A 57,671-nucleotide genomic window follows, 5' to 3' on the forward strand; every position below is an offset into this window, starting at 1 on the left:
ACAGTACAAAATTCTGGTTTATGCGTATATGTAGCTGAATAAAATAAAGATTTTCTCTTTTTAAATATCTTCTCTTGAACGTTATTATCCCAAATAATGTTTTTATCTTTGATTTGTAGTGTAGCTTCTAGTATATTGTTCATATGGTCATCATCCTTTTGTTTTAGGTTTAGGCGCTTTTAATATAATGGATGTTGGCCTTTTTGTATACACTAAAATAGGGTTGGTGGAAAATATCCATCAACCCTAAAAATTATAGAACCAAAAAGAAAATCACCTTGGACGGATAAATCGTTCAAGGTGATTTTTTGTAAAGAATGAAATGTATCATTTTTGATACGTATCAAAAATGATACATCTGTACTTTTTGGAAAATATTTTGAAATTGAGTTTGTAGAATGCTCGCTCGTTCTGGATGAAGCGAGTGACCTTCTAAATAAAGCGAATATGGTACTTCGATTTGAACGGCTTCAATTCTTTCTTGTTTTCCAAGGGTCGCAATAATATTGCCGCCAGAAAATGGAGTATCTACTTGAGTGGTTAATCCTTCTTCATGAAAGAGAAGTTGGAGTTGTTTCAAGGTGTCTTGATTTAAAGTTTGTTTCTTGCGCGTTCCTAAAATAATGTCGCTTGTGTTAAAAAGCTTGTCATCATAACTATGTAAATCGACCAACAACACTCTTTCATGCTGTTCTAACTTTTCGTTCAATAGATTTTCTAAATGAAGGTAGTAGGGCGTGTAATACTGCTCCAACCAATCGGCTTGTTTTTGCTTCGAAGGATAGTTATTAAATAGCAGATTTCCCTTTTCATCTATTCTTGGAATAATGGGCTGTGTTGTTTTTCCTGCGCGTGGTTTAAAACGATTCACGTCCACAATATAGCGAGAAACGGTAGCTACTAGAGTCGTCTCGGGAAGTGGGGCCACAAGTTCCTCTAGTGCCCAGTCGGTATGCTCGCGCTTAGCTGCTAGGTTACAAAGCGGAGCAATGTCTTGTGGGATATCCGTTCCACTATGAGGAATCGAAATCACAAGAGGAGAATTCGACTGTTTATAAATGACTTTCACCAGGGCACCTTCTTTCGTTTTTCAATATTCCTAGTATAGCAAACGAACTAGAGATTGTGTATAATGGATACTATCGAAAAGGAGTGACGATTATGGCTGAAATTAAATTAGTACCAAGAAGTGAAGTAGATCCTTCTATTACATGGGATATGACTTTACTTTATCCAAGCGACGAAGCATTTTATGCAGAGTTGGAGAAATTAAAGAAAGAAATGAAAGCTTTCAAAGAAAAATACGAAAACCAATTAGGCGATTTAGAAGTATTAGATGAAGCGATTCGCAAGTATGAAGCGATTGAATTAGCAGTATACCGCGCTTCTCATTATGCAGAATTACCAATGACGGTTGACCGCTTGAATCCAAAAGTGGTGGAAAATGCGACAGCGTTTGAAGCAGTCAGCGTATCATATGCTGAAAACATGAGCTTTGTGATGACAGAATTGATTTCATTAGACGAAGCCTTCTTAAATCAATTCATAGCAGAGAAGAGACCAGACTTAGCATACTTTGTAGAAAAAGTGATTCGTCAAAAGAAACATACGCTCTCAAAAGATGCAGAACAAGTGTTATCAAACTTAAGCAGCTTACCAAGTTTCTATCAATTATATGAAGTAACAAAACACGAAGATATGCAATTCGAGTCATTTGAAGCAAATGGCAAGACTCTTGAAAACAGCTTCGTTTTATACGAAAACTTACACGAAATGGATCCTGATAAAGAAGTGCGTCGTGCTGCGGCTAAGAGCTTCTATAAAACATTAAACGCATATAAAAATACAGTTGCCAATGAATACATTTCTCAATTGAAGAAAGAAAAAATGATGGCAACAATGCGTGGTTATGATAGCGTGATTGACTACTTATTAGATGAACAAGATGGAGACCGTGAATTATACGACCGTCAAATTCGTATGCTAATGACAGACTTAGCGCCTCATATGCAACGCTACATTAAATTATTAGCGAAAGAACATGGCATCTCTGATATGCAATTCATGGATGCAAAAATCAACTTGGACCCAGAATTCGAAGTGGATATGACGATTGAAGAATCTCGTGAGTACTTGAAGAAAGCTCTAGGCATTCTTGGCGAAGACTATAAAGCGATGATTGATGAAAGTTATGACAAACGCTGGACAGACTTCCCACAAAACATCGGTAAGAGCACTGGTGGATTCTGTGCAACAGTTCCTAATGTTGCGGGATTTATCCTATTATCATGGACAGGTAAAATGAACGAAGTGTTCGTGTTAGCGCACGAATTAGGGCATGCATACCACTTCATGTCAACAGGTAAACATCAATCGATTTTAAACAATGAATGTTCATTATACTTCGTTGAAGCTCCTTCAACATGTAATGAAGTCATCGTTTCAAACTACTTACTCAAAACAAGTACAGACGCTCGTTTCAAACGTTGGATTATCAGCAATATGATTAGCCGCACGTATTTCCACAACATGGTTACGCACTACATGGAAGCCGTGTACCAAGATCGTATTTACAAGATGATTGATAATAACGAAATGTTAAACGCAGATGTATTATCAACCGTGAAAAAAGAAGTGATGCAAGAATTCTTCGGAGACAGCCTTGTGGTCAATGAAGGGGCGGAGTTGACATGGATGCGTCAACCTCACTATTACATGGGATTATATCCATATACGTATTCAGCTGGTCTTACAATCGGTACTGCGATTGCGAACCAAATCGAAGAAAATCCTGAACACGCTAAAGTGTGGTTAGATACTTTATCTAAAGGCGGAAGCATGTCTGCCAAAGACTTAGCAATTCACGCAGGTTGCGATGTTTCAACAGATGAACCATTGAAACAAGCAATTGCTTACGTTGGACATTTAGTAGACCAATTAGAAAGCTTAACAGCAGAATTAAAAGCATAATGATAGTAAACAAAAACGCTCTACAACCGTAGCGCGTTTTTTCTATTTAATAGGAACAAAGATAAAAACGATAGGACTAACTCAACATAGAGCTAGTTCTTTTTCAAAATGTTCAAATAACTTCATGTGCTTTTCTTTGTTCGATATTTTTACCAAAGAATTTCGCATTGAGCGCCTACCGTATCTTGGAATGATTCGACAGGAGCTTGATTGGTTACGATATAATCAATCGCGTTGTAATTCGATAGTTTAAAGTAATGACTCGTATTGAATTTCGAGTGGTCCGCAAGTAGTACGGCAACATCGGAATTCGCAATCATCTGTTGCTTAAAGAGAGCCTGGCTATGATTGGCCTCGTAAGCAGCAAAACGGTCGAGACCACGGCAGCTCATAAAACAAATATCTGCATGGAAATTATTGATAAAACTCGTTGCAAAATCTCCCAAAGCCGAGTTTGTTCCATAACCGATATGTCCCCCGCAAAAGAACAAGGTGATATTTTCATAATTGTTCAACCTACGTGCTATTTCAATCCCATTTGTAATGACACGTAAATTTTGAAGAGTTCCTAAGTGAGGTGCGAGCGCGGCACAAGTAGATGAACTATCGATAAAAATCGATTGGTTATCTGTTAAGAAAGTGGAGGCCGTTTCTGCAATTTGTTGTTTTCCCTGAGTTTCTTCATGGCTTCTGCTATCGTAAGCGTATTCAATATTGTTTGTAGTAACAAGTCGAACTTCGCCATGAGATCGTATGATCTTTCCTTCTTTTTCTAGTTTAATCAGGTCACGCCTCAGTGTAGAGGTGGAGCAGTACATCAATGCTTCCAATTGGAAGGTGGAGATGATTTTCCTTTTCGCGAGAATGTCCATAATACGAGACATTCGCTCGAAGCATACCATAATAAAACCCCCTAGTTGAACGATTTTGAACATTTATGAACAAATTATAGCACAAATCCTGAAGGATGTTCAATAGCGCTTCCACATATTGTATCCGCTTTCTTTAATTGCTAAGATAGAAATCAGAAAGGGATGATACTATGACTTTTGATGAACAAGTAGTACGCGAACAAATTTGTGATGTGTGTCATAAAATGTGGCAACTAGGATGGGTTGCTGCTAATGACGGAAACGTCTCAGTTCGTATTGATGAGGATACCATCATCGCAACACCAACAGGTATCAGTAAGAGTTTTATTACTCCAGAAAAACTCGTTAAATTAAATATGAAAGGAGAAGTGATTGAAGCCAACGAAGGGTACCGTCCTTCAAGCGAAATTAAAATGCATATTCGCTGCTATGAAGAACGCGATGATGTGAGATCTGTTGTTCACGCACATCCACCAATTGCAACTGGATTCACATTAGCACATATTCCATTAGATACTTATTCACTAATTGAAAGTGCGATTGTTATCGGTTCAATTCCAATTACACCATTCGGAGTTCCTTCAACAATGGAAGTTCCAGATGCGATTACACCATACTTACAAGAACATGACGTGATGTTACTTGAAAACCATGGTGCTTTAACAGTGGGTAGTGATGTGATTACAGCATACTACAGAATGGAAACATTAGAACTCGTGGCTAAATCAACATTCCACGGAAGAATGTTATTACTAACAAAAGGCATTGAAGAAAAAGAAATCTCAAGAGAAAAATTAGAGCAAATGTTCAAAATGCGCGAAAACTACAAAGTAACAGGTCGTCACCCTGGATATAAGAAATACAATCCAGACGGAACTGTTCGTGAAGTTTAGTAAGAATAGGAGGAACAAAAATGATTCAACATCCACGTATTGGGATTCGCCCAACTATTGACGGTCGTCGCCAAGGAGTTCGCGAATCGTTAGAAGTTCAAACAATGAATATGGCGAAGAGTGTCGCTGCTTTAATCGAGTCAACATTGAAATATCCTGATGGACAACCGGTTGAATGTGTGATCTCACCTTCAACAATTGGTCGTGTACCAGAAGCAGCAGCATCTCACGAACTATTCAAAAAATCAAACGTGTGTGCAACAATTACAGTAACACCTTGCTGGTGCTACGGTAGTGAAACAATGGATATGTCACCTGATATTCCACATGCTATTTGGGGATTCAACGGAACTGAAAGACCAGGGGCTGTATATTTAGCAGCAGTTCTTGCTTCTCATGCTCAAAAAGGAATTCCAGCATTCGGAATTTACGGTAAAGACGTAAAAGAAGCAACAGATACAGAAATTCCTGAAGACGTTAAAGAAAAAATCTTACGTTACGCAAGAGCAGCTCTTGCTACAGGTTTAATGAGAGATACAGCTTACTTATCAATGGGTAGTGTATCAATGGGTATCGGTGGTTCTATCGTAGATCCTAACTTCTTCCAAGAATACTTAGGAATGCGTAATGAATCAGTAGATATGACTGAATTCACTCGCCGTATCGACCGTGGTATTTACGATCACGAAGAATTCGAACGTGCACTTAAATGGGTGAAAGAAAACGTTAAAGAAGGATTCGACCGTAACCGTGAAGACCTTGTTTTAAGCCGTGAAGAAAAAGATAAACAATGGGAATTCGTTATTAAGATGTTCTTAATTGGACGTGACTTAATGATTGGTAACCCAAGACTTGCTGAACTTGGCTTCGAAGAAGAAGCAGTTGGTCACTACGCTCTTGTTGGTGGATTCCAAGGTCAACGTCAATGGACAGACCACTTCCCTAACGGAGACTTCATGGAAACATTCCTAAACACTCAATTTGACTGGAACGGAATTCGCAGACCATACATCTTCGCAACTGAAAATGATGCGTTAAACGGTGTATCAATGCTATTCAACTACTTATTAACAAACACTCCACAAATCTTTGCGGATGTTCGTACTTACTGGAGTCCAGAAGCTGTTGAACGTGTAACAGGACATAAACTTGAAGGCCATGCTGAAAATGGATTCTTACACTTAATCAACTCAGGTTCTTGTACATTAGACGGAACTGGTCAAGCTACAAGAAACGGTGAACCAGTGATGAAACCATTCTGGGAATTAGATCAAAGTGAAGTAGATGCAATGCTTGCAAATACTGACTTCCCAGCAGCTAACCGTGAATACTTCCGTGGCGGCGGTTACTCAACTCGCTTCTTATCTAAAGGAAATATGCCTGTGACAATGGTTCGCTTGAACTTATTGAAAGGCGTTGGACCAGTATTACAAATTGCTGAAGGATACACACTTGAATTACCTGAAGATGTACACCATACATTGGATAACCGTACAGATCCAGGTTGGCCAACAACTTGGTTTGCACCTCGCTTAACAGGTAAAGGCGCATTCAAGTCAGTATACGATGTAATGAATAACTGGGGTGCAAACCACGGTGCAATCTCTTATGGACATATCGGAGCTGACCTTATCACTCTTGCTTCAATGTTACGCATTCCAGTGAATATGCATAACGTTGATGAAGAAGATATCTTCAGACCTAAGAACTGGTCACTATTCGGAACAGAAGATTTAGAATCAGCTGACTACCGTGCTTGCCAATTATTAGGACCTATCCATAAGTAATAGAAAGGAGAGACTAAAATGACAAAAACGATTATTTTAGCCTGTGTCGGTGGATTAACAACTAGTATGCTTGTTGAACGCATTCAAGAAGTGATTTACCGTGATAAATTAGATTACTCATTCTACTCAGTAGGGATTACTGGGATTGATACTCTAAAAAATATTGATGTCTTATTATTAGGACCTCAACTAGCTTATTTAGAAGAGAAAGCTAAATCTTCACTTCATGTTCCAGTTGCTGTAATTTCAGACGATGACTTTGAAAACATGCGCGGAGAAGAAGTTCTAAAACAAGCGATTGAATTATTAGGTTAAGCCAATGAGCGAAACAAAAAAAGCAGATACGCAACGATTGATGCAACTCATTGTCAAAAGTAGCAAAGTAACAACTTTAGCAATGCAATCCGTTAAGAGTGCTCTTGCAGGTGATATTTCATCTGCAAGAGGCCTCCTTGATGAAGCACGAGTTAAAGGAGTTGAAGCGCATAATGTTCAAACAGAAATGATTCAGCAAGAAATTAGAGGAGAGGGCGCAAGTCCATCACTTCTTTCCGTTCATGCGCAAGATCATTTTATGAATAGCCACTTGCTGCTAGAAGTTGTAAATATCATTGTAAATCAACAAGAACAAATAGAAACGCTAAAAGAGCGTATTACAAAACTGGAACAGGTAGGTGAAATGCATGAGTAATCCAGTTATTCTTGAAATGAAGGGAATTGTGAAATCGTTTGGACCTGTAAAAGCCTTAAAAGGTGTAGACTTTGACCTAAGAACAGGTGAAGTACACGCGCTAATGGGTGAAAACGGGGCTGGTAAATCCACTTTGATGAAAGTATTGACAGGTATTTACGGCGCGAATGAAGGAACGATTCACTATAACGGAAAACAAGTAGAATATTCTAAGCCAAAAGAGGCTATGGACGATGGGATTGTAATCGTGCACCAAGAGTTGAATATGATGAACCACTTAACAGTGGCTCAAAACATCTTCATCGGTCGTGAAGAAATTAATCAAGGTCTCTTCATCAACGATAATGCCGGAAATAAAAAGGCAAAAGAATTATTCAAATTGTTGAAACTGGATATTAATCCACAAGAAAAAGTGGGAAACTTAACAGTTGGTAAACAACAAATGGTTGAAATTGCCAAAGCATTGTCAATGGATGCTAAGATTATTGTTTTCGACGAACCAACAGCAGCGTTAACAGAATCAGAAATTAATGAATTATTCGCAATTATTGATGACTTACGTGCTAAAGGTGTAGGAATTATCTATATTTCTCACCGTATGGACGAAATTGCCCGTATTACGGACCGTGTAACGGTTATGAGGGACGGGGAATATGTTGGAACTGTAAATACAAAAGAAACTACAAAGGACGAGATCATCGCAATGATGGTTGGTCGTACTATTTACGAAGATCCGAAAGCGGTTTCTGCAGTACCAGAAGGAGCACCTGTTGTATTAGAAGTGGAACACTTAAACTCAGGAAGCCACGTAAAAGATGTTAGCTTTGTGCTTCATAAAGGTGAAATCTTAGGTTTCTCTGGATTAATGGGAGCGGGCCGAACAGAAGTAGCTCGTTTACTATTCGGAGCGGATAAGAAAGATAGCGGAACCATTAAAATTAATGGTAAAGAGGTTGATATTAAAAATCCTCAAGATGCTATTAAAGAAGGTATTGGTTATCTTTCAGAAGACCGTAAACGTTATGGATGTATCGTTGATATGACCATTGCCAATAACACAGTAATGACAAACCTTGATAAGTACATTAAGGGTGGTTTAATCGATGACGGTGAAATTATCAAAGTCAGTGATGAATTCGTTAAACAATTAAGAACGAAAACACCATCATCGAAACAACTAGTTCGGAACTTATCAGGTGGTAACCAACAAAAAGTTGTTATTGCGAAATGGCTAGAACAAAATAGCGATATTCTAATTTTTGACGAACCAACTCGAGGAATTGACGTTGGTGCGAAAAGTGAAATCTACTCATTAATGAATGAACTAGTAGCTCAAGGAAAATCAATCATTATGATTTCTTCAGAGCTTACAGAAATTTTACGTATGAGCGATCGTATTGTTGTCATGTGTGAAGGACGTAAAACAGGGGAACTTGATATCAGTCAAGCAACTCAAGAACGTATCCTCGCTTTAGCAACGGATCGATAATCGAAGAGAGGTATTGATATGGAAGAGAAAAAGTCCCTATGGACGAAACTGGTACAATCAGTTGGATTACAAAAATTAATTGCATTAATCGCGTTGATCGTGATTTTCACATTCTTTGCAGTCTCAAGTGAATCGTTCCGTTCGTTTGATACAGCGGTCAGCATTTTAGACGCATCTTATTACATTGGTTTCTTAGCAATTGGGGTAACATTCGTTATTATCACCGGCGGTATTGACTTATCAATCGGTACAGTAATGATGTGTTCTGCCATCGTTGGTGGAGTGCTCCATACAAAAATGGGTTGGCCATTATGGCTAGCATTGTTGGCAATATTAGTGATTGGGGGTGTATTTGGATTATTCAACGGAATTTTAATTGCGAAATTTGGATTACCACCATTCATCGCAACACTTGGTACAATGATGATTTCACGTGGTTTAAGCTCAATCGTATCAAACGTACAAAGTGTAACGTTCCCATTACGTGGAACTGGTGAAGGCTGGTACAAAGACTTATTCAGAACGCAAGATAATTTTCCAACCGGGTTGATCGTCTTGATTGTCGTAGCGATTATTGCAGCCATTGTTTTAAATAAAACAAAAATTGGTCGTTACATCTTTGCCATCGGTTCAAATAAAGAAGCTACTAGACTTTCAGGTGTAAACGTTATCAAATGGGAAGGTATGGCTTATGTCATCAGTGGACTTCTAGCAGGTTTAGCTGGTATCGCATATGCTGCAACTTATTCAACTATCCTTCCTGGTACAGGGAACGGTATGGAACTTGATGCCATCGCCGGAGTAGTTGTCGGTGGTACTTCACTTGCCGGTGGGGTTGGTTCAGTTGTTGGTACAATCATCGGGGTATTCATCATGTCTGTCTTGAAGATTGGTTTACCATACATCGACTTACAACCACACTATCAATTATTCATCACAGGTTTCGTTGTAATCGTTGCCGTTTACTCTGATATCTTAATCCGCATGAATAAGAAAAAATAGTTTGATATTGACACAATGAGTTGGGAAGACACCTTCAAAGAAAGGGTCAAAAAGGACATATAAAGGAGAATAAATCATGAAAAAATCGTTCAAATATGCTATTGCAACTCTAGCTTGTGCTTCTGCTTTATTAGCAGGATGTACTTCAAATAAATCAAATGCTGACGGTGGAAATAATAAAGCTCAAGCAAGCGGAGACTTCAAAGTAGAAGTAATCGCTAAAGGGTTCCAACATGACTTCTGGAAAGCTGTAAACAAAGGGGCTGAAAAAGCAGCTCAAGAATTAGGTGCTAAAATTACTTTCGTAGGACCTCAAAATGAAACAGCAATCGCAGAACAATTGGAACAATTAAACAATGCGATCAACAAAAATCCAAAAGCAATCGCTTTAGCTGCATTAGATACTGAAGCAGAATTAGATGCGATTAAACAAGCACAATCTAAAAACATTCCTATTATCGGATTTGACTCAGGGGTTCCAGGAGCACCAGAAGGAGCTATCAAAGCTACTGCATCAACAGACAACCATGCTGCTGGTGGTAACGCTGCTGAACACTTATTCAAATTACTTGAAAGCAAAGTCGGCGACAAGAAAGTTCGTATCGGGGTTGTTTCTCAAGAAGTTAACTCACTTTCAATCACTCAAAGAACAAAAGGTTTCATTGATAAAATGGTTGAATTGTTAAACAAAAAAGGCATTAAAACTGCTGTAACTGGACATGACAAATTCAAAAACGATGTAGCTGAAGCTGATGCTAAAGTTGTTATTGAAGTTCGTGTTCCAGCTCAAGTAGACGATGCTGCAGGTAAAACTGAAGCTTCTACAGTTCTTGAAAAAGAAGACACTATCGCAATCTATGGTTCTAACGAATTCGCTGCAAAAGCAATCATCAACGCTAACGGCGGTTTCAAAGAATCTAAACTTGGCGCAGACAAAATCTTAGCTGTTGGTTTCGACTCAGGTGCATTACAACAAGATGCTATCCGTAAAGGAATCTTCGTTGGTTCTGTAACTCAAGACCCAGTTCAAATTGGTTACCAAGCTGTTAAATTAGCAATCGCTGCAGCTAAAGGTGAAACAGTTAAAGACGTGGATACTGGTTCTAAATGGTATGACGCTAAGAACATCGATAGCGAAGAAATCAAAGCTTTACTATACGAATAAAAAATAGGGATTAGTAATGGAGGAGAAAACATGAGCTTGATTAAATTATTAGCCATTGATTTAGGCGCAAGTTCAGGACGTGTTATGCAGGCGATTTATGACGGGCACTCCCTCCAATTATCAGAGGTTCATCGGTTCAAAAACGAACCGGTGAATCTTAATGATGGTTTGTATTGGAATTTGTTGCACTTGTTTGGAGAAATTAAGCAAGGAATCAAGAAGGCTTCCAAAGATTCGATTCCGATTCGTTCCATCTCTGTTGATACATGGGGAGTAGACTATGCCTATCTAGATCAAAATGGAGATTTGCTCTATCAACCACATTGTTACAGAGATAACCGAATGGGTCGATACGAGGAGTCATTTTATAACGCTATCTCGAAGAAAGAATTATTCCAAAAAACAGGTGTGCAGCCTGCAACCATTAATACGGTCTTACAAATCTATTCAGATTTGCAAGAAAAACCACAATTAAGAAATATCGTTCAACGCGTGTTGTTTATCCCAGATTTAATCAACTACTTACTTTCAGGTGTACTCTCAAATGAATACACGATTGCAAGTACAAGTGGGTTACTGGATATCTTCACACAAGACTTCTCAGAAGAAGTGTTTGAACGTTTAGACATTCCGCGTAAATGGTTCACAACGCCAACGAAGAATGGTGAAGTTTTAAGACAATTATCACCACGCATCACTCAACAGTTGAAAGTGGATCCGTTTGACGTGATTGCAGGGGCTGGACATGATACAGCTGCTGCAGTACTTGCGATTCCATATGAACATGAAAAAGGCACTGTCTTTATTTCATGTGGTACTTGGTCGCTTGTCGGAACAGAATCTGACGAGCCTGTTGTAACGGATGAAGCATTTGCCTCAGGACTTACAAATGAAGGATGTTTTGATGGTAAATATCGTCTCTTACAAAACACAACAGGAATGTGGATTATTCAAGAATTACAACGCGACTGGCGCTTGCAAGGGGAAGAAGTTGGCTTTGGCGAAATGGTGACATTAGCCGAAGAAGTAACGGATAACCAAACATGGATTCATCCAAACGACCCAGTTTTCGCTTCTCCTGGAGAAATGGAAACAAAAATTAAAGAATGGTGTAAAGTGAGTGGTCAAAAAGTGCCGCAAACGAAAGGTCAAATCGTTCGTGTCGTTCTAGAAAGTTTAGCTTTAACTTATCTAGAAACAATTACTCAATTAGAACAATTGACAAAACACGAAATGACAACTGTTCAAATGGTCGGCGGAGGCATTCAAAACAAATTGCTTTGCCAGTTAACAGCAGACTTTACAGGACGTACAGTTATTACAGGCCCTGTCGAAGCGAGTGCACTTGGAAATATCTTGTCACAAATGCTAACGCTTGGAGTGATTTCAAGTCGCAAAGAAGCACAAGACATTATCAAGGCTTCAGAACCTGTAACGCGTTATGAAAGTCGTGCGATTGAGAATTTAGAAGAAATTCGCTTGAAATTCAATAAAGTGAAGAGAGGAATTCAGTAATGTTAAAACAAATTCCTAAAATTTTAAGCCCAGAACTTGTGAAATATTTAATGGAGATGGGACATGGAGATGAATTGGTACTTGCGGACGCAAACTTCCCAGCTCATCGTATCGGCCAACGAGTGATTCGTATGGACGGACATGGTGTTCCAGTAGCTTTAGAAGCAATTCTACAAGTATTGCCATTAGATACTTACAGTTCATATCAAGCAGGATTAATGCAAGTCGTTCCGGGGGATCCAACAGTTCCGGTGATTTGGGACGAATATAAACGTCTCTTAGAAGAAAGTCATCCAGGAGTAGCGATTAAAGAGTTCGAACGATTTGAGTTTTACGAACAAGCTAAAGACGCTTATCTAGTGATTCAAACAGGAGAAAGTGCCTTGTACGGAAACATCATCTTGAAAAAAGGTGTTTTATAAACTTACTTACTAGTTAGGAGAGAAAAATTATGTCAACATTTTATGTACCAGCTATTAACTTAATCGGAAGAGGAGTCGTAAGAGAAATTGGACCTTACGTAAAAGAATTAGGATATCATAAAGCTCTTTTAGTAACAGATAAATTTATCGAATCAAGTGATATTCTTCCCAAAGTAACAGAACCTTTAAAAGAAGCAGGTGTGGACTTTGTAGTTTACTCTGATGTAGAACCAAACCCAACTTGTAAAAACGTTAACGATGGGGTTGCTGCAGTTAAAGAAAACAACTGTGACTTCATCATCAGCTTAGGTGGAGGTTCACCTCAAGACTGTGCAAGCTGTATTTCAATTATTGCAACAAATGGTGGCAAACCACAAGACTACGAAGGATTACACAAATCTGCTAAAAAAGGTTTACCAGTAGTTGCTATCAACACAACTGCAGGTACTTCAGCTGAAATTACAATCAACTACGTAATTACAGATGAAGAAAGAAAAGTTAAAATGGTAATGGTTGATAAAAACAGCCTAGCTTTAATCTCTGTAAACGACCCTGAATTAATGGTATCTAAACCAGCAGCATTAACTGCAGCAACAGGTATGGATGCTTTAACTCACGCGGTTGAAGCTTTAGTAACTCCAGGTGCTTACGGCGTTACTAAGAAATTATCAATTGGTGCGATTGAACTTATTAAAGAATACTTACCACGTGCTGTTAAAGATGGTCATGACATCGAAGCTCGTGAAGGTATGGTGAACGCAATCTTCTTGGGCGGTATGTCATTCAACAACGCTGGACTTGGTTATGTTCACTCAATGGCTCACCAATTAGGTGCTGTTTACAAACTTCCACACGGTGTTTGCTGTGCTATGTTATTACCAATTATCGAACGCGAAAATGCGAAACGTGTTCCAGCTGCATTCCGTGATGTTGCAAAAGCTTTAGGTTTACAAACTGAAGGTAAATCTGACGAAGAATGTGCAGCATATGCAATTAAAGAAATCGAAACTCTTTCTGAAACAGTTGGTATTCCTAAGAAATTAACTGAATTAGGAATTGAAGAAAAAGACTTCGACTTCGAATATCTATCTAAGAATGCGTTAATCGATGCTTGTGCACCTGGTAACCCATTCATGCCAACATTAGAAGAAACAATTGCTTTCTACAAAGAATTGTTCTAATCGGTAAAATAAAAAAATTCGTATAGCTTTTAAACGTGGAGTATTGTCACCCCCCAGTGAAACGTCAATGCTCCACGTTTTATTTTCACGGAAATTTATGAAAACGCATTAATTTGTGCTTGATATTTGATGAGACCTGGTCTAGTATTAAGGTATTAAGTATTTAGGAGGAAATGGAATGATAGGGTTAATTCTTACTGGGCATGGACAATTTGCTGTTGGAGTGGGGCAAGCGCTAGAGATGATCGCCGGAAAACAAGCCGCATATCGCGTGGTACCATTTTTGGAAAGTGATCCAATGGATGCTCTTGAAAATAATTTAAGAAATGCAATGGCTGAATTGCAAGAAGAAACAGAAGGGATCGTTGTATTTGCGGACCTTTTAGGTGGAAGTCCATTCAAGGCTGCCATGTTAGCTTCTGTTGATTTTGAAAATGTGGAAGTAGTAGTGGGAACAAACTTACCAATGTTAATTGAAATTGCAATGTTACGTGAGTTTGCGTCGAGTGCTCAAGATGTTGTGACACAAAGTTTATTAGCAGGGAAAGAAGCGATTCAACAAGTAAGCTTACCAACGATTCAAAATAATGATATCGATGAATTTAATGACGAGGATGGAATTTAATGGATGCAAATATTATTTTAGTAAGTTCCCTAACGTTTATCGTATTTGTTGTTGTGATTTTAGGGATTTATTATTTCTTCTCAAGAAAAAATATGAAACGTCAACAACAGTATTTTGAGAAGTTACATGCAGAGTTGCAAGTTGGGAAACGTGTTGTCTGCGCGAATGGTTTATATGGGACTGTAAAGAAAGTTGATGAAGAGAAAGTAGACGTGGAGATTGCTAAAGGCGTTGTGATTACGGTATCTCGCTTTGCAATTTCAGAAGTCTTATAGTCGGTGACTGTATGCAATCGATTTTTGGAGAGTTTTATACAGGAGCTGACGGTAAGGATTATTTCTATCTGCCATTCTTAAAGACGGTTTATCATATTCCAACAGATGACCTAGTGACCTTTAATGCCTTTAGACATCGCTTTGTTATTGCATTTGCTTTGGGAGCTATTTTTTATAGTTTCTTTCCAGGTGATGTGTTGCTATGCGTATTTGTAGGAGCGTTATTCTACGCGCTTGCGACAGTTGCCTATCTGAAAAGTATTTTGCCAAAGTATGTGGTGCAAAAGGGAGTCCGCGAAGGAGACTTACATCGCGCACAAGAAAATGAACAGCAAGGATCCCTTGCTAAAACATTACTCGTTAGTTTAGCAGGAGTTCTGATTATCGCTGGAAGTTTCTTTGTTTCAGGAGAGATGGTCAATCGAATGATTATCATTGCGTTTGGTGTCATCGTGACCATCAGTGGAACTAGTTCTATTATCGGAAAATCAAAATAAAGTGAAATGGAAGCTTAGATTCTAAGCTTCTTTTTTATGGAAAAATTTAGAGAGTGGGACTTTGTTAATTGTGAAGAATTTCAAATAGATTTGTAGAGATTAGTGAGAGTTGTCTGACATCAAAGTGGTGAAAAAAGCATTTATATATAATGTTTTACAAATTAACAATACAAAAATGTAATAAAAACTCAAAAATGAAGAATTTATTAAAAAAGTTTTATTGAAACGCTTCCAAAAAATCGAAGAATTATGTATAATGAATTTAGCTTTTTATGAAAGGAGAGCTAGTAATGCCAAATATTTTATTAACACGAATTGACAATCGTATGATTCACGGTCAAGTTGCAACTCAATGGTCATCTTACTTAGGTGCCAACCTACTGCTTGTTGCAAACGATAAAGTAGCTGCGGATCCGATGCGTCAAGGGTTAATGGATATGGCTGCTCCAGCTGGTGCACAAACTCGTTATTTCACTATTGAAAAAACGATTAATGTCATCGGTAAAGCAGCAGACCGTCAGTTGATTTTCATCATCTGTGAAAATCCTCAAGACGTAGTGAAATTAGTAGAGGGAGGAGTGCCAATCAAGAAGGTTAACATTGGGAACATGCACATGGCGGAAGGAAAACGCCAAGTAGCAGGTGTTGTTGCGGTTGATGATGCAGATGTTGCTGCATTTAGAAGACTGCAGGAGTTAGGTGTCGAACTTGAAATTCAGAAAGTTCCAACTGAAGGAAAAGAAGACGTTTCGAAATTATTCCAATAATTTTTATTTATAAAAGGGGTCAATGAATATGCAAGCAAGTTTTATTCAAATCTTATTAGTATTCCTTGTAACTTTTGTTGCTGCGATTGACCAATTCAGCTTTTTAGAATCACTATACCAACCTATCGTAATGGGTCCAGTGATTGGAGCTATTTTGGGCGACGTACAAACAGGGTTAGTTGTTGGGGGTACTTACCAATTAATGACAATCGGTAACATGCCAGTCGGTGGGGCACAACCACCTAATGCCGTAATCGGCGGAATTATGGCGACAGTATTAGCTATCAGCCTTAAATTAGAACCAGCTGCTGCAGTAGGTGCTGCTGTTCCATTTGCGCTTTTAGGTCAATATGGCGTTACTTTAATCTTTGCTTTAATGTCACCAATGATGGCAGTGGCTGATAAGTATGCACACGATGCAAATCCAAAAGGAATTGCTCGCTTGAACTACTTAGCAATGGCTGCATTAGGAGCTATCTTTGGTCTTGTAGTTGTATTATTCTTCGTCGGTGGACAAGCTATCGGGGATACTTTAACAAAATCTATTCCAGAATGGTTCATGTCAGGTTTAGGTGCTGCCGGTGGTATGATGCGCTTCGTAGGGTTCGCAATCTTACTAAAAGTAATGGTTTCTAAAGAACTATGGGGCTTCTACTTCTTAGGTTTTGCTTTAGCAAACATTGTTTCTGCAAGTGAAAGCTTAGCTGGATCTGCATTAGTATTATTAGCGTTCATTGGTTTTGCAATTGCATACTGGGATTTCCAAATCCAAACAAAATTCAAAACAGCGGGTGCTAGCATTGTGAACGATGGAGGTGAAGAAGATGGCATATAATATTCCAGATTCTTATAAAAACCAAACGCCTGCTCCACGCTTAGATAAAGCAACTTTAAACAAAATGGCATGGCGTTCAATTTTCTTACAATCTTCTTTCAACTATGAACGTATGCAAGCAGGTGGCTGGTTATACGGTATTTTACCAGGGTTGGAAAAAATCCATACAGACAAAGATGACTTAGCTGCATCAATGTCTCATAACTTAGAGTTCTTCAATACTCACCCATTCTTAGTAACATTCGTAATGGGGATTGTATTATCACTTGAACAAAACAAAGCAGATATTCCAACAATCCGTGCGGTACGTGTTGCTGCAATGGGACCATTGGGTGGTATCGGTGACGCTTTATTCTGGTTCACATTAGTTCCAATCGTAGCCGGTATTTCTTCAGACTTTGCATTAAAAGGAAGCATCGCTGGGCCATTACTATTCTTAGCGGTGTTTAATATCTTCCAATTTGCAATTCGTTACTGGTTAATGCATTGGTCTTATAACTTAGGAACAGATGCAATCGGTATCTTTACTGCAAATGCCAAAGAATTCACTCGTGCTGCTTCAATCCTAGGGGTATTCGTTGTTGGGGCTTTAACTAGCCTTTACGGTGGTACTAAATTAGGAATTCAAATCGCAAACGGTGAAAAACCAATTGTTATCCAAGCAATCTTAGATGGTGTATTACCAAAATTAATTCCATTAGGAATTACTTTAGGACTTTACTACTTATTAGCGCGTAAAAAATGGACGCCATTACGTTGTATCGTTCTTCTATTAGTTGTCGGAATCGGTTTTGCATTCTTAGGAAACGTACTAGGAGTTAAATTCTGGGGTTAATCCTTGAACAATAAAAATAAGCTAGGCATTATGCCTAGCTTATTTTTTATGCTTTTTAAAAGTCTTTTTTAGTAATGGCTTTAATACGATCTGCAAGGAATACGGCAACGACTAATTTTCCTAAGTCAGGAAGAATGAATGGATATAAACCGAAGCCAAGAATTTGTTGAAGGCTGAGTTCTTGCATCTTAATGCTTAAGAGTACGAAAGTCATATATGGAATTCCGATGAGGTAGAAGATGACTTCACCCACAAGAGCTGCAATCACCCAACCGAAGATATTGTTGATACGGTTTCCGATAAATGAAATCACAGGAGCCGCGACCATAAATCCAATGACAAATCCAAATGATGGTGAAACGAATAGTGCTGTACCACCGCCTAATAGGAAGAGTAAGAGAAAGTGAATAAATTGAGCAGCAAAAGCTCCAACTGGTGGCAATAGTAATGATGCCAAAATCACTGTGGCTGTTTGAGCTGAGAATGGTACTGGACCAATCGGAATTTTTAAGTAGCTAGATACATAGCAGAGTGCTCCTAGAAGTGCTGCGAGCACAATTGTTTTAATCGATAATTTTTTCATGTGTTTAACTCCTAATCTTTTAGTTTTCTGCGCGAATGCTTACTTCGCCATAAGATAATGAATGAATGGCACCGTCATCTGTTTGGACGATAAGATGCCCGTTATTGTCCACGCTTTTTGCAGTGGCAGGATATGTTTTCATACCGCTAATGACATTGACTTTCTTGCCGACAATGATGGAATGGTCTTTGTATTCTTCCATGAAGTCTCGTTTACCGGCATTGATGTCCTCGTAGCATTGATTCCATTCTTTTAGGAAACGAGCTACGAATTCATTGCGGCTAAAACCGTCTGGAATTTCTTGCGGAGAAAAGAGGGAACCGATAATCGGTTTTAAATCCTCTGGAATAATAGCATCATCGATATGCAAGTTAATTCCCATTCCGACAATCAGTGCATCGACTTTTTGAGCTTCGATATTCGTTACGGCCTCTGTTAAAATACCAGCGATTTTTTTATCATGGTAGTAGAGGTCGTTCACCCATTTAATCCCAATTTTTTCATGGATAAAGGATTCCACCGCTCGTGTCGCAGCAACGGCCGTAGCACAAGTGATCAGCGAAATACTATCCAAGTCACCTTCGGGGAAAATACAGATACTCATATATAAGCCAGATTTTGGAGGGGATAGGAAGGTTCTTCCTAGACGACCACGACCCGCTGTTTGTTCTTCTGCAATAAAGAAGGTAGGGACTCTCGAGCCTGATGCGCCGTATGTTTTAGCCAAATCATTGGTTGAAGTAGTTGTCTCAAAAACTTGAATATCCCAGTCTTGAAGTTCCTCTCCTAAATGAGTGCGAATGCCTTCAAGGGTTAACAAATCCGTCTGTCTGGATAATTGATACCCAACTTTTGTGCTTGAGGTAATCTCATAACCATCTTTTTTTAATTGCTGGATGGCTTTCCACACAGCAGTGCGAGAAAGATTCAGTTGTTCTGCGATATCTTGTCCTGAAAGAGGTTTGTCCACGGTACTATATAATAGACGTAAAACGTCCTGTTTAGTGCTCATAATATCCTCCTTTCATCAGTATTCATGTTTTTAAGTGTAACAGATTCAAAACGATTGTCAACTGTAAATATTATCAAGGTTAACAATAGATACAAACGATTAAAAGATAGCGGATTCTAGTTTGAACATGGTATAATAATTGAGAACATTTAGTGAAAGGAATTTGAGTATGAAAAAATTAGTCATTAACGGCGGTAAACCACTTAAAGGCGAAGTAACCATTAGTGGAGCTAAAAACAGTACAGTAGCTTTAATTCCGGCTGCTATTATCGCGAATGAACCAGTCGTATTAGAGGGTGTCCCTGAGATTCAGGACGTAAATGCCTTAATTGAAATTTTGAATGATTTTAACGTAAAAACAGAATTCGTTGATGGAACGTTAACCATCGACCCAAGAGAAATGAAATCTATCCCAATGCCAAAAGGGAAAATTCAAAGTATGCGTGCTTCGTATTACTTTATGGGTGCAACACTTGCCAAATTTGGGGAAGGGGTTGTTGGACTTCCAGGTGGGTGCTTCTTAGGCCCTCGTCCAATTGACCAACATTTAAAAGGTTTCAAAGCGCTTGGTGCAGATGTGAGAGACCATGATGGTGCGATTTACTTATCTACTGGCGAAGAAGGCCTTGTTGGTACGAAAATTTATATGGACGTTGTGTCTGTAGGTGCGACGATTAATGTATTGTTAGCATCTGTTCGTGCAAAAGGGAAGACCATTATCGAAAATGCGGCGCGTGAGCCAGAAATTATTGACGTTGTAAACTTATTAAATAAAATGGGTGCCAATATTAAAGGTGCCGGAACAAGTATTATTCGTGTGGAAGGTGTGGAAAGCTTACATGGATGTACGCATACCATTATTCCAGACCGTATTGAAGCAGGAACCTATTTATCGATTGCAGCAGCAGTTGGTGAGGGTGTCCGTGTGAAAAACGTGATTTTCGAACACTTAGAAAGTCTTATTGCGAAGATGAACGAAATGGGAGTGAAGATGGAAGTTGGCGAAGACGATATTTATGTTTTCCCGACAAATGAGTTAAAAGCTGTGAACATCAAGACAATGCCTTATCCAGGCTTTGCAACAGACTTGCAACAAACGATTACGCCGCTCTTTAGTAAAGCAATAGGGACTGCGATGATTGTGGATACCATTTATCCAAAACGTGTCGGTCACGTACCAGAATTAAATCGTATGGGTGCTCGTGGAAAAGTGATTGAAGACATCATTACATTTGAAGGGCCAACACCATTAGTTGGTGCGGAAGTTGCGGCTAGCGATCTACGTGCAGGTGCTGGACTGGTGGTAGCTGGATTAATGGCTGAAGGAACAACGAAGATTTCAAATATCGGACATATCCTACGTGGTTATTCAAACATCGTTGATAAACTACAAGCATTAGGTGCCGATATTACGATGATTGAAGAGTAAGAAGGGACACTATGCCAGAACAAGTGGAAACTGTAACGCTTCAAAGCTTACAAGAAAAAACGTTAAAAGAGATGTACGGCTTTGCCAAACATTATAAAATTCCTTATTACGGTCAAATGAATAAAAAGGAATTGGCGCTTGCGATTCTTCGTGCTCAAGAAGAAGCCACTGGATTTTTCCAAGTGGAAGGTGTCTTGGATATTAATCGTGCAGAAGGATTTGGATTCCTAAGACCGATTAACTATTCAAGCAGTCAGGAAGATATTTATATTTCTTCTTCGCAAATTCGTCGTTTCGACCTTCGAAATGGAGACCTTGTGAGTGGGACGGCGCGTCCTCCACGTCAAGGTGAGAAGTTCAATGGGTTGATGCAAGTTGGATTTGTGAACGGCAAGGATCCTGAAGAAGCTAAAGAGCGTGACCATTTCCCAGGTCTTACACCTTTGTATCCTGAAAAGCAAATGGTGCTAGAAACTACACGTGGTCGTATCGCTTCTCGTATGTTGGATTTAATTTGTCCGATTGGTTTTGGGCAACGTGGGCTCATCGTAGCTCCGCCAAAAGCAGGGAAGACAAGCTTGCTGAAAGAAATCGCCAATGGAATTACGACGAATTATCCAGAAGCCGAATTGATTATTTTATTAATCGATGAGCGACCAGAAGAGGTAACGGACATCGAGAGAACTGTGGATGCGGAAGTGGTGTATTCAACATTTGACCAGCTTCCGGAAAACCATATTAAGATTAGTGAATTAGTACTAGAACGTGCGCTTCGTCTAGTGGAAGATGGGCGTGACGTGATTATCTTGATGGACAGTCTTACACGTCTTGCACGTGCGTATAACTTAACGATTCCACCTTCAGGAAGAACATTGAGTGGTGGGATTGACCCAGCTGCTTTATACCGTCCGAAGAAATTCTTTGGATCTGCCAGAAATATCGAAGAGGGCGGTAGCCTAACGATTCTTGCGACGGCGTTAGTGGAAACAGGTAGCCGTATGGATGATGTGATTTATGAAGAGTTCAAAGGAACGGGAAATTCAGAAATTCATCTTTCAAGAGAACTTGCTGAAAGACGAGTGTTCCCTGCAATTGATGTGAAACGTTCAGGTACTCGTAAAGAAGACATGTTACTTTCACAAGAAACGCTGGAAGCCATTTGGAAAGTGCGGCACGCCATTAAAGGAGACGGGCTTGAAACGAGTGAGCAACTCGTAAAGCAATTAAAAGAAACGAAGTCGAATGCCGATTTCATTCGTCGTCTCAGCTTATTAGATTAAACCCTAAATCCCTAAGAGTTTTCTTAGGGATTTTATTTTTTGAAAAAGGGTGGAAAGAGGATGAAAGGAGATTTCAAATAGGATGCTCCTTGTGGTAAAATGGAAAAAGGAGTGATTTTACGTGAAAAAGAAAAAAGTAATCAAAACAAATGCAGTTCGAATGGTCGAAAAAGCGAAAGTTCCATATGCCATTCATGAATATGATGTGGATACAGCACATCTTGATGCGATTCATGCAGCACAAGGGATGGGAATTCCTGTCGAGGAAGTCTACAAAACCATTGTATTAACAGGAGATAAGACTGGACATTTAGTCGCTTGTATTGCGGCTCACCGCGAATTAGACTTAAAAACGATTGCGAAAGTTTCAGGAAATAAGCGCGTAGAATTATTATCACTATATAAACTGGAACCATTAACAGGCTATGTGCGTGGAGGATGTTCACCGATTGGGATGAAGAAGAAATTCCCAACCTTTATTGAACACCATGCGATGGAGCAAAAAACGATTCGTATCTCTGCGGGGAAACGTGGACTTCAATTAGAAATTGCACCACAAGATTTACAACAGTTAACACAAGCAACAGTATTCGAAAATCATCCAGATGGGGTGGAAGCATGAGTGAAGTAACGATTCTTCACATCAATGATATGCACTCGAATTTCCACTCCATAAAAACACAAACGAGTTTTATGAAGGAGCGAAGAGCTACTCTTGAGGCACAGGGACAGAAGGTATTTGGCATTGATTTAGGAGACCTGATTGACCGTGTTCATCCACTGGTTGAAGCAGAAGATGGAAAGATTGCGTCCAGAGTGTTAAACGAGCAACAAATCGATTTTGCCACTCTCGGAAATAACGAAGGAACGGCATATACACCGCTCGAATTAGAGGCAGCTTATGAAGGTCGCAAGTTCGAAGTTATTATTTCGAATGTCAAATGGGCAACAACTGGAGAAGTGCCTCCGTTTGCAAAAGAAGTTCACTTCGAAACAGTGGACGATTGCAGTATTGCATTTATCGGGTTGACGGCATCGTATCCAGAAAGCTATGGTCCAAATGGCTATTTGATTGAAGAGCCGATGGATGCGTTGAAGCGCCTTGTACCGACGCTTGCAGCAGGCGGTCATCAGATTATCTTACTGTCACATTTAGGAATTGAAATGGATCATCTGATTGCCGAAACTTATCCTGAAATTCAAGTGATTCTTGGGGCACATACGCATCATTTCTTTGAAGAAGGAAAATGGGTCAACCAAACACTGTTAACAGGTGGATTTAAGTATGGTGCTTATATTGGTGAACTTCATTTGAGAATAGAAGGTAGTCGCTTGCTTCCTCTTTCTGACAAAATGATTGCAGTCGAGGATTTAAAAGAGGATTCGACTATTGATGAAGGAGAAGTACTTCGCCAAGAAGGAATTGCTCTCTTGAAAGCAGAAGTGGTACTTCCACAAATTCCTGCGTACTCCGTAAAAGAACTAGCTCTTCTCTCATTAGAAGCGATGACGAGACAAACTGGAGTTCCAGCGGCATTTACTTATACAGGACTTTTTGTAGTACCGTTTAAAGAGGGTCCACTCACAAAGTTCGACTTACATGAATGTATGCCACATCCAATTCATTTGAACAAGAGCCACTTTAAAGTTTCCGATTTCAAACGACTATTGCAAATTTTTGAAGCGCAGCAGCCTGAATTACTAGAAAAAGCTATTCGTGGATATGGTTTTCGTGGTAAACTGTTTGGAGAGATCCTTTATACAGGATTTCAGTTCGCTAGTGGCAAAGTCGTTGTAGACGGTAAAGGATTAGCAGACGACGAGTTTATTACATTTGTTTGCCCAGACCATATGCGATTCGTTCCATTTTTCCCGATCATTGAAGAAAAAGGGGACAACGAAATTATTTATCCAGATTTATTAAGAACGATTATTGAAAAAGAATTAGTATTCAAAGAAAGGAAGAATCATGACTGAACAGAAAGCAGAAACACTTTCACAGGAATTAAGTCAAGTCTTAGAAGAGATTGTGACAACGCCTGAAGAAGAAGTGAAGCGTGCGGTAATGGTTGGAGATACAACCGTGATGATTGATGATGTGCATTATGAAATCGTCGAAGATTACCGTGACGGATTTAATATTGAAGCGTTAAACGAGCGCTATAATGATATTTTTGAGCGCTATGATTACATCGTTGGCGACTGGGGCCATGAAAAATTACGTTTGAAAGGTTTCTTCAAACATTCGCATAAATTGGCGACTCCGGATCGCGATATCGATTATTTACAAGAATATTTATTAGAGTATTGCAATTTTGGATGCCAATATTTCGTATTGGAAAGAGATCCAGAGGCGCAACATAAGCCAGTTGTGGAAGAAGAAAAAACACAGCAACGTCCAAGACGTGAACGCAATAATCAACGCAAACGTCAAAACAATCAACGCAGAGAACATGTATTTAGTCCGGCGGATTTAGATAGTCCAGTCCGTTCAAATAACAAGCGTAAGTTTAAAGACAAGGCTCAAAATCGTCAGAAGAAACGCAATAATGAGACAAATCAAAAGGCGAAAAAAGACCAATCGTTTAACTTGAAAGAATTTATTCCGAAAGAAACGATGAAAGAAAAAGAATATGAAGGCAATAACTTCAAACCAAAACAAAAGAAATCTTCTCAACATTTCTCAATGAAAGAAGTGGAGAAACCAGCAAGCAGTAAGGTGAAGAAGAGTCCTGTGAAATCCACTCAAAAGAAAGGATTCCATATTCGAGAAAACCAACAAAGAGGTAACTAAATGTATAAAGCATATTTTATTGATTTAGATGGAACAATGTACCGTGGAAAAGACCGTATTCCAACGGCCGAAGCATTTATTAAGAGATTGCAAGAAGCCAAGATTCCATTCCTATTTGTAACAAACAACGCTACAAAAACACCTGCACAAGTAGCCGAAAACTTACGTGTGAACTATGGTACTGAAGTTTCTGCAGACGAAGTGTATACAAGCGGTGTTGCGGCAGTGGATTACTTGAAGTCTCATTTCAACGTGAACCGTGTCATGGTCATCGGGGAAGAAGCGATTAAAAATCAAGTTGAAGCAGCTGGATATACGCTTGTTTCTGAAGACCCAGAAGTCGTATTACAATCCCTCGACCGTAATGTGACTTATAAAGACTTAGAAACTGCAACGCTTGCGATTCGCAGCGGTGCGACATATATCGTAACGAATATCGATTCAAACTTACCAAGCGAAAAAGGCCCAATTCCAGGGTCAGGTGCCATCACTGGTTTCTTAAAAGTGGCGACACAAGTAGAGCCGATTATTATTGGTAAACCAAGCAGCGTGATTATGGAGTCTGCGTTGGATTATTTAAATGCCAAATTCCCAGACCGTCATTTTAGAAAAGAGGACATTGCAATGGTTGGAGATAACTACCAAACCGATATTCAAGCCGGAATTCAATACGGCATGGACACACTGATGGTATTAACAGGATTTTCAACACGTGAAGACTTAGAAAAAGTGGAAGAACAACCAACGCACTTGGTAGAGGATTTGAGTGAATGGACTATTTAACTAGAACTTACCGAGTACCAAAATGGGTCACTGCCATCGCGCTATTCTTATTCTTCTTAAGTCTAGGAATTACCTTTGTGATATTCTTTGAGCCGATGTATCATTGGTCGATTGGTTGGTTTGGAGTGGAAAAACTCACTGGTTACAGTGCAGATACGCTTAAGATGAACTATCATGAACTCATTGGATATTTAACGAATCCGCTAGTGGATGCATTGAAGATGACCGATTTTCCAAGTTCAGAACAGGGATTATTCCACTTCTTCGAGGTAAAACGTCTCTTCTTTGTGAATTTTGCAGTACTGCTCGCATCAGGGCTTATCAGTTTTTTTGGAGTGAGATATTTGCAACAAAGAAGACAAACATGGCAATTACGTAGACCCATTCGCTGGCTCGTTTTAATTCCAGTTGTCGTTTGTTTTGCGATTGCGGCATTCTTCGATACTCTCTTTGTGAAGTTCCATCAAGTGTTCTTTAACAATGATGCGTGGATGTTCGATCCGAAAAACGACCCGATTATTTTAGCATTGCCAGAGGAATTCTTTATGCTATGTTTTGCCGTAGTATTCACCTTTTTATTGGTGGGACTTTTAGGGACAAACGTTGCGATTAAGCGATTAAAAGAAATATAAAAAAGTAAGAAACGAGAAGCTTCTTTTCGAAAAGAAAGAGTTCTCGTTTTTTTGTACCAAAAAAATTCGCATATGAGCGGAATTTCACACAAAAAAATGGTATGATATAAGAGATGAACATTTAAAGGATTGAGGAGTGGAATAATGAAATTATCAATTGTCATCCCGTTTTATAACGAGGAAAATATGATTCAAAAAATGTATGACGCCTTAGTAGCAGAAGTCAATAAAATTACTAAAGCGGAATTTGAAATTATTTTTATTAATGATGGTAGTAAAGACCGTACTTTTGAAAAAATGCTTGCAATCGCAGATAGCGATTCTCGCGTAAAATATATTAGTTTCAGCAGAAACTTTGGGAAAGAAGCTGGAACAATTGCTGGACTTGAATACGCAACAGGGGAAGCTGTGATTTTAATGGATGGGGACTTACAACATCCACCTGCACTTCTTCCACAAATGATTGAAGCGTATGAAGAAGGATATGACGTTGTGAGTGCTCGTCGTACACGTACTGGTGAAAAACCACACCGTACATTCTTAGCAAAACATTTCTATCGCCTTGCAAACAAAATGATGGATATCGAATTGATGGATGGGGTCTCTGAATTCCGTCTATTCAGCCGTAAAGCGGTTCGTGCCATTCTTTCATTACAAGAATACAACCGATTCTCTAAAGGAATTTTCTCTTGGATTGGTTTTAAAGAAAAAGTCATCGAATATGAAAACCAAGTTCGTACAGTTGGTGAAACAAAATATTCATTGAAGTTCTCATTAAACTATGCGATTCAAGGGATTTTATCGTTCAATGATAAACCGCTTCGTGTGTGTATTAATTTCGGTTTATTCTGTTTATTAATCTCGTTGGTCTACGTTCTTTGGACATTTGTTCAATACTTCGTAGCTCCAGATTCACTCGTGAGTGGATACTTCACAACGATCTTCTCTGTCGTACTCTTTGGTGGAATTCAATTGATTTCTATCGGGGTATTAGGGGAGTATATCGGTAAGATTTACTACGAAGTGAAGAAACGTCCACATTACTTAGTTGATGAAACGAACATGACGGTGAAAGGAGAGCAACATGACGACTAAGAAAAAGGTCTATTTAGCAAGCTTCCTTGCGCCGATGGTCATCATGTTTATCGCGTGGGCGATTGATGGCTTCTTCCCGTTTGGTGCAAGGTCGCTAATGGCGGTTGACTTTAACGCACAGTATATCGGGCTCTACGCCTATTTCAAACATCTTTTCTTAAACTGGGATTGGAGTAGCTTCTTCTATTCTTTCTCGAAATCAATTGGTGGGGGAATGCTTGGAATTTGGGGCTTTAACTTATTAAGTCCATTTAACTTCTTATTCCTATTCTTCTCGGAAGAAAACTTCCAATGGATTGTTCCTGTTGTTATCGCATTACGTTACGGAACAATGGGACTTACGATGACGCATTTCCTTGTGAAGCGTTATGACGGTCTAAAGAAAAAAGCCTACTTACTTCCAATCGTAGCGACGATTTATGCCTTAAACGGATTTAACGTCAGCTATCAAATGAACCCAATTTTCTACGATGGCATGATTATGTTGCCACTAGTATTAATTGGAGTAGAACAAGTGCTTGATAATGAGTCTCCGCGAGGCTATATCGGAATGCTTGCGCTAGCGCTATTTGTACACTTCTATATGGGTTATATGACATGTATTTTCGTAGTCATCTACGCATTCTTCTATGTCATCCGTTCAAAAGAATTTACAAATATCAAAGTGGTTTTTGAACGCATGTTAAAACTAGCTTGCGCTTCGATTATCGCAGTCGGGATGGTTGCAGCGATTCTATTGCCAATCATCATCAGTTTAGTTTCTACTAAAGGTGGTTTGCAAAACTCATTGAAATTTGAGTGGACATTGCAAATTAACCCGTTTGAAATTTTATCGAAATTATTCCTTGGATCATTCGATAATGATTCATGGCCAGCAGGTCCAAACTTGCCAAACATTTATGTGGCGAGCTTCGGGATTTTAGGAACCATTTACTACTTTATCTCTAAGAAAATTACAAAATGGGGTAAGGTTGCAGCAGGATTCGTGCTTGTTGTTTTCTTAATCTCTTGTGCGCATGAATTTACAAGTAAATTATGGCATATGGGACAAAACCCAGCAGGATTCTTCTACCGCTTCTCATGGATTATCGCGTTCTTCTTAGTGTACCTAGCTTACTTAAGCTTACGCGAAGTCGAACGATTTACCGCAAAAGAAGCAAGCATCTTATTTGTAGGAATGGCGATTATTTTTGGAATCGTTCAATTCCAAGAGCATTCATTCTTAACAATTTTGCAACGTATTGCGACTCTTGGTATTTTCATGATTATGCTTTTTGTCTTGTTCTGGACAAAAGCGAAGAAACCGTGGGCAGTGATTGCAGTATTGACGGTGGTTGAATTGACAGCCAATGCGGCCATTGTTCAGTCGCGTGTCGGATATACAGATGCGTACAAATACCACGATGCGGTTCTTCAATTGAAAGATGCCATCAATCCAATTCGTCCTGACGATACAGATTTCTATCGTATCAATAAGACATTTAACTTAAGTAAAAACGATCCATTTATGGTTGATTACCCAGGTTTATCAGTATTTAGTTCAAACTTGGAAAACAGTACGCGTGATTTATTTGACCGCTTAGGAAATAACGGGATTAACGCGACAACGTACTATCAAGGAACACCGCTGCAAGACGCGCTCTTCTCAGTGAAATACTTAGTGGCACCAAAACCAGTGTATACAAAAGAATATCCTGATACTTCGAAAATGTATGTATTCGGAAATATGGTAACGCGTAAAGATATTACGTCGAAAGAACCAGTGTACGAAGCAACAAGAACGAAGACGTATGAAACAGGATTAATCTTACCAATTGCTTATGGTGTGAATGATGTGACAGTGAATGTAAAACTGGAAAATCATCAACCGATTCAAAACCATAACAAGATTGTCCAAGCAATGGGAGCCACAAGTGAAAATTACTTAACGCTTCTAGCAGCCAACGAAGTGAAGTTGGATAATATGGAAGTTCCTGATTCTTCTAAACCAGAAACGTATAAACGCGTGGATTCATCAAAACCAGGAACAATTACGTATCATTTAGTACCGCAGTCTTCTGAAGATTACTGGGTATCGATTCCTCAAAAACTTTCTCACACGAATAAAAACAAAGTGAGAATTTTACTCAATGGAAATACGTATGACTTCCAAGATAAATTCCAACAAACACAACTTATTCAAGTGGCCCATGATTCACTTGGGAAAGCCGTTGATTTAACGATTGAAATTGACACAGATGACGAATACAACTTGTCAGGTTTACGCCTAGCACGTTCAAATAGTGCCTTAGTAAATCGCATGATTGAAGAGCATCAACTTCAAGGAATGAAAGTCACTCATTGGGATGATAGTCATATTCAAGGGACTGTGAATATCACAGACGATAGCACATGGATGATGACAAGTATTCCATATGAAAAAGGCTGGACGGTTAAAGTCGATGGTCAAGTCGTTGGAACGGCTAAAGTTTGGGATAGTCTTCTTGCTTTCCAAATTACACCTGGTGAACATACAATTGAGATGACTTACATGCCAGAAGGATTTATGGCAGGATTCGTGATTTCAATCTTATCAATTTGTATTTATGTGTTAGCCATTTATAAAAAATGGATTTAATTGAATAGGAGTAGACTATAATGACAATTTCAAAAATGAAATTAAAATATAGTTCGCTATTCTTCGTTCCATTTGTGGTGATGTTGGGGGTCTTCCTAAGTTTAGGATTGACCCCTTTTTCGCAAAATTCGATTCATAGCGGAGACTTTCTTTCTCAATATTTTCCGCTTTATATCGGATTGCATAAACTATTTTGGAGTGGAGATTTTAGTGGTCTATTTTGGTCCTTCGAGAAATCACTTGGAGGAGCCATGCCAAGTGTCTGGGGCTTTAATAGTTTAAGTCCATTCACGTTTTTATATGTGATCTTTCCAATTTCAAGTTTTCAAGTCCTTAGCTACGTGATTCCTCTTCTACGTGCTGGGGTCATGGGAGTCGTCTTTGGATATTTCTTAGAAAAGAAATTCAAAGGCGTGTCGAAACATTACTGGTTATCATTAGGATTGGCTTCGTCATATGCCCTTAGCGGATTTGTCGTATCGCAACAATATAATCCTAATTTCTTAGATAATCTGGTCTATATTCCGTTTATTCTCTTGGGAATTGAAGAGGTGGCAAGTGGGAAGCGTTCGGTGAAATTACCGCTGTTTCTTGCCATTAGTTTAATAACGGATTTTTATACAGGGTATATGATGTGTCTCTTTGTGGCGCTCTATACATTTTATGTCGTCTTCTCGTCGGATACTTCATTGAAAGAGGCCGTACAGAGAATAGTGAGAGTCGCGTTATTTGCACTGATTGGAGTTGGCCTTGCAGCATTTTGGCTATTGCCCGTCTTTAGCGCCTTATTAGAAAGTAAAGCGAGTGCGGGGAGCACCTTTGCATGGTCTTGGAACCCGGTAAATGATTTAGTCGCTATGCCGCAAAAATTCATCTTAGGATCCTTTGGTGAAAAAGAGTGGGGCGATTCTAAGGCGTTACCGCAACTCTTTATTGGTGGATTAGGACTCTTTGGATGTTGTACGTTTTTTGCTAAAAGAGAGATTACACTTCGTAAGAAATTAGCAGCGACAGTCGTGTTGCTTGTCTTACTGCTTTCGTTTTCGATTCAAGGTTTCGATCAAATTTGGCATATGGGACAACGCCCGGTTGGTTTCTACTTCAGAAATTCATGGGTAGCCAATAGTTTTATGCTAGTGCTAGCATCCGAAAGTCTAATGCAGTGGAAAGATGAATTCCGCTTGAATGAGTTCTTAGTGGCCATCTTTGGATTTGGGTCAATTCTAGTGTTGTCGACTCTAAGAAGTCTGCAATATGTTGAGACCTCACAGAAAATACTCGCGTTTATTATTTGGACGATTATCTTATTAGCTTTCTTCTTTAGAAGAGCTGAAAGAGTTCGTAGGCTTCAATTAACGGCCGGAGTCGTGATTGTTGAGTAAATGGTGAGTTCCTTTGTCGGTTTTAGAAGAGCACCTTATTTTATCGGGAATGCAGGATTACAGGAACAAATGGAGTTTGCGATAGCTTTTGATAAAGAAGGTTATAGCCATCAAAGTACTTTTATGCGAATGGAAATGCATAAAGGATTGTCTCATGCGAATTTCCCGATTGCATTTGGCTACAATGGAGCTTCTCACTTCACATCAAGTCTTGAACATTCGCTAATTGAAGAGATGAGCCATCTAGGTCTTCCAACGTCTCAATCAGTGGCAAACTATACCAATCGTAATGTGATTTTAGATTCGCTCTTTGGCGTATCGCGTTTTATGATGGACGGCGATGAAAACCGTGTCTTTGCGGATGTACGCGGGATGTATGCGAAAGAAGGCAAAGTGAAGGATTTTGTGGTTTATCGAAATCCATATGCGTTTTCTCTTGGCTATTTAACGAATGAAAATACAGCAACCAATATCGCTTTTGAAAAAAATCAACCAGTAGCCAATCTCAACCAGCTCTTGCAAGTGATTGGACTCTCTGGAACAAACGCATTGACTGAAGTGAATGTTGGCGAACCTGTGACGACGAATTTAACGAAGGGGCAGGAGAAATACACTCTAACAAATGAGGCAGAACCTGCTAAAATTGAATGGAAGTTCACTCTACAACCAAACAAACTTTATTTTGTCGAAATTCCAGAACGTCAAGCGGGCTCTGTGATTAAATCAAAAGTGATGCTAAATGGTATTAGTTATCCGTATGAGAATCGATTCCATGAGAACCAATTGTGGATGATTGGAAATGGGAATTTAGATCAGACAATTACCTTTGCGATTGAGGACGCGAAAGCCAAAGAATGGGATTTACGTGGCTTCAAGTTCTATACGATTGATATCACAACACTCGCAAATGCATTGACGCAATATAAGAAAGCAAATGATATTACAATTGAGTCGTATACAAACGCGATGGTGAAGGCACATGTCACTGTAACCAATAGTGAGCTGAGCTTTGCGACCTTTACGATTCCATACCATTCTGGTTGGAGCGTGACGGTGGATGGTAAGAAGCAAGAAGTGAAAAAAGCGCTCGGATTCTTTATGGGCGTTTCACTGACAGAAGGAGAACACGAGATTGTTTGGAGTTATACGCCACCAGGATTACATCTTGGAATGTTCATTTCTATTTCGTCACTTCTCTTACTAGTTTTCCTATGGAAAAAGCATAAAAATTAAATCGATTGTCATTAAAATAGTCTCTGAAATCGTGCTGATTTTAGAGATTATTTTTTTTCGTGTTTTTACAGGCCGTACTTTTGTAATTGAGAGGTGTTCATGGGTATAATGGCTTGTTAATTAGTGAAAGGGAAGTGATGAAGTGATGGATGCGACAAGTTTAGCCGAAGCCGTTCGTTTGAAAAAAGTGAGTCCATTAGAATTAGTAACAGAAACGATTCAACGCGCGCACACGCTTAATCCTTCTCTGAATGCCATTGTTTATGAGCAATATGAAGAGGCGCTTGAAAAAGCGAAACATTTTCAACTGACGAATCAACCATTTGCGGGAGTTCCTATTTTTCTAAAAGACTTAGGGCAAGAACAAAAAGGAAGCATCTGTACATATGGCTCGCGTTTATTCAAGGATGTAAAAAGCGCTCAGACTGATAACTTTGTCAAACGGCTAGAAGAACTCGGCTTTATCATTATGGGTCGTACCAATACTCCAGAATTTGGATTTAAGACCGTCAGTGATGCCGCACTCCATGGTCCTGTTCGAAATGCGGTGAATTTTGAGCGAAACGCTGGAGGCTCTAGTGGAGGGGCAGCTGCTGTTGTAGCAAGCGGAATTACACCAATTGCAGCAGCAAGTGATGGTGGTGGATCGATTCGAATTCCGGCCAGTCATAATGGATTGATTGGACTCAAACCTTCTAGAGGGCGTGTGATAGTCGGACCAGGTTCTTATCGTGGATGGAATGGCGCAACCGTTCATTTTTCGTTGACAAAAACCGCCCGAGATACAAGGAACTTATTATTCCACATGCAAGAGTGCCAGATGGAAAGTCCATTCCCATTACCAAAACTGAGTTACGACCAACTTTATAAAACAGAAAAAATAAAACTATTAAGAGTAGCCGTGTTGTTACAGTCACCAGTAGGAGAAGCGATTTCTAGGGATTCGGTGGATGCCGTGATGAAGATTGCACATTTCTTTGAAAATCATGGGCACTCCGTAACGCTTTTACAAAAGGATCCTGTCGACGGTATCGCTCTGCAAAAAGGATTTTATATTATCAGTGCGGTTGAAACAGCGTTGATGTTCCAAAATATTGAATGCCAGCTTGGACGCCAAGTAACGCGTGACGATATGGAACTGATGACATGGGCGATTTATCGTAGTGGCATGGATATTTCAGGGATGGAGTACTCTAAAGTGGCTTCAAGTTGGGATAATTATGCCGAGCAGATGTCGCAGTTACACGAGCAGTACGATGTGCTGCTGTTGCCGACAGTTGCACAGGCCGCTCCGAGTCTTCATCCGTATGAGTTGTCTGCGGAATTACAATCCAAACTAATACGCATTGATGATTTTACAAAAGACCAAAAGCAGCAATTGCTCTGGGAAATGTTCGAAGAGAGCGTAGCCGATACGCCATTTACCCAGCGATTTAATATTACTGGGCAACCGGCCATTAGCTTGCCAGTTCACCACACCAAAGATGGACTGCCAATTGGCGTGCAACTCGCTGCAGCAAAAGGAAGAGAAGATTTGCTCCTACAAATCGCAGAATGGTTTGAACAGGAACAATTATTACAAGTAACAAAACAGTAGAAAGAAGTGAAAGTGTGTTAGAAACAGAAGCTTTATTTAAGCCTTTCGAATTAAAAAAAGGAGTCACATTGGACAATCGATTTGTGCTTTCTCCAATGGTGACGAACTCTTCAACGAAAGAAGGTCATATTACAGAGGATGATTTAAAATACGCCGAGCGTCGTGCACATGCTGCAGCCCTTCAAATTACAGGGGCGGCATACGTGAACAAGCACGGCCAGCTATTCGAGTATGGTTTTAGTGCGACTTCTCTAGACGATATCGAAGGCTTAACCAAACTAGCCAAAGCGATGAAATCAGGTGGAGCGAAAGCCATCTTACAATTAACGCATGCGGGACGTTTTGCAAGTCATGCCTTAAACCGTGACCGCTATGTGTATGGTCCAAGTGCGATGACATTACAATCGCCTTTCCCACATGAAGTCAAAGAATTAACCGTAGAAGAAATTCATGGCATTATCGAAGATTATCGCCGTGCTGCTCAAATTGCCATTCAGTCTGGATTCGAAGGCTTAGAAATTTCATCGGCGCAACGACTGCTCATTCAAACCTTCTTCTCAACGTTCTCAAACGAGCGTACAGATGAGTATGGTTGTAAGACATTAGAGGACCGTTCAAGAATCGGGATGGAAGTCTTAACGGCGGTTCAAGAAGTGATTGATGAATATGCCTCAGATGAGTTTATTCTTGGATTCCGTGCGACTCCTGAAGAAACGCGTGGAAATCAAATTGGATACACCGTGGATGAGTTTCTTGAGTTCTTCGAAGAGGCTCTTAAGAAAGTGAAAATTGATTACTTAGCTATTGCAAGCTGGGGACATGATGTCTTCAGAAATAAAGTCCGTGCTAAAGGACCGCATCAAGGCAAACTCGTGAATAAAGTCGTCTATGACCGCTTAAAAGGGCGAGTTGCTGTGATTGCTTCAGGCGGTATTAATTCTAAAGAAAAAGCACTTGAAGCATTGGAAAATGCAGATTTAGTCGGGCTATCAACACCGTTTATCACGGATCCAGAATTTGCCGTGAAGATTCAAGAAGGAAATGAATCAGATATTCAATTAACGATTAAACCAGAAGCGCTTGAAGCCTTAGCGATTCCAAAGGCGGCCTTCAAAGATATCGTACCTTTAATGGACTTTGGGGAGTCGCTTGAAAAAGAAGCCAGAGATTTCTTCAGAGGACTCGAAGCCAACTACGAGGGGAGAGAGACGGGTGAAAATTAGTCTATTAGATTATGGTCTCGTAGATGAAGGAAAGACGAGCGCAGAAGCTGTTCGTGAAACATTGGAGTTGGCGCAATTAGCAGACGAACTTGGATTTCATCGATTCTGGGTAAGTGAACATCATAATGTGCCAGCGCTCTCGATTAGTGCTCCAGAAGTGGTGATTCCGTACCTTGCTAGCCACACGAAGAACATCCATATTGGTTCGGGTGGAATCATGGGGCTTCATTATTCGCCGTATAAAGTAGCTGAAATCATGTCAACGCTAGAAGGACTATTCCCAGGACGTGTGGATATCGGTCTTGGTAATTCCCCAGGAACGCCGCTTGTAGGTCGTAATTTGCAGTCGCTTTATTCGAAAGAGCAATATGCCTTGTGGTTAGAAAAATTGCAGCACTATTTAAATGAAGCGCGTCATAAAGGTGTGGTCGTTCCAGAAGTGGCGACTGTTCCAGAGCAGTTCCTTCTTGGAATGGGAGGTCAGTCGATTGAGTCAGCGGCAACTCTTGGTTTGAGTTTTGTATATGGTGTATTTCCGTATATTCCTCAAGACCCTGTGGAGTTGGCGAAAAGTCTTTCCAAGAAATATCGTAGCACCTTTAAACCAGGCCCACATAGTAAGCAAAGCAACTTCGTACTAGCGGTATTTGTGGTTATTGCAGATACGAGTGAAGAAGCCGAAGAGATGGCGAAACCATTAGATTTATGGATGCTTGGAAAACAAGATTTTTCAGAATTTCATACCTTCCCAACACGAAAAGATGTGGAAACATATGAATTAACTCAGCGTGACCGTGAAAAAATCGCAAGCAACCGCAGTCGACTCATTGTGGGAAACCCACGTGAAGTTTACGAGCAAATGGAGACGCTAAGAGCAGTCTCCAATCCCGATGAGTTATTATTTATTCCACTCGTCGGTTCCATTGAAAAAAGAAAACGTTCAGTAGAATTACTTGCTGAATTATATAAAGGAGAAAGATAAAATGAGAAAATTTGCTAACTTTTTATGGATTGATAAAGAAGGAGAAAACTACACGATTCGTATGACTCCAGAACTTCAAGATGATGTCGGTACAATTGGATTCGTTCAATTTAACATGGATGACGAATTAGAAGCTGAAGACGAAATCTTAAGTTTAGAAGCAAGTAAAACAGTGATGTCGATTGTGACTCCACTTGCAGGGAAAGTCGTAGCTAGAAATTTAGCGGCAACAGAAGATCCTAAATTATTAAACTCTGAAAAACCAGAAGAACACTGGTTAGTGACATTAACGAATGTTGATGAAGCAGCATTCTTGGCATTAGAAGATGAATAATCATAAAGAAGAGCAGTTGCTCAAACAAATGATTGAAATCCTAGCGCAGGAATCAGGAGAAACCGTATCAGTTGAAGGGAAAACGCTAGAAGAGTTGAAGACCCTTTGGAGAGGTTTTGTGAATGTAAGACAGCCAAAAGAGGCTTCTGCAGACTATATAGTTTTAGAAAATGAGTATTTACAAGAATACCATGCTCCAAGAGTCCAAACCTTAGCAGATTGCGCGCCGACTGCAAATGACCAAATCAAACTGTATTACGGTGACTTGTGTGAATTACAAGTGGATGCGATTGTGAATGCGGCGAATAGTGAGATGCTTGGATGTTTTATTCCGAATCACCGCTGTATTGATAATGCGATTCATACTTTTTCAGGAATTGAACTTCGAAGCTTTTGCCACCATTTAATGGAGGAGCAAGGAAAGAAGGAACCTGTTGGAAAAGCAAAAATCACGCCAGCGTTCAACTTGCCATCGAAGTACATTATTCATACGGTAGGCCCCTTCTTGCCTCCAGGGCAAAAAGTAACGCCGCTTCGTGAACAGTTACTGGCTGGTTGTTACAAGAGTTGTTTGAATGCAGCAAGAGAAGTTGGCCTAACCTCGATTGCTTTTTGCGGGATTTCAACAGGAGAGTTTGGATTTCCAAAAGAACCTGCCGCTCGTATTGCAGTGGATACCGTGAACAAATGGTTGACGGAGACATCTTCAACAATGACCGTTATTTTTTCAACGTATACCAAGGAAGACCAATCAATTTATCAGAATTATTTATCAGGAGAACAGTAGAATGACGAAATGGAATGCATTACAAAAAGAAAGAACAACTGAAGCTAGTCTACTGGCAGATTTATTCCAGGAAGCAGATGCTATTGTGGTTGGTATCGGGGCTGGGATGTCGGCAGCAGATGGATTCACCTACATTGGAAGTCGATTCGAAGACGCTTTTCCGGATTTTATTGAGAAGTATCAGTTTTTAGATATGTTACAAGCGAGTTTGTTTCATTTTCCAAGTTGGGAAGAGTATTGGGCATTTCAAAGTCGTTTTATTGCACTCAATTACCTGGATCAACCTGTGGGACAATCGTATGTGGAACTCTTAGAAATGCTTAAAACAAAGCCATACCACATTATCACTACGAATGCGGATAATGCGTTTTGGGTGGCTGGATATAACAAAGAGAAGGTTTATCATATTCAAGGCGAATATGGGCTTTTCCAATGTAGCCAGCACTGTCATCCAAAAACGTATCAAGATGATGCATTAGTCCGTAAGATGATTGCGGAACAAAAGGACATGAAAGTACCTTATGAACTGATTCCGTTCTGTCCAGAATGCGGAGCGCCGCTTGAAATTAATAAGCGTAATGCCGAAAAAGGAATGGTCGAGTCAGCAGATTTCTTTGCACAAAAAGAGCGCTATGATGCGTTTTTAGAAGAACATAAAAATGATAAGGTGCTCTTTTTAGAAATCGGAGTGGGCTTTACGACGCCACAATTTATTAAAACACCGTTCCAAAAATGCGTACAAGCCAATCCAAATGCGCTGTTTGTAAGTATGAATCATAAACATTACCGGATTCCGCTCGCGTTAAGAGAGCAGACTGTACAATTGTCAGAAAACATCGCCCCATTAATTCATGGGACATATCAAGAGCTTAAAGGAGAATAAACAATGTATTTAATCGAACCAATCCGTGATGGAAAATATGTAAAAGATGGAGCAGTAGCGCTTGCGATGCAAGTATATGTGCAAAGTAATGTCTTCTTAGATGATGACATCTTGTTCCCATATTACTGCGACCCTAAAGTAGAAATTGGAAAATTCCAAAACACAATCGCTGAAGTGAATGAGGAGTATTTAAAAGAAAACAATATTCTTGTTGTACGTCGTGACACTGGTGGCGGTGCCGTATACGTGGATTCTGGTGCTGTGAATGTGTGCTACTTAATCCAAGACAATGGAATCTTCGGCGACTTCAAGAGAACGTATGAACCAGCGATCAAAGCCTTACACGAACTCGGCGCAACAGCCGTTGAACAAACAGGACGTAACGATTTAACGATTGAAGGCAAAAAAGTATCCGGAGCTGCGATGACAATCAGCAATGGTCGAGTATACGGTGGATTCTCGCTCTTATTAGACGTGGACTATGATGCGATGGAAAAAGTCTTGAATCCAAACAAGAAGAAATTACAATCGAAAGGGATTCAATCGGTACGTGCACGTGTGGGAAGTATTCGTCCGTACCTAGCCCCAGAATATCAAAACGTGACGGTAGATGAATTCAAAAACTTAATCACATGTAAGATTTTAGGAATTAACTCTATAGATGAAGCGAAACGTTATGTGTTAACGGAAGAAGATTGGAAAGCAATCGATGAACTCACAGCTTCTAAATATAAAAACTGGGAATGGAATTATGGCCAATCTCCACAATATAGTGATTACCGTGATGGACGTTTCGCATGTGGAACGATTCAATGCTACTTAGAAGTGGAACAAGGTAGAATTTCAAATTGCCGTATTTATGGAGATTTCTTTGCAAAAGGAAATGTTCAAGAAGTCGAAGAAAAACTTAAAGGTGTTCGTATGGTGAAAGAAGACTTAGTGGAAGTCTTAAGCGCCATCGATTTAAGCAACTACTTTGGCGCAGTTACTGCTGAGGAATTTGCGGGACTCATTTTAGGAGAATAAAAAAATAGGGTGATACCGTATAAGGTATCACTCTATAAATTTAGAAAAGGATGAAGCATGGTGCTTCATCCTTTTTGCTTGATTAGTCTAATTCTTCTTTGGCTGGAATGCTGTGTGCTAGACGGCTTGCTGCAGCGGCTGCGATAGCTCCTACTAAGTCGTCTAAGAAGATGTTTACTTTACCAGTTGATTTGTCATCTAAGTTCTTAAGAATTCCTGGTTTTACTTTATCGATATAACCGTAGTTTGTAAATCCGATTGAACCATATACGTTTACGATCGATAATGCTAAGATTTCATCGACACCGTATAAAGGCTCGTCTTGAGATAAGACATCGTTTAATAATGGATGTAATTTCTTTTCTTCTGCTAATTTATCCATTTCGATACCAGTGATAACGGCGTTTTGAACTTCGCGTTTCTTCAATACGCTATTAACGTTTAATAAGCATTCTTCTTTCGTTAATCCTGGTACATATCTTTCTTGTAAGAAATAAACTAATTCAGCAATTTGTTCTAATTCTACACCGCGTTCAGATAATAATTCTAAACAGCGTTCGTGTAATTCTTTTGGGCTTTTCATCTGAAAAATCCTCCTTTTAACAAATTATGAAACCCTTTTAAAAAGAGTAGCTTTTTATTTTAACACAAAATACAAAGAACGCCCAAATGAATTGAGCGTTCTTTTTGAAATTTTGTAAACGGTTAGAACATTGACGAGCTATGAATCGTGCTCGGACGGCTATTTGGATTCACGTAAGTCATTGCAGCGTTAATGGCAACAGGTGCTTCACCAAATCCAGTAGCGATGATTTTTACTTTGCCATCGTAAGTTGCGATATCTCCAACGGCAAAGACGCCAGGAAGAGTCGTTTCCATTTGGCTGTTTGTCACGATGGTGTTACGAACCACATCGAATCCCCAGTTCTTCATTCCTCCAATAGAAGAAGAGAAGCCATAGTTCACGATAAAATCGTCAACAGGAAGTTCAATTTGGTCTTCACCTTTAGCATGTTTGAGGACAACCGATTGAATGGTTTCGCCATCGCCAATAATTTGGTCTGGAAGATAAGGCGTTAAAATGTCGACGCTTGATTCTTCTAGTTGTTTCACGCTATGTTCTTGTGCGCGGAACTGTGGACGACGATGGACGATCGTCACTTTCTTTGCGATTGGTTCTAAAGCTAGTGCCCAGTCTACCGCAGAGTCGCCACCACCGCAGATGGCTACAGTACGGTCGCGGAATCGCTCTAAGTTTGTTACGAAGTAGTGCAGGTTGCTGTTTTCATAAGTTTCTGCATTTTCTACATCGAGTTTACGTGGACGGAAAGCTCCGTTCCCACAAGCGATAATCACTGTTTTCGCGTAGTGCGTTTGTTTAGAAGTTACGAGTTCATATCCGAAGTCTGTTTTGTTTAATTCGAGTGCTTCTTCTTCTAAGCAGTACTGAGTTTCTGGGAAACGTTCAAGCTGCTTTTTCAAGTTCTCGATTAAATCGCCAGCTGTAATTTCTGGGAAGGCAGGGATGTCATAAACCATCTTTTCAGGATAAAGCATCCCTGGTTGCCCACCTAATTGGGGCAAAGTTTCAATAATTTTAACAGACGCTTGACGTAAGCCCGCGTAAAAGGCGGTGAAAAGCCCAACAGGCCCACCGCCGATAATAATAATATCAACAATTTCTTGAGTCACTTTTTACCTCCGAATTAATAGAACATTCTTAAAATAAAGGCCATTGCGATACCAGTTAGTACCCCAGCAAATACCTCAATAGGTTTGTGACCTAAATATTTCTTGATAATTAATTTTTTATTTTCTTCTGTGTCGAAGAGATTGATTGGATCATCTTCTGATTCAATTTCAACATGCTTTAATGCGCTGGATTCTTCGCGTACTTGTTCTTCGTATAATTTTTGTAGGAGAATTCCTTGTTCACCACTTTGACGACGAACGGCCATGGCATCGAACATAACGATTAAACCGAACGTTGTTGCGATTGCAACGAGTGGAGAAGCAAATCCGTATTCAATAATAAGTGCTGTAATCAGCGAACTAACCGCAGCAGAGTGAGAACTTGGCATTCCACCTGTGCTAGTTACTAACGAAACGTGTGCGCCATCTTTCTTTGAAAAGAGCGCAATCGGAAATTTAACAAATTGTGCAAATAGAATCGAGCAAATTGAAGCGATTAATGGATAATTTTGAAATATTGTCATTAAACTTTCACTCTTTCTTTTTTCTATACTCAAATACTATACCACGAAACCATGAAAATCACTAAGGAAAATTTATAGATATTCTTTATTTTTTTATTAAGGTGGATAAGAACGCTAAATTGCACCCGTTTGCCTTTTGTGGTTTAATAGAGGAGGTTAGATGAGCAATCATCAGTAAGAATTAAAAGGAGATGGAAAAATGAGTCAATTTCCACAATTGAATGAAGTGAATGAAAACAATCCACTCGTGACTGTGCATACGAACTTGGGCGATTTCACATTGGAATTATTCCCTGAAGTAGCACCTAAAACAGTGGAGAATTTCGTAACACATGCGAAAAATGGATACTACAACGGAGTTATCTTTCACCGTGTGATTGAAGACTTCATGATTCAAGGTGGCGACCCAACTGGAACTGGTATGGGTGGCGAGTCTATTTACGGACGTACTTTCGAAGATGAATTTTCAAGAGAAGCATTCAACTTGTATGGAACTTTATCAATGGCAAATGCAGGTCCAAACACAAATGGATCTCAATTCTTCATTGTTACAGCAAAACAAGTACCCGCACAAATGTTGAAACAATTAAAAGATGGCGGCTGGCCTGAAGAAATCGTTGAAGAATACGCTAAAGTTGGTGGAACACCTTGGTTAGACCACCGTCATACAGTATTCGGACGCGTCGTAGAAGGTATGGACGTTGTTCTTAAGATTGAAGGCGTAGAACGTAATGCGCAAGACCGTCCTCTAGAAGATGTTGTCATTGAATCGATGGACGTAAAAGCGTAGGAGGTTCTATGAGCAAAACTTTTAGAATTGGCGACATCGTTACGGCTAAAGTAACGGGTGTACAAAATTACGGAGTTTTCTTGGAGCTAGATGAAGATACACAAGGCTTGATTCATATTTCTGAGTGTAAACATGGATATATGGATAATGTGCATGATTTTGTGAAAGTAGGACAAGAAGTGACAGCCAAAGTCATTGACGTCGATGAATTCTCAAATAAGATTAGTTTATCGATTCGAGCGCTGGAAAAACTCGATGTGCCAGATGTTCCGCAACGCATTAAGAAAAATCGCAAACGCTATGTTCCATCTATTGGTTTTTCTAGCTTAGCGAAGAAGTTGCCAGAGTGGATCGAAGAAGCACAAGAAAAATTTGTAAAAGATAAAAACAAAAATTAATAAAAAAATCGTTATTGAATACGAAGGAGGCATTCAAATGGGACACATTTCATTTGATTATTCAAAAGCATTAGATTTCTTCAGCCAAGAAGAAATTGACAATTTACAATCAACAGTAACAGCGTTAGATAAAGACTTACGCGAAGGATTAGGAGCAGGGAACGACTTCACAGGTTGGATTAACTTGCCACGCGACTATGATAAAGAAGAATTCGCTCGTATTAAAGAAGCTGCTAAAAAGATTCAAGAAGAATCTGAAGTATTAGTAGTAATTGGTATTGGTGGTTCTTATTTAGGAGCTCGTGCAGCGATTGATTTCTTAAACCACGCTTTCTATAACTACTTACCAAGCGATAAACGTAAAACTCCGCAAGTATTATTTGCAGGAAACAGCATTAGCTCAACTTACTTACAAGGGTTAATCGACCTAATCGGAGATCGTGATTTCTCTGTAAACGTAATTTCTAAATCTGGTACAACAACAGAACCAGCGATTGCTTTCCGTGTATTCAAAGATTTATTAATTAAAAAATATGGTAAAGAAGAAGCTGTAAATCGTATTTACGCTACAACTGACCGCGCTCGTGGAGCATTAAAATCAGAAGCAGATGTGGAAGGATACCAAACATTTGTGATTCCAGATGATGTCGGTGGACGTTTCACAGTATTAACAGCTGTAGGATTACTTCCAATCGCAGTTACTGGTGCAGATGTAGATGCATTAATGCAAGGGGCTGAGGATGCACGTGTGGCATACAGCTCATCAAACTTAAAAGAAAACGAAGCTTACCAATACGCTGTAGCACGTAATGTGTTATACCGCAAAGGAAAAGTGACAGAGTTATTAATTAACTACGAACCAACATTACAATACTTCTCTGAATGGTGGAAACAATTATTTGGTGAATCAGAAGGGAAAGACTTCAAAGGAATTTATCCTTCAAGTGCAAACTTCTCAACTGACTTACACTCACTAGGACAATACATCCAAGAAGGTCGTCGTAACATCTTCGAAACAGTTATCAAAGTGGGTAAACCAAATGAAGAAGTAACAATTCCTGAAACAGAAGAAGATTTAGATGGATTAGGATACTTACAAGGTAAAACAATGGATTTTGTAAATACAAAAGCTTTCCAAGGAACATTACTTGCTCATACAGATGGTCAAGTTCCAAACTTTGTAGTGAACATTCCTGATATGTCAGCTTACACATTAGGACACTTAATCTACTTCTTCGAAATCGCAGTTGGACTTTCTGGTTACTTAAATGGCGTGAACCCATTTGACCAACCAGGGGTAGAAGCATACAAGAAAAACATGTTTGCTTTACTTGGAAAACCAGGATTCGAAGACTTAGCAAAAGAATTAAACGAACGTCTATAATCAACATGCCGCATTCTCAATACGAGGGTGCGGTATTTTTGTGTGAATATGTGCTCGAATCGGGAAAAGAACTTGCGACAAAGGGCGTTTTGAACTAACATAGGTTTTACAAGAAGTGTTGGAGGAAAAAGATGAGAGTCATTGGATTAACAGGCGGTATCGCTAGTGGAAAGACTACTGTTTCGAATTTATTTAAAATCTCTGGAGTGCCGGTTATTGATGCCGACCTTGTAGCTAGACAAGTCGTCGAAAGAGGAACTGCCGGATTAACGGCGCTCGTGAACCGTTTCGGTGAATCTATTTTAAATACAGATGGAACGTTAAATCGAACGGAACTTGGGCAAAGAATGTTCAGCGATGATGCGATTCGCAAGGAAGTAAATGACATTCTTCAACCACTGATTCGCCAAGAGATTGCAGGAAAGATGACAGACTACCAAGAGCAAAGGAAATCACTGATTGTCTTAGATATTCCGCTCTTATTTGAAATGCACTATGAGAGTCTCTGTGATGATATTATCGTGGTGGCCGTATCTGTGGAAACGCAAATTACTCGCATGGAAAAGCGTAACGGATATACAAGGCAAGAAGCGTTAGAGCGAATCCAGTCACAGATGCCTTTAGAAGAAAAAGTAAAGAGAGCAACGATTGTGTGGTCAAACGAAGGAACCCTTCAAGAGTTAGAGCAAAAAGTCCATCAGTGGCTACTCGAAAATTTCCTTAAAAAATGATATAATAAATCGAATAAGCACAAAAAAGGAGAGGTGTTTGCAATGCAATGTCCAAAATGTAAAAACAATGGTTCTCGCGTAGTAGATAGTCGTCCAGCTGATGATGGTCGTTCTATCCGTAGAAGAAGAGAATGCGAAGAATGTGGCTACCGTTTTACAACATTCGAGCGCTTAGAAAAGGCGCCATTGCTTGTCATTAAACGTAATGGGAATCGCGAAGAATTTAGCCGTGAAAAATTATTAAACGGATTAGTTCGTTCAGCAGAAAAACGTCCAGTATCACTTGGACAATTAGAAAATATCGTGAATGAAATCGAACGTTCCATCAACCAAGAGGGAGAAAATGAAGTGTCAAGTACTCTTATTGGAGAAATGGTGATGGATCACTTAGCTAAGATTGATGACATTGCGTATATTCGTTTTGCGAGTGTGTATCGTCAATTTACAGACCGCAAAATGTTCTTAAAAGAATTAGAAAGAATGTCTATGATTATGGACAGCCAAGAAAAATAGGAAGGAATTACAAGAATGCACTCAAAAGAGTTTCCATGGGCACAGTATAAGCCTAAAGACGGTATCCTCGTGGTACAACCTGTGTGGATTACCGAAAGAGAAATCCAATTTTTAATGCAATTATACGCTCCGTTCATTGGAAAAGAAGCGACTCTTTTGTATGCGACTTTGTACGGTGAGTTATCTCCATCAGAATACGAGAGTGAAGTCTTCTCCATTTCTGAATTGTTGTCGATGACGAATTTAGGAATGCCCGACTTTTTCTTAGCTAAAACACGATTAGAAGGAATTGGACTTTTAAAAACGTATCGTAAGGAGCCAACTGCTTCACGTCCTCAAACGTACACGATGGAATTACAAGCACCAACATCTCCGCGTCTCTTTTTCAAAGATGCCTTACTTTCGACTCTACTGCTAAATCAGATTGGGAATCATCGTTTTGAGAAATTAAAGCAACGATTCTTAGTGTCGAAACCAGGCGACTTAGGAGAGAACGACAGTGCGCAGTTTGAAGAAGCGTATCGACTTCCTTATAACATGGAATCTTATACAAGAAACCATGCGCAAGAAAACCGCATGGTCTTAGATAGCAAGCAACAACCTGAATTCGAGTTTGCATCGGATGTGGATTGGGATTTAATCGAAGGGCTGTTAAAAACAGAATTCGTCGATTTAAATTCCATCACTAAGGGAGTTCGAAAAATCGTCGATGCCTTATACCGTGCCTATGGGTTTACTGAGCAAGAAATCGCACAATTTTTAGTGATTGCGTCTGATTTAACAACGAAAGTCATTGATGAAGAGTTCTTGTTGAAATTAGGGCAAGAGGCTGCTCAAGATAAAGTGACACAACTTCGAAGCGAAGAAGTGGTTGAAGCACCTGTGACCGAACCGACTGAAGTGCAAGTGGTGGAAGGGGCCTCTGAAGAAGAGTTAGCCATCCAGCAATTGATTCAAGCGGCTAAAGGAATGGCGCCAATTGACTTTGTTTCAAGCATCAAGGCGCAAAAGAAAGGCTATGTCTCAAAAGCAGAACGTCAATTGATTTTTGATTTAGTATCTGTTAGCGGTTTACCAAACGAAGTGTTAAATATTTTATTCCACTATGCTTTGGTACAGCTCGATAACGCGACACTTGCACGAAACTTTATCGATGCGATTGCCAACGACTGGGCTACAAAAGAAATCAAGACCGCTCAAGAGGCAATGGAAGCTGTACGAAACCGCGATTTGCAGCGAGAAGTGAAACGAAAACAACAACTGCATAATGCAGGTAAGAATAACTACAGAAGACAGGGTGGCTATCAAGAGCAATTGCCAGATTGGGCGAAAGATTCTCAGGCAAAGGAAAAACAAACGCCTGCACCTACTGAAAGCCAATCCACACAAGTTTCAAGTGATTTAGCAGAACAAATCGCAAAATTAAAAACAAGTAATCAAAGAGAACAACAATAACGGAGGTGAACGAATTGGAAGGATTAAAAGGATTTTTAGATCAAAGAGGAGCAACACAAGGCATGCCGAACATGCAAAACATCGAAAAAGAAATCTTTGAAGATAAAGATGTAAAAGCTTTTCTTGAACAACATAAAGAAGAATTGACTCCGGAAGCTATTCGTAAAGGAATGTCTGCGTTATTGGAGTTTCGAATGGAAAGAGATGCTAGAAAGAACAACAAGGAAGTGAAAGCTCCAGGTCTCGAACCATGTTTAGAAGTGCATAACGGATTTATTTTAGTGAATTACAAACGTACCGAAGAAGCGATTCGCCAGGAAAGAGAACGTAAACGTAAACGCCTGATTCATTCCATCAATATGCCCAAAAATATCGCGGAGGCTCGTTTCTCAGATACGGCTCTTACGCCAGAGCGACAAGATGTCATTGGAGAATTATTGAAATTCATCAATAGTTACAAACCAAATAGTACTGAATACCAAAAAGGATTGTATTTAGCAGGGCCTTTTGGTGTTGGGAAAACATATATGATGGGCGCTTTAGCAAACGAGCTTTCTGAAAACGGCGTTGAAACGACGCTTGTCAATGTTCCAACGTATAGTGCAGAAATTAAGCAAGCCATTGCGACAAATACCGTTGAAGCGAAATTAGTATCGATTAAAAACACACCAATCTTAGTGTTGGATGATATCGGTGCGGAAATGAATAGCGCATGGTTTAGAGACGAAGTGTTGATGGTCATCTTACAACACCGTATGTTGCAAGAATTACCAACGTTCTTCACATCTAACTTCACAATTGATCAGTTAGAAGCGCATTTTGCTCATTCAAATAAAGGAGACCAAGAACTTCTTAAAGCAAAACGTCTGATTGAACGTATTCGCTTCTTAGCTAAAGAGTATTTTGTCGATGGACAAAATCACAGAAATCCATCATAGATGAAAATGCTTGAAAATATGAAAGATTAGTGGTTAAATACTAATGAACTAAATATTTTGAAAATGATGAAAAAGACAAGAAACTATCTCTTGGTTACATTTTAGCGAGAAGTGGGTTGGTGCAACACTTCATCCGGAATAGTTTTACCACTTTTGAATCTTTGCTTGAATTCAGTAGAGCAAGGCGCATCGGAGCGTTATTCCGTTGAGGTTCATCTTTTTTGATGAACAAATTTGGGTGGAACCACGTAGAATATGACGTCCCATAGTTTGCAGGAGCAGACTATGGGATTTTTTGTTTATTTCAGAAATTTCAAAAAGAAAGAAGGAAGAAAATGTCAATGATTAAAATTACTTTTCCAGATGGTGCCGTTAAGGAGTTTCCAAAAGGAATTACAGTAAAAGAAGTTGCAGAAAGCATTAGCAAAAGTTTAGCGAAAAAAGCATTAGCAGGTAAAGTGAACGGAGAATTAGTAGACTTCGATCGCGCTATCGAAGAAGATGCTTCTATCGAAATCGTTACACCAGATCACGAAGATGCATTAGGAATCTTACGCCACTCAACAGCACACTTATTAGCACATGCATTAACTCGTTTATACCCAGGAATTCACTTCGGAGTAGGACCTGCGATTGAAACAGGATTCTACTACGATACGGATATGCCAAATCAATTAACAGAAGATGCTCTTCCAGAAGTGGAAGCAGAAATGATGAAAATCGTTAAAGAAAACTACCCAATCGTTCGTCGTGAAGTAAGCCGTAAAGAAGCGTTAGAAATCTTCGCAAACGACCCTTATAAAGTAGAATTAATTAATGGTTTACCTGAAGACGAAACAATTACTGTATATCAACAAGAAGATTTCGTAGACTTATGTCGTGGTATCCACGTTCCCTCAACAGGACGTATTCAAGTCTTCAAATTATTATCACTTGCAGGGGCTTACTGGAGAGGTGACTCTAACAACAAGATGATGCAACGTGTATACGGAACTGCATTCTTTGATAAAGCAGACTTAAAAGAATTCTTGAAAATGCGTGAAGAAGCCAAAGAACGTGATCACCGTAAATTAGGAAAAGAATTAGATTTATTCATGATTAGCCAAGAAGTAGGTTCAGGATTACCATTCTGGTTACCAAAAGGGGCTACAATCCGTCGTACAATCGAACGTTACATCGTAGATAAAGAAATTAGTCTTGGATATCAACACGTGTACACTCCAGTTATGGCTGATGTAGGTCTTTACAAAACTTCAGGTCACTGGGCTCACTATCAAGAAGATATGTTCCCACCAATGGACATGGGCGATGGCGAAATGCTTGTTTTACGTCCAATGAACTGTCCTCACCATATGATGGTTTATAAAAACCACATCCACAGCTACCGTGAATTACCAATTCGTATTGCTGAATTAGGAATGATGCACCGTTATGAAAAATCAGGTGCGTTATCAGGTTTACAACGTGTGCGTGAAATGACTCTTAACGATGGACATACATTCGTTCGTCCAGACCAAATTAAAGACGAATTCAAACGTATTTTAGACCTAATCCGTGAAGTATATAGCGACTTCAATGTAAAAGATTATCGTTTCCGTTTAAGCTATCGTGATCCTGAAGATAAACATAAATACTTCGATGACGATGAAATGTGGAACAAAGCAGAATCAATGTTAAAAGAAGCAATGGATGAAATGGGATTAGAATACTTCGAAGCTATCGGTGAAGCAGCATTCTACGGTCCTAAATTAGATATTCAATTCCGTACTGCAATGGGATTAGAAGAAACAATGTCTACAATCCAATTAGATTTCTTATTACCAGAACGTTTCGACTTAACATACGTTGGTGAAGATGGAGATAACACTCACCGTCCAGTGGTTATCCACCGTGGGGTTGTATCTACTGCAGAACGTTTCGTAGCTTACTTAATCGAAGAATACAAAGGAGCATTCCCAACTTGGTTAGCTCCAGTTCAAGCAACAATCATTCCTGTAAGTGTGGAACATCATTATGACGCTGCACGTGAGTTGAAAGAAAAAATGGCTCGCTTAGGAATGCGTGTAGAACTTGATGATCGTAATGAAAAAATGGGTTACAAGATTCGTGCGTCTCAAACTCAAAAAATCCCTTATCAATTAGTAATTGGGGATAAAGAGGTTGAAGAAGGTACTGTAACTGTTCGTCGTTATGGTTCTAAAGAAACTAAATCAATGTCTGTTGAAGCGTACTTAGAATACGTACAACGCGAGATTGCAAACTTCTCTCGCCCGCTTGAAGACTAATTTTTCAAAGGCTCGTAGCAATACGAGTCTTTTTTGTGCTTAATAATAAAACCGAAGGTTTTGATTTATGGCGGTGTGTGGTTTGAGAATGATTGGGGGCTACTTAATAAAATATATTGAAGTGTGGTTTTTAATAGAAGTTTCGTTCTTTCGAATCATTGCGGATGTCTTCATAAAAGCTGTAATGGGATACCGGCTCGAGCCTTGGGTCTCTCACCTTCAAAGCCTCAAAAACGGGAGTAAGGAATGAATTCCTAACTCCCGTTAATTCGTTTTGATATGATTCCCCATTACTGCTTTTATAGAATCCGCATGATTCTCCAGAACGAAGCGTTAAAAATCTATTCGTATATTTTATAAAGTGAGCGATGCTTCTTAGACCGCCATAAATCAAAATGCGGTTAGAAAAAGACGAGTCTTGCGAGAAATTAGTTATCGCTAAAATTGGAGGCCCGCTGGTGCTTTTTTATGGAGCGTTCGTTGGTGCTTGTTTATGGAGTGTGTGCTGGTGCTTCTGAAGTTGAAATAGTGAAGTGGATGTTTGACAAAATCACATTCCAAAGTTAAGATAAGTGTGTTGGTAGATCTCTCCGCGTGTGGAGAGACTTTTTTTATGCATATATACAATTGATTGAGAAGGAGAGTTTTGATGGTAGTTGAAGAAAAACAAAATCCGTTAGGGTACGAAAAAATTAGTAAATTGATTCGTAAAATGGCGATTCCTGCTATTATCGCGAATGTGGTGAACGCACTCTATAATATCGTTGACCAAATTTTTATTGGACAAGGGGTAGGGTATCTTGGGAATGCAGCTACAAATATTGCTTTTCCAATTACAACCATCTGTATGGCGATTGGTTTAATGGTAGGAATTGGTGCCGCATCAAATTTTAACTTGGCGCTAGGTCGAAAAGAAGATAAACATGCGCGTGAAGTTGCAGGGACGGCAGTGCTGCTGTTGGTGACAGCGGGGTTAATCATTATGAGTGTAGTTCTATTGTTCTTACAACCATTGTTAAACTTATTTGGAGCCACTGACCAAATTCTAGGATACGCCAGCGAGTATGCAGGAATTACAGCTTTTGGAATTCCGTTCTTCATGATTTCTATTGGTTTTAATCCACTAGTTCGTGCAGATGGTAGGGCCACTTACTCGATGATGGCCATTATTGTGGGAGCTCTACTCAACACAATCCTAGATCCATTATTTATCTTTGGGTTTAATATGGGGATTGCAGGAGCTGCGTGGGCAACGGTTATCAGTCAAGTTGTTTCAGCAATCATATTACTCGCGTATATACCAAGGTTTAGATCCGTTCGCTTTGAGCGTAGCGACTTTAAGTTGTCGTTTGCGGATGTAAAAGTGATTGCATCTCTTGGGTTAACATCGTTCATTTTCCAAATTTCTGCGACCGTCGTACAAATTGTATCGAATAATCTTTTACGTACATATGGAGCACAATCCGTTTACGGTAGTGATATCCCGATTGCGGTTGGGGGAGTCGTGAGCAAAATCTTCGTTATATTCATTGCAGTTGTGATTGGGTTAAATCAAGGTGCACAACCGATTTTAGGCTTTAATTATGGAGCCAAGAAATATTCTCGAGTACATGACACGATGAAGTTGCTTCTTAAAATAACGGTCATTTTATCAACTATTCTTTGGATGATATTCCAAGCTTTCCCGCTACAACTCATTCAAATGTTTGGAAGCGGGGATGCTCTTTATTATGAATTTGGAGTCAGATATGCAAGAGCATTCTTATTCTTTACGTTTATAAATGGAACTACCATTATTGTGACAACCTTCTTCCCAGCAATTGGGAAAGCAAAACTAGGAGCGATTCTTTCTTTAACACGACAAATGTTTGTCTTGCTTCCAGTGATGATTATTCTTGCAACAAGTTTTGGAGTAGATGGATTAATTTTCTCAGGCCCGATTTCAGACTTTATCTCCTTTATTATTTGTATTACAGTTTATATTCATGAAATGCGCAAAATTCCAAAGGTAGACGAAATTTTGGTATAATGATGTGGAGTAATGGAAGGGGTATGATTTATGGAATGGTCTAAATTACTATCAACAAAACGTCTTTCTGGTAAAGAAGCAACTCATCGCAACGAATTCGACGACGATTACAAACGAATTGTAACGAGTCCTTCGTTTCGCCGATTGCAGGATAAGACACAAGTGTTTCCGCTAGAACGCTTGGATTTTATTCATACGCGACTAACACACTCGCTAGAAGTGGCGATGGTCGCTCGTTCTCTGGCAAAAGAAATTGTCATTTTATTGCAAGAGGAAGTGCAAAAGAAACCTTGTAGTAGTAAAGAGGAAATGATTGCTCGACAAGAAGATGTCTTGAAGATTGTTGAATGTGCGAGTCTCGTTCACGACCTTGGAAACCCTCCATACGGGCATTTTGGGGAAGATATTATTCGCCAATGGTTTAAGAAAAACTTGCCAAGCATCCTAAAAGAAAAAAGCGATGTAGCCGAAGAGTTCTTAGCGAGTCCTTATGTTTATGATTTCTATCGTTTTGAAGGGAATGCGCAATCACTTCGTATTGTATCGAAGTTACATGACTTTAAAGGGGAGTTTGACGGACTCGATTTAACAGCGGCAACGCTCAATACGATTCTAAAATATACGTACCCATCTTCTCATAAGAAAACAGAAGAGATTACTTCCAAAAAAGTAGGGTATTTCTTTGCCGAAGAAGAAGCCTTTAAGACTGTAACAGAGATTACAGGGGCGGGGACAAGCCGTCATCCGCTAACATTTATTCTAGAAGCTGCAGACGATATTGCGTATCTAGTAGCTGACATGGAAGATGCGATTGGGAAAGGCGTGGTTTCCTTTAGAGATGTGCGTGAGTTTTTACTAGAGAACTTGAGTAACGATGCCTATAACGCTCCGCAATCCGTTCATACCCGCGAAGTGTTAACAACGATCGATGAGAAAGTCTTCAGCGTCAACCGTTTCTTTGTGGATTTACGTGATAAATTAATCGACGGTGCGCGACATAATTTCGTGAATCATTATGATGAGATTATGGCAGGGACGTTTAATCAAGATTTGTTTAAAAATTCTTGGGCCGAAGATTTGTATGTAATTCTTCGTAGATTATCTGAAGAGAAGATTTATGATCATAAGGGAATCTTGAGATTAGAAATTGCAGGATATACAACACTCACTTATTTATTAGACAGCTTTGTCCCTTCTCTTGTGTCCTATGATACGAACCGTCAATTAGACTATGTAGAATTGAAGAAGATTGGTATTATTTCTGAAAGCCAAAAACGTTCTTATCATTACTTTGCAGAAGGAAAGAGTGAAGTTGAAAAATTATACTTACGCCTTCTATTAGCGACAGATTTCATTTCAGGAATGACGGATAGTTATTCACATCGTCTCTATTTAGACATGGTTGGAATTTAATGTGAAAGTAGACAATTACCATATATGGTAATTGTCTACTTTTTTTAATGTGAAGTGCACCCCCAAAAAGGTTAGACAGAAAATCAAACTTTGGGGGTGCACTTCAAATGACCATATATGGTCTTTTTTCGCTTCAAAAATAAAAAGACCGCCAACGAAATTGTACTCGTTGCCGGTTTCAGTTTATCTATATTAATTGAACGTAGGTCGTTTTTTCTCCACTGGAATGCTGATTTCAACAAAGTTATCAGCATGAATAATATCCAGCCCTTCTGGTTTCATATGGAATAGGCGTTGAACGACGAATTCAATTTCAACATCTTTAATACGTCTTTTTCTGTTTAAGATTACAATATCACGGTGAGTGGCAGCGTCAGCATAGAAAACAGTTGTTTGACCAAGTGAATATACCTTGATGAAGTACGCATCTGTATTTGCTAACTGTTCATTGACAAGTTGCGAGTGAGAATTGGTAATATCGATAAGTTTCATAGACACAGCCTCCTTCTGAAAAAGTCCTTGAAACCATTATACATTTTTTTTGCTTCATTTTCACCTAAAAATTTAAGAAAAGTTATTAAATTTTAAAGAATTTTCAATCAAGAGATTTTTTTGTAAGTGTGATAGGGATTGTGATGAAAGTGCTTTTAAAAAATGTATTTAAATAGTTGTTAAATTTCTCAAAAAATGGTAATCTTATTAATTGAAAGGGTTGTATTTTTGAGGCTTACATGCTCTCGAACGTACATTTCTTAACAAAAATTTACTTTCAAAGGAGACTTTCAATATGGAAAAGAAAGAATATCATGTAATCGCAGAAACAGGGATCCACGCTCGCCCAGCAACTTTATTAGTTCAAACAGCAAGCAAATATAGTTCAGATATCCAATTAGAATACAAAGGAAAATCTGTTAACTTAAAATCAATCATGGGCGTTATGTCATTAGGTGTTGGCCAAGGTGCTGACGTAGTGATCACTGCTGAAGGTGCTGACGAAGCAGAAGCATTAGCAGGAATTGACGAAACAATGAAAAAAGAAGGATTAGCTGAATAATATGAAACCAACATTACAAGGGATTGCTGCTAGTGATGGCATCGCAATTGCCAAAGTATATACTTTGACTGAACCAGATTTAACAGTCACAAAAGTTACTGTTGAAGATTCAGAAAAAGAAGTTTCACGCTTGGATGATGCATTAGCAGCGTCAATAAAAGATGTCGAATTAATCAAAGAGACTGCTTTGAAAAACTTAGGTGAAGAAGAAGCGCAAGTTTTCGATGCTCACTTAATGGTTTTAAGCGATCCAGAATTAATTGGACAAGTTAAAGATAACATTACATCTAACAAAGTGAATGCGGAATCTGCATTAAAAGAAGTAACAGATATGTTTATTTCTATTTTTGCAGGAATGGAAGATAACCCTTATATGCAAGAACGTGCTGCGGACATTCGTGACGTATCAAAACGTATCTTAGCTCATTTATTAGGCGTTAAAATTCCTAGCCCAGCAACTATCAAAGATGAAGTGATTATCGTAGCTGCCGATTTAACACCGAGTGATACAGCTCAATTAAATCGCCAATACGTTAAAGCTTTCGTTACTGATATTGGTGGACGTACTTCTCACTCAGCTATTATGGCGCGTTCTTTAGAAATTCCAGCTATCGTTGGTACTAAAGAAGTGACTTCAATTGCTAAAGACGGAGATATCATTATCGTGGATGGTTTATCAGGGGAAGTATTCCTTAACCCATCTGAAGAAGTGGTTGCTGAATACCGTGCTAAAGCAGAAGCATTTGCGGCTCAACAAGCTGAATGGGAAAAATTAAAAGATTCAAAAACTTACACTAAAGATGGCCATCAAGTTGAATTGGCTGCAAACATTGGTACACCAAAAGATTTAGAAGGTGTTGTAAACAATGGTGCAGAAGGTGTTGGTTTATACCGTACAGAATTCTTATACATGGATTCTCACGAAATGCCAACAGAAGAAGATCAATTTGAAGCTTACAAAGCTGTTTTAGAAGGCATGAATGGAAAACCTGTTGTCGTTCGTACAATGGATATCGGTGGGGATAAAGAGTTACCATACTTACCATTACCACACGAAATGAACCCATTCTTAGGATATCGTGCAATTCGTATTTCATTAAACGAACCTGAAATGTTCCGTACACAATTACGTGCGTTATTACGTGCTTCTGTATACGGTAAATTACGTATCATGTTCCCAATGATTGCGACATTAAATGATTTCCGTGGCGCTAAAGCATTATTAGAAGAAGAAAAAGCTAAATTAATCGCAGAAGGTGTTGCAGTCAGCGACGATATCCAAGTTGGTATCATGATTGAAATTCCTGCAGCGGCAGTTTTAGCTCACCAATTCGCTAAAGAAGTGGACTTTTTCAGTATCGGAACAAACGACTTAATCCAATACACAATGGCTGCTGACCGTATGAACGAACGCGTTTCATACTTATACCAACCATACAACCCATCAATCTTAACGTTAATCAAACACGTGATTGATTCAGCACACAAAGAAGGCAAATGGGCTGGAATGTGTGGGGAAATGGCTGGGGATCAAACAGCTGTACCTCTATTAGTAGGTCTTGGATTAGACGAGTTCTCAATGTCTGCATCAAGTGTTCTAAAAACACGTAGCTTAATTTCTAAATTAACATTAGGCGATATGCAAGCATTAGCAGCTAAAGCAATTAACGAATGTGCAACTGTTGAAGAAGTTGAAGCATTAGTAGCAGAAGCTGTATCAAAAATCTAAACAATAGATAGCCTGAACACCTGAGGGAACCCTTGGGTGTTTTTTGTTGCCTAAATTTCTAAAAAAACATTAAATCCCGAGAAAGTACGGTTCTGAGTATGTTCACGGTGTGAGGAATATGATATACTACGATTCGTAGAAAAAATGAAGGGGAATGGATGATGAAAGATAAGTTTCTAAAATTAGTTCGTAAGTGTGATACATTTTTAGGGTGGACACTCCTCTTTTATATCCTAATTACGAGTATATTGTTATATGTTATTTTTACAGACTTTACAAATGCAACAGAATTTATTTATAACGCATTCTAAAAAAACAACAGTATTGCTAGGAAGGTGTGACTTTCCTAGCTTTTTCAGTTTTTTTACGTTGATTGAAATGACAAAGATTAGTATAATACAGTCATTAAGACTCGAGGTGAAGATATGAAAAGACAAAGAACTTTTCAAATGGTATTAAGTGCGATGTTTATCGCAATGATTATTTTACAAAGTTTTGTTCCATTTTTAGGGAACTTACCGTTAGTGATTTTAGATATTACGATTATTCATATTACGGTTATTGTTGGTGGGATTGTGTTAGGACCACAAGCTGGTTTCTTATTAGGATTTACATGGGGGATGTGTTCGTTCTTCCGCGCCTTTACTTCAGGGAGCCCGATTAGCTTGTTAATTTTTACGAATCCATTGATTTCAGTACTTCCACGTTTAGTGATGGGGGGACTTGTTGCGTTATTTTATCATAAGACAACTAAACTCATTGCGTCCGACCAACTCAGAATGGCAGTGTCTGGTTTCCTTGGAAGTATTATGAATACGGTATTCGTATTAAGTTCCATTTATTTACTGATGGGAAATCAATATGCAGAATTAACAGGGAAAACTGTTGCGGAATTGCCGCTCTTCTTAATGGGCGTTGTTATGACAAACGGTATTGCGGAAGCATTGGCTGCAACTGTAATGACACCAATTATAGCTTCAATTTTAGTTAAGATTTCTAAGAAAAGAGGATAGTGTATGTGGGAAGGTAAAAACGTAACGGTCTTTGTTACAGGTGGAATCGCCGCGTTTAAAGCAGCTACACTTGTTCGCTTGTTTGTAAAAGCAGGGGCAAATGTGGAAGTCGCGATGACAAAGAGTGCGTGTGAATTCGTTACACCACTAACGTTTCAAGTGTTAACGAAAAATAAAGTGCAGACCGATACGTTTGACGAATACGAAGCAGATCGCGTTCAACATATTCA

General features: G+C 39.3%; 55 protein-coding genes, 2 pseudogenes and 1 other annotated feature (1 of these 58 running past the window's edge). Of the genes and pseudogenes, 48 read left to right on the forward strand and 9 right to left on the reverse strand.

The window, feature by feature from the left end; all coding sequences use genetic code 11:
* Both O3798_RS03125 and O3798_RS03130 read right to left on the reverse strand, forming a co-directional pair.
* Window positions 1-143 (reverse strand): annotated as a pseudogene (locus O3798_RS03125) (ISL3 family transposase); the annotation flags it as partial.
* A gap of 200 nt (window positions 144-343) precedes the next feature.
* Window positions 344-1,069: an N-formylglutamate amidohydrolase gene (locus O3798_RS03130; protein WP_371463220.1), complete on the reverse strand. Its 726-nt coding sequence runs from the start codon at window positions 1,067-1,069 to the stop codon at window positions 344-346.
* A gap of 92 nt (window positions 1,070-1,161) precedes the next feature.
* Between O3798_RS03130 and pepF the strand changes: the two genes are divergently transcribed.
* Entirely contained in the window at window positions 1,162-2,970 is a 1,809-nt protein-coding gene (pepF, locus tag O3798_RS03135) for an oligoendopeptidase F (protein ID WP_371463222.1), read from the forward strand.
* A 149-nt stretch (window positions 2,971-3,119) separates the two neighbouring features.
* Here the strand turns inward: pepF and O3798_RS03140 are convergent, their stop codons facing one another.
* Window positions 3,120-3,872 (reverse strand): DeoR/GlpR family DNA-binding transcription regulator, encoded by a 753-nt coding sequence (locus O3798_RS03140; RefSeq protein ID WP_371463224.1) that lies wholly within the window; start codon window positions 3,870-3,872, stop codon window positions 3,120-3,122.
* A 140-nt stretch (window positions 3,873-4,012) separates the two neighbouring features.
* On the opposite strand from O3798_RS03140, the gene O3798_RS03145 reads away from it, so the two are divergent.
* The 16 genes from O3798_RS03145 to O3798_RS03220 all read left to right on the forward strand — a co-directional run bounded on the left by O3798_RS03145 (window position 4,013) and on the right by O3798_RS03220 (window position 17,821).
* On the forward strand, window positions 4,013-4,735 hold the full coding sequence (locus tag O3798_RS03145) for a class II aldolase/adducin family protein (protein WP_005606906.1): 723 nt from the start codon (window positions 4,013-4,015) through the stop codon (window positions 4,733-4,735).
* 20 nt (window positions 4,736-4,755) lie between these two features.
* Window positions 4,756-6,522 carry an L-fucose isomerase gene (locus tag O3798_RS03150; protein ID WP_371463226.1) on the forward strand — a complete coding sequence of 589 codons (1,767 nt, stop codon included), beginning with the start codon at window positions 4,756-4,758 and terminating at the stop codon, window positions 6,520-6,522.
* 18 nt (window positions 6,523-6,540) lie between these two features.
* The gene (locus tag O3798_RS03155) at window positions 6,541-6,837 is read left to right on the forward strand and encodes a PTS sugar transporter subunit IIB (protein ID WP_048712401.1); all 297 of its coding nucleotides are present in this window, start codon (window positions 6,541-6,543) and stop codon (window positions 6,835-6,837) included.
* Window positions 6,838-6,841: 4 nt separating this feature from the next.
* Window positions 6,842-7,213 carry a PTS lactose/cellobiose transporter subunit IIA gene (locus O3798_RS03160; protein ID WP_048712403.1) on the forward strand — a complete coding sequence of 124 codons (372 nt, stop codon included), beginning with the start codon at window positions 6,842-6,844 and terminating at the stop codon, window positions 7,211-7,213.
* Window positions 7,206-8,702, forward strand: coding sequence for a sugar ABC transporter ATP-binding protein (locus O3798_RS03165; protein ID WP_048712404.1), 1,497 nt, complete (start codon window positions 7,206-7,208; stop codon window positions 8,700-8,702). The genes O3798_RS03160 and O3798_RS03165 overlap by 8 nt, the downstream gene beginning before the upstream one ends.
* An 18-nt stretch (window positions 8,703-8,720) precedes the next feature.
* Window positions 8,721-9,704 carry an ABC transporter permease gene (locus O3798_RS03170; protein ID WP_005606897.1) on the forward strand — a complete coding sequence of 328 codons (984 nt, stop codon included), beginning with the start codon at window positions 8,721-8,723 and terminating at the stop codon, window positions 9,702-9,704.
* 76 nt (window positions 9,705-9,780) lie between these two features.
* Window positions 9,781-10,869: an ABC transporter substrate-binding protein gene (locus O3798_RS03175; RefSeq protein ID WP_048712405.1), complete on the forward strand. Its 1,089-nt coding sequence runs from the start codon at window positions 9,781-9,783 to the stop codon at window positions 10,867-10,869.
* A 30-nt stretch (window positions 10,870-10,899) separates the two neighbouring features.
* Window positions 10,900-12,384, forward strand: a complete 1,485-nt coding sequence (locus O3798_RS03180; RefSeq protein ID WP_285251857.1) for a rhamnulokinase family protein — start codon at window positions 10,900-10,902, stop codon at window positions 12,382-12,384.
* Window positions 12,384-12,806: an RbsD/FucU family protein gene (locus O3798_RS03185; RefSeq protein WP_288294911.1), complete on the forward strand. Its 423-nt coding sequence runs from the start codon at window positions 12,384-12,386 to the stop codon at window positions 12,804-12,806. Before O3798_RS03180 ends, O3798_RS03185 begins: the two co-directional genes overlap by 1 nt.
* Before the next feature lie 29 nt (window positions 12,807-12,835).
* Window positions 12,836-13,987, forward strand: a complete 1,152-nt coding sequence (locus tag O3798_RS03190; RefSeq protein ID WP_371463230.1) for an iron-containing alcohol dehydrogenase — start codon at window positions 12,836-12,838, stop codon at window positions 13,985-13,987.
* Between the two features lie 178 nt (window positions 13,988-14,165).
* Window positions 14,166-14,612, forward strand: coding sequence for a PTS N-acetylgalactosamine IIA subunit (locus O3798_RS03195; protein WP_371463232.1), 447 nt, complete (start codon window positions 14,166-14,168; stop codon window positions 14,610-14,612).
* A complete protein-coding gene (yajC, locus tag O3798_RS03200) occupies window positions 14,612-14,887 on the forward strand; it encodes a preprotein translocase subunit YajC (RefSeq protein ID WP_371463234.1) in 276 nt (91 codons plus the stop codon). The genes O3798_RS03195 and yajC overlap by 1 nt, the downstream gene beginning before the upstream one ends.
* 11 nt (window positions 14,888-14,898) lie before the next feature.
* Window positions 14,899-15,384, forward strand: coding sequence for a hypothetical protein (locus O3798_RS03205; RefSeq protein WP_371463238.1), 486 nt, complete (start codon window positions 14,899-14,901; stop codon window positions 15,382-15,384).
* A 290-nt stretch (window positions 15,385-15,674) separates the two neighbouring features.
* Window positions 15,675-16,151: a PTS N-acetylgalactosamine transporter subunit IIB gene (gene agaV / locus O3798_RS03210; protein WP_048713974.1), complete on the forward strand. Its 477-nt coding sequence runs from the start codon at window positions 15,675-15,677 to the stop codon at window positions 16,149-16,151.
* A 28-nt stretch (window positions 16,152-16,179) separates the two neighbouring features.
* Window positions 16,180-16,986, forward strand: coding sequence for a PTS sugar transporter subunit IIC (locus tag O3798_RS03215; RefSeq protein ID WP_048713971.1), 807 nt, complete (start codon window positions 16,180-16,182; stop codon window positions 16,984-16,986).
* Entirely contained in the window at window positions 16,976-17,821 is an 846-nt protein-coding gene (locus O3798_RS03220; protein WP_048713968.1) for a PTS system mannose/fructose/sorbose family transporter subunit IID, read from the forward strand. Before O3798_RS03215 ends, O3798_RS03220 begins: the two co-directional genes overlap by 11 nt.
* A 55-nt stretch (window positions 17,822-17,876) precedes the next feature.
* Here O3798_RS03220 and O3798_RS03225 read toward each other — a convergent pair whose 3' ends face one another.
* Window positions 17,877-18,404 carry a biotin transporter BioY gene (locus O3798_RS03225; protein ID WP_371463241.1) on the reverse strand — a complete coding sequence of 176 codons (528 nt, stop codon included), beginning with the start codon at window positions 18,402-18,404 and terminating at the stop codon, window positions 17,877-17,879.
* Between the two features lie 19 nt (window positions 18,405-18,423).
* The gene (locus O3798_RS03230; protein WP_371463243.1) at window positions 18,424-19,416 is read right to left on the reverse strand and encodes a biotin--[acetyl-CoA-carboxylase] ligase; all 993 of its coding nucleotides are present in this window, start codon (window positions 19,414-19,416) and stop codon (window positions 18,424-18,426) included.
* Window positions 19,417-19,585: 169 nt separating this feature from the next.
* Between O3798_RS03230 and O3798_RS03235 the strand changes: the two genes are divergently transcribed.
* From O3798_RS03235 to O3798_RS03315, 17 genes and pseudogenes are all read left to right on the forward strand, one after another.
* The gene (locus O3798_RS03235; RefSeq protein ID WP_371463245.1) at window positions 19,586-20,845 is read left to right on the forward strand and encodes a UDP-N-acetylglucosamine 1-carboxyvinyltransferase; all 1,260 of its coding nucleotides are present in this window, start codon (window positions 19,586-19,588) and stop codon (window positions 20,843-20,845) included.
* Window positions 20,846-20,856: 11 nt separating this feature from the next.
* Window positions 20,857-22,125, forward strand: a complete 1,269-nt coding sequence (gene rho / locus O3798_RS03240) for a transcription termination factor Rho (RefSeq protein WP_371463247.1) — start codon at window positions 20,857-20,859, stop codon at window positions 22,123-22,125.
* Window positions 22,126-22,246: 121 nt separating this feature from the next.
* On the forward strand, window positions 22,247-22,747 hold the full coding sequence (gene ybaK / locus O3798_RS03245) for a Cys-tRNA(Pro) deacylase (RefSeq protein ID WP_371463249.1): 501 nt from the start codon (window positions 22,247-22,249) through the stop codon (window positions 22,745-22,747).
* Window positions 22,744-24,102, forward strand: a complete 1,359-nt coding sequence (locus tag O3798_RS03250; protein ID WP_371463251.1) for a metallophosphoesterase — start codon at window positions 22,744-22,746, stop codon at window positions 24,100-24,102. The genes ybaK and O3798_RS03250 overlap by 4 nt, the downstream gene beginning before the upstream one ends.
* Entirely contained in the window at window positions 24,095-24,919 is an 825-nt protein-coding gene (locus tag O3798_RS03255) for a YutD-like domain-containing protein (protein WP_371463253.1), read from the forward strand. The genes O3798_RS03250 and O3798_RS03255 overlap by 8 nt, the downstream gene beginning before the upstream one ends.
* The gene (locus O3798_RS03260; protein ID WP_371463255.1) at window positions 24,920-25,702 is read left to right on the forward strand and encodes a TIGR01457 family HAD-type hydrolase; all 783 of its coding nucleotides are present in this window, start codon (window positions 24,920-24,922) and stop codon (window positions 25,700-25,702) included.
* Window positions 25,690-26,334: a TIGR01906 family membrane protein gene (locus O3798_RS03265; RefSeq protein WP_371463256.1), complete on the forward strand. Its 645-nt coding sequence runs from the start codon at window positions 25,690-25,692 to the stop codon at window positions 26,332-26,334. Before O3798_RS03260 ends, O3798_RS03265 begins: the two co-directional genes overlap by 13 nt.
* A 144-nt stretch (window positions 26,335-26,478) precedes the next feature.
* Entirely contained in the window at window positions 26,479-27,429 is a 951-nt protein-coding gene (locus O3798_RS03270; RefSeq protein WP_371463258.1) for a glycosyltransferase family 2 protein, read from the forward strand.
* A complete protein-coding gene (locus tag O3798_RS03275) occupies window positions 27,419-30,046 on the forward strand; it encodes a YfhO family protein (RefSeq protein ID WP_371463260.1) in 2,628 nt (875 codons plus the stop codon). Before O3798_RS03270 ends, O3798_RS03275 begins: the two co-directional genes overlap by 11 nt.
* A 35-nt stretch (window positions 30,047-30,081) precedes the next feature.
* Window positions 30,082-32,661: pseudogene (locus O3798_RS03280) on the forward strand (YfhO family protein).
* A 145-nt stretch (window positions 32,662-32,806) separates the two neighbouring features.
* Window positions 32,807-34,258 (forward strand): amidase, encoded by a 1,452-nt coding sequence (locus O3798_RS03285; RefSeq protein WP_371463262.1) that lies wholly within the window; start codon window positions 32,807-32,809, stop codon window positions 34,256-34,258.
* 14 nt (window positions 34,259-34,272) lie between these two features.
* Complete coding sequence (locus O3798_RS03290) at window positions 34,273-35,481, forward strand: NADH-dependent flavin oxidoreductase (RefSeq protein ID WP_371463264.1); 1,209 nt, start codon at window positions 34,273-34,275, stop codon at window positions 35,479-35,481.
* Window positions 35,471-36,463 carry an LLM class flavin-dependent oxidoreductase gene (locus O3798_RS03295; protein WP_371463266.1) on the forward strand — a complete coding sequence of 331 codons (993 nt, stop codon included), beginning with the start codon at window positions 35,471-35,473 and terminating at the stop codon, window positions 36,461-36,463. The genes O3798_RS03290 and O3798_RS03295 overlap by 11 nt, the downstream gene beginning before the upstream one ends.
* 1 nt (window position 36,464) lies before the next feature.
* The gene (locus tag O3798_RS03300) at window positions 36,465-36,797 is read left to right on the forward strand and encodes a glycine cleavage system protein H (protein WP_048712854.1); all 333 of its coding nucleotides are present in this window, start codon (window positions 36,465-36,467) and stop codon (window positions 36,795-36,797) included.
* On the forward strand, window positions 36,790-37,584 hold the full coding sequence (locus O3798_RS03305; RefSeq protein WP_371463268.1) for a protein-ADP-ribose hydrolase: 795 nt from the start codon (window positions 36,790-36,792) through the stop codon (window positions 37,582-37,584). The genes O3798_RS03300 and O3798_RS03305 overlap by 8 nt, the downstream gene beginning before the upstream one ends.
* A gap of 1 nt (window position 37,585) precedes the next feature.
* Window positions 37,586-38,467 carry an NAD-dependent deacetylase gene (locus O3798_RS03310; RefSeq protein WP_371463270.1) on the forward strand — a complete coding sequence of 294 codons (882 nt, stop codon included), beginning with the start codon at window positions 37,586-37,588 and terminating at the stop codon, window positions 38,465-38,467.
* A gap of 3 nt (window positions 38,468-38,470) precedes the next feature.
* Window positions 38,471-39,493 carry a lipoate--protein ligase gene (locus O3798_RS03315; RefSeq protein ID WP_048712845.1) on the forward strand — a complete coding sequence of 341 codons (1,023 nt, stop codon included), beginning with the start codon at window positions 38,471-38,473 and terminating at the stop codon, window positions 39,491-39,493.
* 82 nt (window positions 39,494-39,575) lie between these two features.
* Here O3798_RS03315 and O3798_RS03320 read toward each other — a convergent pair whose 3' ends face one another.
* From O3798_RS03320 to O3798_RS03330, 3 genes are all read right to left on the reverse strand, one after another.
* Window positions 39,576-40,076, reverse strand: coding sequence for a phosphatidylglycerophosphatase A (locus tag O3798_RS03320; protein ID WP_048713715.1), 501 nt, complete (start codon window positions 40,074-40,076; stop codon window positions 39,576-39,578).
* Between the two features lie 122 nt (window positions 40,077-40,198).
* Complete coding sequence (locus tag O3798_RS03325; RefSeq protein ID WP_371463273.1) at window positions 40,199-41,185, reverse strand: NAD(P)/FAD-dependent oxidoreductase; 987 nt, start codon at window positions 41,183-41,185, stop codon at window positions 40,199-40,201.
* Between the two features lie 14 nt (window positions 41,186-41,199).
* The gene (locus O3798_RS03330; protein WP_285252114.1) at window positions 41,200-41,709 is read right to left on the reverse strand and encodes a divergent PAP2 family protein; all 510 of its coding nucleotides are present in this window, start codon (window positions 41,707-41,709) and stop codon (window positions 41,200-41,202) included.
* A gap of 199 nt (window positions 41,710-41,908) precedes the next feature.
* Here O3798_RS03330 and O3798_RS03335 point away from each other — a divergent pair, with 199 nt between their 5' ends.
* From O3798_RS03335 to O3798_RS03380, 10 genes are all read left to right on the forward strand, one after another.
* Window positions 41,909-42,499: a peptidylprolyl isomerase gene (locus tag O3798_RS03335; protein WP_371463275.1), complete on the forward strand. Its 591-nt coding sequence runs from the start codon at window positions 41,909-41,911 to the stop codon at window positions 42,497-42,499.
* A gap of 8 nt (window positions 42,500-42,507) precedes the next feature.
* Window positions 42,508-42,897: a CvfD/Ygs/GSP13 family RNA-binding post-transcriptional regulator gene (locus O3798_RS03340; RefSeq protein WP_048711210.1), complete on the forward strand. Its 390-nt coding sequence runs from the start codon at window positions 42,508-42,510 to the stop codon at window positions 42,895-42,897.
* Between the two features lie 37 nt (window positions 42,898-42,934).
* A complete protein-coding gene (locus O3798_RS03345; protein ID WP_371463276.1) occupies window positions 42,935-44,281 on the forward strand; it encodes a glucose-6-phosphate isomerase in 1,347 nt (448 codons plus the stop codon).
* A 131-nt stretch (window positions 44,282-44,412) separates the two neighbouring features.
* Entirely contained in the window at window positions 44,413-45,012 is a 600-nt protein-coding gene (gene coaE / locus O3798_RS03350; protein ID WP_371463278.1) for a dephospho-CoA kinase, read from the forward strand.
* Window positions 45,013-45,054: 42 nt separating this feature from the next.
* Window positions 45,055-45,525: a transcriptional regulator NrdR gene (nrdR, locus tag O3798_RS03355; protein ID WP_048711213.1), complete on the forward strand. Its 471-nt coding sequence runs from the start codon at window positions 45,055-45,057 to the stop codon at window positions 45,523-45,525.
* Between the two features lie 15 nt (window positions 45,526-45,540).
* Window positions 45,541-46,980, forward strand: coding sequence for a replication initiation and membrane attachment family protein (locus O3798_RS03360; RefSeq protein WP_371463280.1), 1,440 nt, complete (start codon window positions 45,541-45,543; stop codon window positions 46,978-46,980).
* Window positions 46,981-46,994: 14 nt separating this feature from the next.
* Complete coding sequence (gene dnaI / locus O3798_RS03365) at window positions 46,995-47,918, forward strand: primosomal protein DnaI (RefSeq protein ID WP_371463282.1); 924 nt, start codon at window positions 46,995-46,997, stop codon at window positions 47,916-47,918.
* A gap of 57 nt (window positions 47,919-47,975) precedes the next feature.
* Window positions 47,976-48,187: a binding site (T-box leader), on the forward strand.
* 72 nt (window positions 48,188-48,259) lie between these two features.
* Window positions 48,260-50,203 carry a threonine--tRNA ligase gene (thrS, locus tag O3798_RS03370; protein ID WP_371463309.1) on the forward strand — a complete coding sequence of 648 codons (1,944 nt, stop codon included), beginning with the start codon at window positions 48,260-48,262 and terminating at the stop codon, window positions 50,201-50,203.
* A gap of 649 nt (window positions 50,204-50,852) precedes the next feature.
* A complete protein-coding gene (locus O3798_RS03375; RefSeq protein WP_048711775.1) occupies window positions 50,853-52,232 on the forward strand; it encodes an MATE family efflux transporter in 1,380 nt (459 codons plus the stop codon).
* A 30-nt stretch (window positions 52,233-52,262) separates the two neighbouring features.
* Window positions 52,263-53,645, forward strand: a complete 1,383-nt coding sequence (locus tag O3798_RS03380) for a deoxyguanosinetriphosphate triphosphohydrolase (protein WP_371463285.1) — start codon at window positions 52,263-52,265, stop codon at window positions 53,643-53,645.
* Window positions 53,646-53,837: 192 nt separating this feature from the next.
* Here O3798_RS03380 and O3798_RS03385 read toward each other — a convergent pair whose 3' ends face one another.
* Window positions 53,838-54,137 (reverse strand): DUF1827 family protein, encoded by a 300-nt coding sequence (locus tag O3798_RS03385; protein WP_048713709.1) that lies wholly within the window; start codon window positions 54,135-54,137, stop codon window positions 53,838-53,840.
* A 295-nt stretch (window positions 54,138-54,432) separates the two neighbouring features.
* Between O3798_RS03385 and O3798_RS03390 the strand changes: the two genes are divergently transcribed.
* From O3798_RS03390 to coaBC, 4 genes are all read left to right on the forward strand, one after another.
* Window positions 54,433-54,699: a phosphocarrier protein HPr gene (locus O3798_RS03390; RefSeq protein WP_039849104.1), complete on the forward strand. Its 267-nt coding sequence runs from the start codon at window positions 54,433-54,435 to the stop codon at window positions 54,697-54,699.
* 1 nt (window position 54,700) lies between these two features.
* Window positions 54,701-56,428, forward strand: coding sequence for a phosphoenolpyruvate--protein phosphotransferase (gene ptsP / locus O3798_RS03395; RefSeq protein WP_048713712.1), 1,728 nt, complete (start codon window positions 54,701-54,703; stop codon window positions 56,426-56,428).
* Window positions 56,429-56,853: 425 nt separating this feature from the next.
* Window positions 56,854-57,441: an ECF transporter S component gene (locus O3798_RS03400; protein ID WP_048713289.1), complete on the forward strand. Its 588-nt coding sequence runs from the start codon at window positions 56,854-56,856 to the stop codon at window positions 57,439-57,441.
* Between the two features lie 3 nt (window positions 57,442-57,444).
* Window positions 57,445-57,671, forward strand: partial view of a bifunctional phosphopantothenoylcysteine decarboxylase/phosphopantothenate--cysteine ligase CoaBC gene (coaBC, locus tag O3798_RS03405; RefSeq protein ID WP_371463288.1) — the 5' portion only. It continues 991 nt past the right edge of the window; 227 of the gene's 1,218 nt are visible here — the first part of the coding sequence; the start codon lies at window positions 57,445-57,447; its stop codon lies off the right edge, out of view.

It is taken from the genome of Granulicatella sp. 20925_1_45 (genome assembly GCF_041433555.1).
Lineage (GTDB): Bacteria > Bacillota > Bacilli > Lactobacillales > Aerococcaceae > Granulicatella.

Excerpts from the sequence above, each read along its gene's own strand:
- pepF (WP_371463222.1), top strand. The coding sequence starts at position 1,162 with ATGGCTGAAATTAAATTAGTACCAAGAAGTGAAGTAGATCCTTCTATT.
- O3798_RS03140 (WP_371463224.1), bottom strand. The coding sequence starts at position 3,872 with ATGGTATGCTTCGAGCGAATGTCTCGTATTATGGACATTCTCGCGAAA.
- O3798_RS03145 (WP_005606906.1), top strand. The coding sequence starts at position 4,013 with ATGACTTTTGATGAACAAGTAGTACGCGAACAAATTTGTGATGTGTGT.
- O3798_RS03150 (WP_371463226.1), top strand. The coding sequence starts at position 4,756 with ATGATTCAACATCCACGTATTGGGATTCGCCCAACTATTGACGGTCGT.
- O3798_RS03155 (WP_048712401.1), top strand. The coding sequence starts at position 6,541 with ATGACAAAAACGATTATTTTAGCCTGTGTCGGTGGATTAACAACTAGT.
- O3798_RS03160 (WP_048712403.1), top strand. The coding sequence starts at position 6,842 with ATGAGCGAAACAAAAAAAGCAGATACGCAACGATTGATGCAACTCATT.
- O3798_RS03165 (WP_048712404.1), top strand. The coding sequence starts at position 7,206 with ATGAGTAATCCAGTTATTCTTGAAATGAAGGGAATTGTGAAATCGTTT.
- O3798_RS03170 (WP_005606897.1), top strand. The coding sequence starts at position 8,721 with ATGGAAGAGAAAAAGTCCCTATGGACGAAACTGGTACAATCAGTTGGA.
- O3798_RS03175 (WP_048712405.1), top strand. The coding sequence starts at position 9,781 with ATGAAAAAATCGTTCAAATATGCTATTGCAACTCTAGCTTGTGCTTCT.
- O3798_RS03180 (WP_285251857.1), top strand. The coding sequence starts at position 10,900 with ATGAGCTTGATTAAATTATTAGCCATTGATTTAGGCGCAAGTTCAGGA.
- O3798_RS03185 (WP_288294911.1), top strand. The coding sequence starts at position 12,384 with ATGTTAAAACAAATTCCTAAAATTTTAAGCCCAGAACTTGTGAAATAT.
- O3798_RS03190 (WP_371463230.1), top strand. The coding sequence starts at position 12,836 with ATGTCAACATTTTATGTACCAGCTATTAACTTAATCGGAAGAGGAGTC.
- O3798_RS03195 (WP_371463232.1), top strand. The coding sequence starts at position 14,166 with ATGATAGGGTTAATTCTTACTGGGCATGGACAATTTGCTGTTGGAGTG.
- yajC (WP_371463234.1), top strand. The coding sequence starts at position 14,612 with ATGGATGCAAATATTATTTTAGTAAGTTCCCTAACGTTTATCGTATTT.
- O3798_RS03205 (WP_371463238.1), top strand. The coding sequence starts at position 14,899 with ATGCAATCGATTTTTGGAGAGTTTTATACAGGAGCTGACGGTAAGGAT.
- agaV (WP_048713974.1), top strand. The coding sequence starts at position 15,675 with ATGCCAAATATTTTATTAACACGAATTGACAATCGTATGATTCACGGT.
- O3798_RS03215 (WP_048713971.1), top strand. The coding sequence starts at position 16,180 with ATGCAAGCAAGTTTTATTCAAATCTTATTAGTATTCCTTGTAACTTTT.
- O3798_RS03220 (WP_048713968.1), top strand. The coding sequence starts at position 16,976 with ATGGCATATAATATTCCAGATTCTTATAAAAACCAAACGCCTGCTCCA.
- O3798_RS03225 (WP_371463241.1), bottom strand. The coding sequence starts at position 18,404 with ATGAAAAAATTATCGATTAAAACAATTGTGCTCGCAGCACTTCTAGGA.
- O3798_RS03230 (WP_371463243.1), bottom strand. The coding sequence starts at position 19,416 with ATGAGCACTAAACAGGACGTTTTACGTCTATTATATAGTACCGTGGAC.
- O3798_RS03235 (WP_371463245.1), top strand. The coding sequence starts at position 19,586 with ATGAAAAAATTAGTCATTAACGGCGGTAAACCACTTAAAGGCGAAGTA.
- rho (WP_371463247.1), top strand. The coding sequence starts at position 20,857 with ATGCCAGAACAAGTGGAAACTGTAACGCTTCAAAGCTTACAAGAAAAA.
- O3798_RS03250 (WP_371463251.1), top strand. The coding sequence starts at position 22,744 with ATGAGTGAAGTAACGATTCTTCACATCAATGATATGCACTCGAATTTC.
- O3798_RS03255 (WP_371463253.1), top strand. The coding sequence starts at position 24,095 with ATGACTGAACAGAAAGCAGAAACACTTTCACAGGAATTAAGTCAAGTC.
- O3798_RS03260 (WP_371463255.1), top strand. The coding sequence starts at position 24,920 with ATGTATAAAGCATATTTTATTGATTTAGATGGAACAATGTACCGTGGA.
- O3798_RS03265 (WP_371463256.1), top strand. The coding sequence starts at position 25,690 with ATGGACTATTTAACTAGAACTTACCGAGTACCAAAATGGGTCACTGCC.
- O3798_RS03270 (WP_371463258.1), top strand. The coding sequence starts at position 26,479 with ATGAAATTATCAATTGTCATCCCGTTTTATAACGAGGAAAATATGATT.
- O3798_RS03275 (WP_371463260.1), top strand. The coding sequence starts at position 27,419 with ATGACGACTAAGAAAAAGGTCTATTTAGCAAGCTTCCTTGCGCCGATG.
- O3798_RS03285 (WP_371463262.1), top strand. The coding sequence starts at position 32,807 with ATGGATGCGACAAGTTTAGCCGAAGCCGTTCGTTTGAAAAAAGTGAGT.
- O3798_RS03300 (WP_048712854.1), top strand. The coding sequence starts at position 36,465 with ATGAGAAAATTTGCTAACTTTTTATGGATTGATAAAGAAGGAGAAAAC.
- O3798_RS03305 (WP_371463268.1), top strand. The coding sequence starts at position 36,790 with ATGAATAATCATAAAGAAGAGCAGTTGCTCAAACAAATGATTGAAATC.
- O3798_RS03310 (WP_371463270.1), top strand. The coding sequence starts at position 37,586 with ATGACGAAATGGAATGCATTACAAAAAGAAAGAACAACTGAAGCTAGT.
- O3798_RS03315 (WP_048712845.1), top strand. The coding sequence starts at position 38,471 with ATGTATTTAATCGAACCAATCCGTGATGGAAAATATGTAAAAGATGGA.
- O3798_RS03320 (WP_048713715.1), bottom strand. The coding sequence starts at position 40,076 with ATGAAAAGCCCAAAAGAATTACACGAACGCTGTTTAGAATTATTATCT.
- O3798_RS03330 (WP_285252114.1), bottom strand. The coding sequence starts at position 41,709 with ATGACAATATTTCAAAATTATCCATTAATCGCTTCAATTTGCTCGATT.
- O3798_RS03335 (WP_371463275.1), top strand. The coding sequence starts at position 41,909 with ATGAGTCAATTTCCACAATTGAATGAAGTGAATGAAAACAATCCACTC.
- O3798_RS03340 (WP_048711210.1), top strand. The coding sequence starts at position 42,508 with ATGAGCAAAACTTTTAGAATTGGCGACATCGTTACGGCTAAAGTAACG.
- O3798_RS03345 (WP_371463276.1), top strand. The coding sequence starts at position 42,935 with ATGGGACACATTTCATTTGATTATTCAAAAGCATTAGATTTCTTCAGC.
- coaE (WP_371463278.1), top strand. The coding sequence starts at position 44,413 with ATGAGAGTCATTGGATTAACAGGCGGTATCGCTAGTGGAAAGACTACT.
- nrdR (WP_048711213.1), top strand. The coding sequence starts at position 45,055 with ATGCAATGTCCAAAATGTAAAAACAATGGTTCTCGCGTAGTAGATAGT.
- O3798_RS03360 (WP_371463280.1), top strand. The coding sequence starts at position 45,541 with ATGCACTCAAAAGAGTTTCCATGGGCACAGTATAAGCCTAAAGACGGT.
- thrS (WP_371463309.1), top strand. The coding sequence starts at position 48,260 with ATGATTAAAATTACTTTTCCAGATGGTGCCGTTAAGGAGTTTCCAAAA.
- O3798_RS03375 (WP_048711775.1), top strand. The coding sequence starts at position 50,853 with ATGGTAGTTGAAGAAAAACAAAATCCGTTAGGGTACGAAAAAATTAGT.
- O3798_RS03380 (WP_371463285.1), top strand. The coding sequence starts at position 52,263 with ATGGAATGGTCTAAATTACTATCAACAAAACGTCTTTCTGGTAAAGAA.
- O3798_RS03385 (WP_048713709.1), bottom strand. The coding sequence starts at position 54,137 with ATGAAACTTATCGATATTACCAATTCTCACTCGCAACTTGTCAATGAA.
- O3798_RS03390 (WP_039849104.1), top strand. The coding sequence starts at position 54,433 with ATGGAAAAGAAAGAATATCATGTAATCGCAGAAACAGGGATCCACGCT.
- ptsP (WP_048713712.1), top strand. The coding sequence starts at position 54,701 with ATGAAACCAACATTACAAGGGATTGCTGCTAGTGATGGCATCGCAATT.
- O3798_RS03400 (WP_048713289.1), top strand. The coding sequence starts at position 56,854 with ATGAAAAGACAAAGAACTTTTCAAATGGTATTAAGTGCGATGTTTATC.